This is a genomic window from Clostridium sp. AF37-5 (genome assembly GCF_003477605.1).
Lineage (GTDB): Bacteria > Bacillota > Clostridia > Lachnospirales > Lachnospiraceae > Eubacterium_F.
Genome location: NZ_QUDR01000005.1, coordinates 57,672 through 115,342 on the forward strand (window position 1 = coordinate 57,672; position 57,671 = coordinate 115,342).

The 57,671-nt window shown below is 40.8% G+C and carries 55 protein-coding genes, 1 pseudogene and 1 riboswitch (2 of these 57 cut by a window edge); of the genes and pseudogenes, 3 read left to right on the forward strand and 53 right to left on the reverse strand.

What is annotated here, in order from left to right; all coding sequences use genetic code 11:
- From ychF to DW019_RS04825, 20 genes are all read right to left on the reverse strand, one after another.
- A protein-coding gene (gene ychF / locus DW019_RS04730; RefSeq protein WP_022376559.1) for a redox-regulated ATPase YchF crosses the window boundary here: on the reverse strand, positions 1–186 show its start. It extends 912 nt beyond the left edge of the window; the window shows 186 of its 1,098 coding nt (coding positions 1–186); its start codon is at positions 184–186; its stop codon lies beyond the left edge, outside the window.
- 377 nt (positions 187–563) lie between these two features.
- Positions 564–1,070, reverse strand: a complete 507-nt coding sequence (locus DW019_RS04735; RefSeq protein ID WP_118442686.1) for an SLATT domain-containing protein — start codon at positions 1,068–1,070, stop codon at positions 564–566.
- A gap of 332 nt (positions 1,071–1,402) precedes the next feature.
- On the reverse strand, positions 1,403–1,645 hold the full coding sequence (locus DW019_RS15375) for a hypothetical protein (protein WP_243024099.1): 243 nt from the start codon (positions 1,643–1,645) through the stop codon (positions 1,403–1,405).
- Positions 1,646–1,691: 46 nt separating this feature from the next.
- Positions 1,692–1,823 (reverse strand): hypothetical protein, encoded by a 132-nt coding sequence (locus DW019_RS04745; protein WP_347474402.1) that lies wholly within the window; start codon positions 1,821–1,823, stop codon positions 1,692–1,694.
- A 151-nt stretch (positions 1,824–1,974) separates the two neighbouring features.
- Entirely contained in the window at positions 1,975–4,092 is a 2,118-nt protein-coding gene (gene brxL, locus DW019_RS04750; protein ID WP_118442687.1) for a protease Lon-related BREX system protein BrxL, read from the reverse strand.
- 20 nt (positions 4,093–4,112) lie between these two features.
- Positions 4,113–6,710 carry a BREX-1 system phosphatase PglZ type A gene (gene pglZ / locus DW019_RS04755; protein ID WP_118442688.1) on the reverse strand — a complete coding sequence of 866 codons (2,598 nt, stop codon included), beginning with the start codon at positions 6,708–6,710 and terminating at the stop codon, positions 4,113–4,115.
- A 6-nt stretch (positions 6,711–6,716) separates the two neighbouring features.
- Positions 6,717–7,439, reverse strand: a complete 723-nt coding sequence (locus tag DW019_RS04760; RefSeq protein ID WP_118442689.1) for an ATP-binding protein — start codon at positions 7,437–7,439, stop codon at positions 6,717–6,719.
- Between the two features lie 39 nt (positions 7,440–7,478).
- Entirely contained in the window at positions 7,479–8,195 is a 717-nt protein-coding gene (locus DW019_RS04765; protein ID WP_118442690.1) for a hypothetical protein, read from the reverse strand.
- Positions 8,196–8,266: 71 nt separating this feature from the next.
- A complete protein-coding gene (locus tag DW019_RS04770; protein ID WP_118442691.1) occupies positions 8,267–9,085 on the reverse strand; it encodes a hypothetical protein in 819 nt (272 codons plus the stop codon).
- A gap of 44 nt (positions 9,086–9,129) precedes the next feature.
- A complete protein-coding gene (locus tag DW019_RS04775) occupies positions 9,130–9,357 on the reverse strand; it encodes a DUF3791 domain-containing protein (RefSeq protein WP_118442692.1) in 228 nt (75 codons plus the stop codon).
- Positions 9,354–9,824: a DUF3990 domain-containing protein gene (locus tag DW019_RS04780; protein WP_118442693.1), complete on the reverse strand. Its 471-nt coding sequence runs from the start codon at positions 9,822–9,824 to the stop codon at positions 9,354–9,356. Before DW019_RS04780 ends, DW019_RS04775 begins: the two co-directional genes overlap by 4 nt.
- Positions 9,821–10,060, reverse strand: coding sequence for a DUF3791 domain-containing protein (locus DW019_RS04785; RefSeq protein ID WP_118442694.1), 240 nt, complete (start codon positions 10,058–10,060; stop codon positions 9,821–9,823). Before DW019_RS04785 ends, DW019_RS04780 begins: the two co-directional genes overlap by 4 nt.
- 20 nt (positions 10,061–10,080) lie before the next feature.
- Positions 10,081–10,260, reverse strand: coding sequence for a hypothetical protein (locus tag DW019_RS04790; protein WP_118442695.1), 180 nt, complete (start codon positions 10,258–10,260; stop codon positions 10,081–10,083).
- A 1-nt stretch (position 10,261) separates the two neighbouring features.
- On the reverse strand, positions 10,262–10,819 hold the full coding sequence (locus tag DW019_RS04795) for a hypothetical protein (RefSeq protein WP_118442696.1): 558 nt from the start codon (positions 10,817–10,819) through the stop codon (positions 10,262–10,264).
- Between the two features lie 13 nt (positions 10,820–10,832).
- Positions 10,833–14,345 (reverse strand): BREX-1 system adenine-specific DNA-methyltransferase PglX, encoded by a 3,513-nt coding sequence (gene pglX / locus DW019_RS04800; protein WP_118442697.1) that lies wholly within the window; start codon positions 14,343–14,345, stop codon positions 10,833–10,835.
- Positions 14,338–14,958 (reverse strand): hypothetical protein, encoded by a 621-nt coding sequence (locus DW019_RS04805; protein WP_118442698.1) that lies wholly within the window; start codon positions 14,956–14,958, stop codon positions 14,338–14,340. The genes pglX and DW019_RS04805 overlap by 8 nt, the downstream gene beginning before the upstream one ends.
- 11 nt (positions 14,959–14,969) lie before the next feature.
- Complete coding sequence (gene brxC / locus DW019_RS04810; protein ID WP_118442699.1) at positions 14,970–18,518, reverse strand: BREX system P-loop protein BrxC; 3,549 nt, start codon at positions 18,516–18,518, stop codon at positions 14,970–14,972.
- A 13-nt stretch (positions 18,519–18,531) separates the two neighbouring features.
- Positions 18,532–19,092: a DUF1788 domain-containing protein gene (locus tag DW019_RS04815; protein ID WP_118442700.1), complete on the reverse strand. Its 561-nt coding sequence runs from the start codon at positions 19,090–19,092 to the stop codon at positions 18,532–18,534.
- An 11-nt stretch (positions 19,093–19,103) separates the two neighbouring features.
- Positions 19,104–19,709 carry a DUF1819 family protein gene (locus DW019_RS04820; protein ID WP_118442701.1) on the reverse strand — a complete coding sequence of 202 codons (606 nt, stop codon included), beginning with the start codon at positions 19,707–19,709 and terminating at the stop codon, positions 19,104–19,106.
- Between the two features lie 3 nt (positions 19,710–19,712).
- Positions 19,713–19,937: a helix-turn-helix transcriptional regulator gene (locus DW019_RS04825; protein ID WP_118442702.1), complete on the reverse strand. Its 225-nt coding sequence runs from the start codon at positions 19,935–19,937 to the stop codon at positions 19,713–19,715.
- 355 nt (positions 19,938–20,292) lie between these two features.
- On the opposite strand from DW019_RS04825, the pseudogene DW019_RS04830 reads away from it, so the two are divergent.
- A pseudogene (locus DW019_RS04830) lies at positions 20,293–20,379 on the forward strand (antitoxin PHD); the annotation flags it as partial.
- An 84-nt stretch (positions 20,380–20,463) separates the two neighbouring features.
- Here the strand turns inward: DW019_RS04830 and DW019_RS04835 are convergent.
- From DW019_RS04835 to gpr, 31 genes are all read right to left on the reverse strand, one after another.
- Positions 20,464–22,554 carry a heavy metal translocating P-type ATPase gene (locus DW019_RS04835; protein WP_118442703.1) on the reverse strand — a complete coding sequence of 697 codons (2,091 nt, stop codon included), beginning with the start codon at positions 22,552–22,554 and terminating at the stop codon, positions 20,464–20,466.
- Positions 22,555–22,620: 66 nt separating this feature from the next.
- Entirely contained in the window at positions 22,621–22,899 is a 279-nt protein-coding gene (locus DW019_RS04840) for a DUF6110 family protein (protein WP_117478042.1), read from the reverse strand.
- 115 nt (positions 22,900–23,014) lie between these two features.
- A complete protein-coding gene (locus DW019_RS04845) occupies positions 23,015–25,327 on the reverse strand; it encodes an ABC transporter permease (protein ID WP_118442704.1) in 2,313 nt (770 codons plus the stop codon).
- 13 nt (positions 25,328–25,340) lie between these two features.
- Positions 25,341–26,057, reverse strand: coding sequence for an ABC transporter ATP-binding protein (locus tag DW019_RS04850; protein WP_022376566.1), 717 nt, complete (start codon positions 26,055–26,057; stop codon positions 25,341–25,343).
- A 179-nt stretch (positions 26,058–26,236) separates the two neighbouring features.
- A complete protein-coding gene (rpe, locus tag DW019_RS04855; RefSeq protein ID WP_118442705.1) occupies positions 26,237–26,890 on the reverse strand; it encodes a ribulose-phosphate 3-epimerase in 654 nt (217 codons plus the stop codon).
- Positions 26,887–27,786, reverse strand: a complete 900-nt coding sequence (gene rsgA, locus DW019_RS04860) for a ribosome small subunit-dependent GTPase A (protein ID WP_117478045.1) — start codon at positions 27,784–27,786, stop codon at positions 26,887–26,889. Before rsgA ends, rpe begins: the two co-directional genes overlap by 4 nt.
- Complete coding sequence (pknB, locus tag DW019_RS04865) at positions 27,786–29,825, reverse strand: Stk1 family PASTA domain-containing Ser/Thr kinase (RefSeq protein WP_117478046.1); 2,040 nt, start codon at positions 29,823–29,825, stop codon at positions 27,786–27,788. Before pknB ends, rsgA begins: the two co-directional genes overlap by 1 nt.
- 12 nt (positions 29,826–29,837) lie before the next feature.
- Positions 29,838–30,560 (reverse strand): Stp1/IreP family PP2C-type Ser/Thr phosphatase, encoded by a 723-nt coding sequence (locus tag DW019_RS04870; RefSeq protein WP_022376570.1) that lies wholly within the window; start codon positions 30,558–30,560, stop codon positions 29,838–29,840.
- Between the two features lie 13 nt (positions 30,561–30,573).
- Positions 30,574–31,611 (reverse strand): 23S rRNA (adenine(2503)-C(2))-methyltransferase RlmN, encoded by a 1,038-nt coding sequence (rlmN, locus tag DW019_RS04875; RefSeq protein WP_117478047.1) that lies wholly within the window; start codon positions 31,609–31,611, stop codon positions 30,574–30,576.
- Positions 31,612–31,625: 14 nt separating this feature from the next.
- Entirely contained in the window at positions 31,626–32,936 is a 1,311-nt protein-coding gene (gene rsmB, locus DW019_RS04880) for a 16S rRNA (cytosine(967)-C(5))-methyltransferase RsmB (protein ID WP_118442706.1), read from the reverse strand.
- Positions 32,936–33,658, reverse strand: coding sequence for a zinc metallopeptidase (locus DW019_RS04885; RefSeq protein WP_022376934.1), 723 nt, complete (start codon positions 33,656–33,658; stop codon positions 32,936–32,938). The genes rsmB and DW019_RS04885 overlap by 1 nt, the downstream gene beginning before the upstream one ends.
- Positions 33,652–34,584, reverse strand: coding sequence for a methionyl-tRNA formyltransferase (fmt, locus tag DW019_RS04890; protein ID WP_118442707.1), 933 nt, complete (start codon positions 34,582–34,584; stop codon positions 33,652–33,654). The genes DW019_RS04885 and fmt overlap by 7 nt, the downstream gene beginning before the upstream one ends.
- 10 nt (positions 34,585–34,594) lie before the next feature.
- Complete coding sequence (def, locus tag DW019_RS04895; RefSeq protein ID WP_022376932.1) at positions 34,595–35,086, reverse strand: peptide deformylase; 492 nt, start codon at positions 35,084–35,086, stop codon at positions 34,595–34,597.
- 31 nt (positions 35,087–35,117) lie between these two features.
- Positions 35,118–37,361 (reverse strand): primosomal protein N', encoded by a 2,244-nt coding sequence (gene priA, locus DW019_RS04900; RefSeq protein ID WP_118442708.1) that lies wholly within the window; start codon positions 37,359–37,361, stop codon positions 35,118–35,120.
- Positions 37,362–37,365: 4 nt separating this feature from the next.
- Positions 37,366–38,769, reverse strand: a complete 1,404-nt coding sequence (murF, locus tag DW019_RS04905) for a UDP-N-acetylmuramoyl-tripeptide--D-alanyl-D-alanine ligase (RefSeq protein ID WP_182431045.1) — start codon at positions 38,767–38,769, stop codon at positions 37,366–37,368.
- Positions 38,770–38,782: 13 nt separating this feature from the next.
- Entirely contained in the window at positions 38,783–39,544 is a 762-nt protein-coding gene (gene dapB / locus DW019_RS04910) for a 4-hydroxy-tetrahydrodipicolinate reductase (RefSeq protein WP_118442710.1), read from the reverse strand.
- Positions 39,545–39,579: 35 nt separating this feature from the next.
- The gene (dapA, locus tag DW019_RS04915) at positions 39,580–40,467 is read right to left on the reverse strand and encodes a 4-hydroxy-tetrahydrodipicolinate synthase (RefSeq protein ID WP_118442711.1); all 888 of its coding nucleotides are present in this window, start codon (positions 40,465–40,467) and stop codon (positions 39,580–39,582) included.
- A 90-nt stretch (positions 40,468–40,557) separates the two neighbouring features.
- Positions 40,558–40,729, reverse strand: a riboswitch (Lysine riboswitch).
- A gap of 43 nt (positions 40,730–40,772) precedes the next feature.
- Positions 40,773–41,453 (reverse strand): single-stranded DNA-binding protein, encoded by a 681-nt coding sequence (locus tag DW019_RS04920; protein WP_117478054.1) that lies wholly within the window; start codon positions 41,451–41,453, stop codon positions 40,773–40,775.
- 671 nt (positions 41,454–42,124) lie between these two features.
- On the reverse strand, positions 42,125–43,147 hold the full coding sequence (ilvC, locus tag DW019_RS04925) for a ketol-acid reductoisomerase (protein WP_022376926.1): 1,023 nt from the start codon (positions 43,145–43,147) through the stop codon (positions 42,125–42,127).
- Positions 43,148–43,224: 77 nt separating this feature from the next.
- Positions 43,225–43,728 (reverse strand): acetolactate synthase small subunit, encoded by a 504-nt coding sequence (gene ilvN / locus DW019_RS04930; protein WP_118442712.1) that lies wholly within the window; start codon positions 43,726–43,728, stop codon positions 43,225–43,227.
- An 85-nt stretch (positions 43,729–43,813) separates the two neighbouring features.
- Complete coding sequence (locus DW019_RS04935; protein WP_118442713.1) at positions 43,814–44,839, reverse strand: LCP family protein; 1,026 nt, start codon at positions 44,837–44,839, stop codon at positions 43,814–43,816.
- 29 nt (positions 44,840–44,868) lie between these two features.
- Complete coding sequence (locus tag DW019_RS04940; RefSeq protein ID WP_118442714.1) at positions 44,869–45,789, reverse strand: glycosyltransferase family 2 protein; 921 nt, start codon at positions 45,787–45,789, stop codon at positions 44,869–44,871.
- Positions 45,786–46,718, reverse strand: coding sequence for a glycosyltransferase (locus DW019_RS04945; RefSeq protein ID WP_118442715.1), 933 nt, complete (start codon positions 46,716–46,718; stop codon positions 45,786–45,788). Before DW019_RS04945 ends, DW019_RS04940 begins: the two co-directional genes overlap by 4 nt.
- 15 nt (positions 46,719–46,733) lie before the next feature.
- The gene (locus DW019_RS04950; RefSeq protein WP_243024100.1) at positions 46,734–49,148 is read right to left on the reverse strand and encodes a homocysteine S-methyltransferase family protein; all 2,415 of its coding nucleotides are present in this window, start codon (positions 49,146–49,148) and stop codon (positions 46,734–46,736) included.
- 78 nt (positions 49,149–49,226) lie between these two features.
- Positions 49,227–50,354 (reverse strand): alanine--glyoxylate aminotransferase family protein, encoded by a 1,128-nt coding sequence (locus tag DW019_RS04955; RefSeq protein ID WP_118442716.1) that lies wholly within the window; start codon positions 50,352–50,354, stop codon positions 49,227–49,229.
- 33 nt (positions 50,355–50,387) lie between these two features.
- Positions 50,388–50,945, reverse strand: a complete 558-nt coding sequence (locus tag DW019_RS04960; protein WP_207663919.1) for an ECF transporter S component — start codon at positions 50,943–50,945, stop codon at positions 50,388–50,390.
- 93 nt (positions 50,946–51,038) lie between these two features.
- Entirely contained in the window at positions 51,039–51,695 is a 657-nt protein-coding gene (locus DW019_RS04965) for a histidine phosphatase family protein (RefSeq protein ID WP_118442717.1), read from the reverse strand.
- Between the two features lie 13 nt (positions 51,696–51,708).
- On the reverse strand, positions 51,709–52,440 hold the full coding sequence (locus DW019_RS04970; protein WP_118442718.1) for a LytTR family transcriptional regulator DNA-binding domain-containing protein: 732 nt from the start codon (positions 52,438–52,440) through the stop codon (positions 51,709–51,711).
- Positions 52,437–52,766, reverse strand: coding sequence for a helix-turn-helix transcriptional regulator (locus tag DW019_RS04975; RefSeq protein ID WP_022376916.1), 330 nt, complete (start codon positions 52,764–52,766; stop codon positions 52,437–52,439). Before DW019_RS04975 ends, DW019_RS04970 begins: the two co-directional genes overlap by 4 nt.
- Positions 52,767–52,908: 142 nt before the next feature.
- Positions 52,909–54,054 carry a stage II sporulation protein P gene (spoIIP, locus tag DW019_RS04980; RefSeq protein ID WP_118442719.1) on the reverse strand — a complete coding sequence of 382 codons (1,146 nt, stop codon included), beginning with the start codon at positions 54,052–54,054 and terminating at the stop codon, positions 52,909–52,911.
- Positions 54,055–54,057: 3 nt separating this feature from the next.
- Complete coding sequence (gene gpr / locus DW019_RS04985) at positions 54,058–55,020, reverse strand: GPR endopeptidase (protein ID WP_022376914.1); 963 nt, start codon at positions 55,018–55,020, stop codon at positions 54,058–54,060.
- Positions 55,021–55,224: 204 nt separating this feature from the next.
- On the opposite strand from gpr, the gene rpsT reads away from it, so the two are divergent.
- Together rpsT and DW019_RS04995 are read left to right on the forward strand one after the other, a co-directional pair.
- Positions 55,225–55,488, forward strand: coding sequence for a 30S ribosomal protein S20 (gene rpsT, locus DW019_RS04990; protein ID WP_022376913.1), 264 nt, complete (start codon positions 55,225–55,227; stop codon positions 55,486–55,488).
- Between the two features lie 204 nt (positions 55,489–55,692).
- Positions 55,693–56,175, forward strand: coding sequence for a dCMP deaminase family protein (locus DW019_RS04995; protein WP_117478062.1), 483 nt, complete (start codon positions 55,693–55,695; stop codon positions 56,173–56,175).
- Positions 56,176–56,197: 22 nt separating this feature from the next.
- Here DW019_RS04995 and DW019_RS05000 read toward each other — a convergent pair whose 3' ends face one another.
- Positions 56,198–56,899 (reverse strand): peptidoglycan recognition family protein, encoded by a 702-nt coding sequence (locus DW019_RS05000; RefSeq protein WP_347474403.1) that lies wholly within the window; start codon positions 56,897–56,899, stop codon positions 56,198–56,200.
- Positions 56,889–57,671 carry the 3' portion of an IMP dehydrogenase gene (gene guaB, locus DW019_RS05005; RefSeq protein WP_022376910.1) on the reverse strand. Its footprint extends 675 nt past the window's final position, so 783 of the gene's 1,458 nt are visible here — the last part of the coding sequence; its start codon lies off the right edge, out of view; it ends in the stop codon at positions 56,889–56,891. The genes DW019_RS05000 and guaB overlap by 11 nt, the downstream gene beginning before the upstream one ends.

The following is a 57,671-nucleotide window of genomic DNA, read 5'->3' on the forward strand; positions in this document are numbered from 1 at the left end:
TACGGTCTTCTTCGACTCATGCATCTTAGTCAATACATCCAGTCTTTCATCCGGCACCGGTACGACTCCGACATTCGGGTCAATGGTACAAAATGGGTAGTTTGCCGATTCTGCTCCTGCTTTTGTTAATGAATTAAATAATGTACTTTTTCCTACGTTGGGAAGCCCCACGATTCCGAGTTTCATGCTATCAAGTTCCTTTCTTACAAACCGTAATCCGGTCGATTTCTTTATAAATGAGTTATAAAACTCAGAATTTATCATACCATAAAGAAAGTAAAAAGTAAAATCTTATGTTAAATAGGTTTGTGTCAAGTGTTCGTTGGCACTTTTTGTTTTCCGTAATTCCGTAGAAACGGCAGCGAACATTTGGCACAACTCCATCATTCCAAGCTCAGTTTTTCTTTCCAATATATAAAATTTGGAACTTTTATCATTTCTTCAAACAAGAAAACAAATTAAAAACAATACTACTGGAACAACCAAAACTAATGAATACCAAATAAACTCAAAAAAAATCTTACATTGCTGCACAAACGGGAAAATCTCACTTAGATAATTATTTATTTTTTATACTCCATAGAATCCTTCATTTCCTTGCATTCCTTTTTGTATTTATACCATCTAATCCCCAATTCACTACACTTTTGTTTTACTGTTCGAAAGAAATCAACATCATCTCTATATTCAGCCTTTTCCATTAATTTATCATAATTTCCTTTTAAGCTTGAACAATTCTTCTCTGTTAATTTGCGCTTTAACGTTTTTACCGAATTCAAAACTTTTTCTGCCCCTTCTATTCTTTCTGCATACTTTGCACTTCCATTAACTAATGAATAAGCTAAAGTTACTATTGATAAAATTATCCCAAAATAATTGGAAAGTTTTGCATCAAACCAACAAGGAAAGAATTCACCAGTCAAGGGATAAACAATCAACGAAATACTGTAAAATACAACAACAAATTCTGAAAATTTCTTTTTTCTTGATAACCTTTTCATCATATTTGAATAATTGCACTGTGTTGTTTCCATAATATCAAATATTTTATCTTTGTTATATTCTTTCATAAAATCACACCTTTCATCGTTATTATACGACAAAAAATGCAATATTAAAAGATTATTCTACGACATTTAATCGAATCCTAAAATAAAAAATAGATTTATGTTACCATTCCTCCTGCTTGATATTGCAATCCTTGTGTCTGTCGAATAACAGTCTCAAGCAACTCCTACCCCCGTTATCTTATCTTCCACCTTATCACTAAAATTTTTCCCTAACTGTGCAATTAAATAAGCCGCCAGATTATATGTCTGATCCTCTTTATCTATTCTACTAAATCTTGCCAGTTTCCTTTTAACCTTATTGCTAAATGGTTCTGAGTTAACAACAAGCGGTTTTATTGTGATAGAAAAATATCCCAGTAACGCTGCATCTTTAGCGACAAAACCAAATATGTAACCGCCTGATGCTTCTTAGTAAATAGTATTGCCTGTTCTTTTAAAAATCGCTCCACAGCCGGATTTAATGGACAAGAAAACTCAGAAAGAATCTGATTCAATTTATCCTCTCCGACCCTCTGGTCATCATTGTTTAAAAATTCACGAATGTTTAGCACAATGTAATTATTTGCTGATTCCATTCGTTTTTTCCCTTTTCTCCATAAACTTTATAATATCATCTGCTCCCTATAAATAGGTAACATTAATCGGTACACGAGGCGTTTTATCGTTGGCAGATGCTTCAATCGCATCAGCAAACATCTCCACCTGTCTCTTCCCTGATAGTATAAAATTCTTTGTGATACTTGAAGTTGCCATGTAAACACCTCCTTTATTAATATAGTACATTTATATACTTTTCTATATTTATTATATTAGCTAAGAAGAAATTTTGCACTCCTCAACAGAGTACAGATACGAATAGGCGATATATCTAAAAAATCACATGGTAATTTTTTATCCCATACTCTTATTCGACCCCTAATGCCTTAAACACAGCATCCTCTGCACTCTGATACGGAATCAACTGAAATGCACTCATCAGATCCGCAGGAACACTTGCAAAATCAACAAAAGAGGTACTTGGAATCAGCACCTTCTTTGCACCACTGTCCAAACACACTTGAAGTGTATTGGCGAGCTCATCCACCTTTATCATCGTACCGCTAATCGTAATATCACCCAGAATTGCCAAATTGCTGACTACCGGCTTTCCCAGTGCAATCGAACAAAGGGCGACTAAAGTAGGAAGTGCCAGCTTCTCCGTCATTCCAATCCCCTGCAAATCCTGATAATTGATGATATAATCTTTGGTCGAAGTACTGATGGAACCACTGATACGGTTGCCATTTGCCTTCAAATAGTTAAATGCTGTATTCACCGCTTCTTTACACTTAGAATCGCTTCCTAAACCGGTTCGTTCAATCTTGCCATTTCCGGGAAGCATCTGGCTTTCCAGACGGAATACTCCAAGCATACCGCTTTTCCCTCTGGATACGGTATAAACCTGTCCCGGATTGCACATTCCATCCGGTATCAGTTTTCCACCTCCCTGCTCCGGAACAGAAACATAATGTTCTGACATATCCTCCAGATCAATATAAGAGAAGTTCACATCGTAGAATTCCATACCTCCCAGTTTTTTCAGCTGTTCTTTGACTCGGCGACGCATTTCCAAGGCAATCTGAATAACTTCTTCCAGTTCTTCTTTGGTAAACTCGCCATTCGGGTATATCAATTTCAAATAACCGTCTACCATACGTCGGACCGCAATCGTATCACGTTGGTTCAGGTTTCTTCCCAGCCGGAAATAGTGGTCAAGTGCATCACCATATTGTTCCTTACGAAGTTCCCGAATAAATTCTGCCAGATAATCACTAATAAAACCATAATCATCGGTAAAATGCTCCGGTCTGAACTTCGGAATCTCCCATCCTGGAAGATAGCAGTGCATGCGATCAAGAAATGCTGTATCCGTTCCCATTTCCGACGGAAATGGAGCAAACAAACTTGATGTTTTCAACAGAACATCTACACTCTGATTGATGTTCCCCACAAAGACCATGGAAGCTGTAGCAGCCTTTTCTTCTTTGCCACGGGCAAAAGAGCCAGATGCCATATAATCTTTCATAATCTGGATACCATCTTTATCTTTGAACTTAATACCCGCTACTTCATCAAAAGCAATGCAGTCCCACAAGCCAACCAATCCGACCGTCTTACGTCCCATATTGTAAAACAAGTTTGCAACTGTTGTCTGTCCACCGGAAATCAAAATACTGTTTGGAGAAATTTCTTTGTAGAGATGGGACTTACCTGTGCTTCTCGGTCCCAGCTCACAAAGATTAAAGTTATTCTCCACTAATGGAATCATCCGAGTCAAAAGCAGCCATTTCTCACGATATGTAAATTCATCCGGTTCCATACCGATTGAACGGAGAAGAATATCCAGCCATTCATCTTTCGTAAAAGCCTTTCGTCCCTTCTTCAGCTCGTCAATATCAATGTGCGGCATCTGGATTGGTGTCAGCTTACGGATACTGATCGGCGAAATATCTTTTTGCTTTTTTTGTTTAGAACGAAGTGGATTTCCATCAATATCCTCAATTCCGAAATTATTGTCGCCCTCAACCTCATAGTCCAACTGAACAATGCACCAAATACCGCCGCAAAGTAAGCGGTCAAACTTTTCCGGGTATTCATCGGCAATCGGTACATTGCCAACTCCCAAATTGGAAAACTCTGCAAAAAAGCAGTCCTTTTTCATATCCAAACGGACTGTCACCATATCAATGATTGTGTGGCTGCCTTTCTTACGCAGCTGTGATAAAATCTTCTGTGATTCATCCGGGCGTACAAAATTATCGGCAAGAATACGCTTCACATTCTGTACGCCTTTTTCAATAACATTTTCATCATCTGAACTGCAATACTGCCCCAACAGGAACTCAAGAACATAAACCGGAACATTTGCTCCTTCCTTGATTTTCTTTGTCAGATCTTTCCGGACAATCTTACCGTCAAAATTCTGACGAAGCTTGTCCTTTATTTCTTCACGAGTGCTTTCGCCCTCTGTAAATTGCTCCATCTTTCTATCCTCCCGCAATATCAACTAAAAAAATCAAACTCATCTACCGCAAAGGCAATGTCAATCTGGAACGGCTCGCGCTGCGGCATCTGCAATCCCTGTTCATCTGCAATCACCAAATAGTAAGTAGCAGTATTGCTATATTTCAAAGATTTCAGATTAAACTGGCAACGGAAGGTTCTCTCTGCACCATTGTCACTTGTCTTATCCGCAATAATTTTCTGAACATCACTAATCAGCTTGCCATTTTCATCCGTAAAGTATACCTGATAACTAGCTGCTTCACGGTTTGCACTGACTGCATCCTTCTGATAGAAATTCAGTGAGAAAATCATATTACTGATTTTACGGTTTGCGGACAACAAATTGACAGTTACCGGCTTGGTATCATATTTCTGTTTATTACGCCTATATTCCATAGAATCATTGCGGAGATAATGGTACTCAATTACCGGGACAACTATTTCCTGCAAACTGATACCGCCATGCACAAAGTTCATTCCTCCACCATTCATCTTGATTCGGATACTTCCTCTAGGTGCAAATCCATCAAACTCCGTGTTGCCGCCCAGAAATTTCACAGGCAATAGATAGTTCGGCTGTGCGCCTTTCTGCATGATCGCATAGCGTCTGCCATATTCCACATCCATACCGTTAAAGTTAGTCTTGTCCGCTTTATCATCCTCAGTCAGCGGACTGTATGTATAAAGGAATCCATGATCGGCCGTAATCAGAATATTCGTGCCGCCAAATTCATTTACAATAATTCGCACAAGGTTCTTCAATTCTGAAATTGCCTTATCACAAGCAGAGAAAACAGCGGTATCAGAAGTATGGCTGGCTTCATCAATGGTATCGTGATAAATATAGACCACATCCATACCTTTCACCAAGGCACTCCGTTCTGCTCTCTTCATAGCAATAATGTCATTGTATTTTAATGCCACACTTGCCGGATCTTCTGATTTCAGAACCTTATCCCGGTAAGTGCTTGCCGTAGACTGACCATCTGCCAAAACTGTCAAAATATCATTCCGAACCTCTACTGTCAGTTCTTTGTGCGGCAGCAATGCTGCCATACCGAACTTTGTGATAGAAGGAAAGACGCTCTGCATACTGCTAATGGAAACCTTGCTCTGTGTTTCTCTCTGAAGCTGGTCTGCCATCGCAGCTGCCACTTCATACCGCATCGCATCCGAAATAATCACAAATATCTTAGTATCCGAAGTTTTAATACGGGAACGATAAAATTCTTCCTGCTGCGGCACTTCCAAAACCTTACCATAAGTTGCCATTTCATCTGCGCACACATCCGACCAGTTATTCCCCAACTCACCTAAGAACCAATGAGTATAGAGCCCTTCCACTTTATCGACAACGTGCTTGAATAAATCATCCAGCAGAATATTGGAAATCTCCAGACTCTTTTGGAAACTCAGATGGAACAAACGGTAATAGGTATCCATCTGATAGTAACTTTCCGTATACTCTTTCCAGATGCCTTTTGCTTCTGCAGTGTGAAATCCAGCAGAATGTTCCTTAAAAAAACTCTGCATATTCGCCACTTGTAAAATACCGTCATAGAAATTCTCAAATGACTCATACCATGCACAAGTTCTGCGTTTTTCGACCGTAGAAGTTATGGCATCTACATCAATGATCTGGTCACTAATCTCCGTCATAAGCTTGATCAGAATCACTTCGTTGATACACGGGAAACACTCGGTTCCTGCCAGATCATCCACAGACAACTTTTCAAAACGCTGATGGAGATGTGCTTTCTCCTCAACATACCGTGCCACATCGTATAGCTGCCCCACATCCTCACTATGAAGCCATTCAGAAATAAAATCATAACAATATGCCTGATGCGGCATAGAAATAAAGCTGTCCAATCCAGCAAGATACTCCTGCCGCATGGTACGGGTAGCAGCGGTCAACAGTAAATGAATCGCCAGCCGTCCAAGGTCCGGTTCTTCCTCAGCAAATCCACTTCCCTGACGAACCATCGCCCAGAAAGCACTGTCTGCATGATATTTTATGAAATCCTGATAAATGGTATTGTTGTTCAAATCCAATCCTGCACGGAACGTACTGCGAATAATCATATCCGGCTGTGCATCTTTCAATCCACATATTGCTGCCATAACAGCCATGTGTAACTGCGCCGGGGTTGCCGGCACCTTATTCTGTGTGCCAACTTTCAAGCGACGATCTTTTGCATTGAAATAGGCACGATAATTCTTGATCTGCTTCCGCATGGCCGGATTCGATACAAGCCCCATCTCATCCATCCAAATGGAAATCAAATCTGCCCGGAACTCTTCACTGTAAAGTTCCACATCTAGAAGCCAGTTATCATCTGGGCGGTTATATGCTAACGGACTGTAAACCAGATAGTTTGTGGTCAGATCGTCTACTGAAAGCAGTTTCTTAACAGAAAATGCGTTATTACCCGTCAGAGCAATTACCTTTGCATTTTCTAAAACCACTTCGTCCAGCTTATCCTCAAATTCTTTATCTTCATCATACCAAAAGATAATACGACGCTGATAAAACTCCGGCAGAGGTGCAGAAAATCTGCGATTCAAGTCCTGTATTACTTTGTCTGTGTCCATGCTGCATTATCTCCTTTTCGTATTTTTTTCATAAATTGTGCTTCGTGCTGCACCTTCTTTTTTCAAATAACTTTCCCTAACCATATTTAATAAAACAGCTCTGGCTCTACGAGGTTTGACCTCTAAAAGCTCTGCCGTCTCAGCAGCAGTAATAGGGCCATTTTCCGATACATATTTGTAAATTTGTTGTTCCTGTTCATTATCCGGCATTTTTTCTGTCTTATCTGGCATTCCATCAGAACTATCCGGTATTTTCTTCATAGTATTTGGCACTATTTCTGCTTTATCTGGCACTTTATTGTCACTATCCGGCATTTTATCAATGGTATTCGGCACTTTAATGGCGTTATTGAGGTCATTGAGATCAACAGTGCCGCCAACCTGACGTTCAATCAATATCCCCCAGGAACGCAGCTGCTGTCTGCCCTCCGAAACTTCTACCACAATAACGGTTTTACCCTCAACCGTCTGTAAAGTAATATCCGGGATGATTGCCGGTTCACAACTGTCTAATACGGCATTGGCAATGGCATCCATTTTCTTGAACACATCTTCCTTGTCAAAACCAATGACTTCTCTGGTTTTATCAGCAATTCCGAAAATGATCTTACCTCTGGTTCCATTGGCAAAGGCAACCACAGACTTCATATATTTGATACTTTTCTCCGGCAGGTTTTCCTTGAATTCTACATTCTTGGATTCTCCAGCAAGAATTTCTTCTATGGTCATTGTAACACCTCGCTCTCTTTGGCAGCATTCGCCACCCAATTATTTTAAGTCACTTTCTGTTTCCGAAGAATCCGCTTTTTCTACTATTGCTGATAATGCTGATTTAGCAGAAATGATTGCTGTAATACCACTAATATCACCAATATCCAATTCGATATGATCTATATTTTCATCACCTGGCGTAAATACAAATCTTACTTCCTGCTGATAGGTATACGAATCACGTTTCCAAAAAGCAATATTCCACATTCCTGCAAGTAATGAAATTAACATATTCCCTCCATCAATAGTTGGATCATAGTATTGAACTGGCTCGAAATAAACTTTATAACCAGCTTTTTGAGCCGCTACTTTTACTCTACGAATAAATTCATCATGATCTAAAACGATCAATGCCGTATCACCAAATGAAAGCATTTTTTCTTTTTGTTTATCTGTAAATCTAAATTTTTCTTCTGTTGGATTCACTCCAAACATACAGAAAACAAAATCGTTTGATTCAGATGTTTTTAGCAAATCATCATTAACTGCAACTGTTTCTCCAGTATCAGGAAAATAAATCGTAGCTTCGTTAATATGAATCATAGCTTCATATTTATCTCCAACTTCACAATCTCCAGTTTCTTCTTCTCTTTTACGATAATATCCAAGGGTTTTCGCATAAATCTTCCCTGATTGCAAACTTTTAATTTTATCTGCATCTTGGAATTTTATTAATGGCATCCCTTTTGCTTGAAAATGAAGTTTTTTTCCCATTGAATCCTTCCTTTCGTCGTTAATTGATATATCTTCCTGCCTGCATATGAAATTCAACAAATCAAACTAATTTAACTTTTCAACTCATCATAAAACCCCTTATAATCAGGATATTTTTCTTGCATCTGTATATAATCTTTTATTTCCTCGATGCTTAAAATATTTTGCGGCGGAACATCTCCCACTGTCATTCCTGTAAATTCAAATTCATAACCAAAGCCAAAAATATCTTTCGTTATATTGTATTTGACTATTTCAGCAATTAAACGATTGCGATATATCTCATGAATATCACCTAATTTAATCTTAAATGTTATTACAGAGGGTCTTCCCATAATCCATAAACGTTTATAAGGTTCTTTTCTATACAATTTTCTGTCAACCGCCTCCAAAGACCATCGCAAAATTTCGCCACCTAAATTAATAGCAAAATGGTTTAATTGATCGTCCTTATATACTTGACTTTTATCAACAAAAAAATGTACCGATTTTGTTCTGGATTGTTTATCACGATTCCACAAAAAATATACATGTGAAAAAACTTCCTCTATCTTACCATTATCTAAGCCTATATCAACAAGGAGTTTTCGCAATCGTTTCTCTCCAGCATTATTTTTCCCTCCCGCAGTCACAAGACCATGTTTCCAAAATTCATTTTCATCTAAAATACGTGTACAATGGCATACTGCAATTTCTATGTCCATATTATCTTTAACAAAATCAGTAACCAACTTCGATTCACCGATTCTAATATCTTGTAACTGGTGTTCAATTTGCCGCCATTCTTCAATACTATCTGTATTTACTCTTCTTAAAATCATCTTTTCAAATTCAGTTCCCCAATTTTTCAATTCTTTTGGGAACGTATTCGGATTGTCAAAATCAATCATTTTGTTGCACCTCATCACGAATAAATATCAAACTTAAATTTCAGTTATTGGCAATTTTCCAGAACCTTCTCTGTATATTCCTGTTTCAATTCCTCTGCCAGATACGCATCGCTCATACAGTGCATATCAGAAACACCATCACGGATCAGCTGATAGATCTGGGAATGATAAAAGAAATCCAATGCCGCATCCAGTGAAATCCCCTGCTGTCTAGCAAAGTATTCGATAACACGGCTATATTTTTTCTGAAGCAAAATCGAGTTCGCTGTCATAGTGTTTCACTCCCTTCAAAATGCAACAGAGACAGTGCTTGCTCTGTGCGGAAACATATTTGCAGATTCGGTTTTTCATAACGCAGGCGGTTGATGGCTTCTGTTTTATCAATCAGACCGTCAAAGAACAGCTCCACGGTATTGAACACTTTATCATTGGCAACACCGCCTACAACAAGGTCGTAATCTGTCGAATCTTTTCCACTGCGGCAATTCAGAATGAAATCAAGCCATTCTTCGGAATAAGAATCGAATTTCAACGTTTTTAATTCAGATTCCCGGCTTTCATCATATTCATATAGGGAGATAATAACGTCTTTCCCACGGCGTTTGAACTTGCCGCACCACTTCGCTGCCTGTTCATACAGCGGCGTGACATAGAAGCCACGCCCGAAGTCTACATTGAGGCGGGAATGAACCAAATCCGGCTTTGCAATCTCTAAGAAAGAACCATGATAGAGAATCATACTTCCACACCCCTTTCTTTCATCACATCAAGGAGATCATCAACAATATATTCCCGGCTCTGGGTATGCAGCACTTCATATTCCGGTACGATATATCCGTTCAAAATGTCGCTCTTTTCGGTAAATGCCTGATAAACACGTTCTGCATCCACGCCCAGCTTTGCCGCCACATTTTCAATACAAAATACAGCAAACTCCAATTCACTGGAATTTTTAATTTTTACATCCGTCATCATACGCAAACCCTCCTTTAGAATCACTGTTCTCCATTTGAACGCTTTTCTCCGTGATATATAAAAGTTTCATAAGTTATACCTTTTTCAGCTCTTTGTTCAGTAGTAATTCCGGTCTGATGATTTGAGCCTTCAACACTTGAAAGTGGTGGAAGACCTTTTCCACTTTTAATATCATCCATTGTTTTATCTCTATTAGGCACTTCAAAATCCTCCTTTTCTTAATAGCACAGCAGCCACATACATCATTATTCCAACAATAATTGCAAACATTGCATTATCAAATGCCTTTTGCTTCTTTTGTACAATTGGACGAACTTCATTTACAATTCTTGTATATTTGTCAATCAACCATAATGCTGCATGTGATTCTTTGTTTCGATATATTTCTTCATTTCTAATGTCTTCACTTTTAAAAACGGCAATTTTTCTTCCTCTTAATAAAAACAACAAGTATATTGTAGCTCCAACACTTACTATTAAACTACCACCAAGACATGTCAATTCAATGGAGGTCAAAATCACTTCCCATATTTTCATATTACTTACACTGAATTTTGCCGGTGAAAAATCAAACGCTCCAAGCATAATTGTTAAAATAACGCTGCAAAACGCCAAAGCAATACTGATTTTTTCATATATCTTATTATAATTATCCTGTATTCTCTGATAATCCTGAAAGCAGTTGTCTAAAAGAAAATATGCTGATGGATAATCTTCACACTCAGTTTGTAGTGTATTCTCAACATCACTATTGTCCATATATTTGTCCCCCTTACTTTATTTTAGCCAAAACATCCTTGAAAATTGAATAATTCTTCTTCACGCCATCATCCAGATCAATAGAAATCATCTGATCTGCAAGATGATGAATCTTTTCTTCATAGTTCCTAAGTTCAGTGTCCTGTGCCTGCAGTTTGCTCAGCTTTTTGTTCAGCTTAACACGCTCGCCAGCGGAAGCATTAGCAATCCGCTGTTCTAGATCGGCAATAGCAGTACGATAACGAGCCTGCTGTTCATGCACATAATCGGTACGAATACGTGCAATCATATCTGGCTGATAGCGGTGCATATAAATCAGAGCCTTAAAGCCATTCTTCTTACCACTGTCAAACAGCCAGTAAATCGGACGTTTCTGATAAATCTTACAATGGTCAGAATAGAAGTCACTTAAGAAATAATTCCGAATCACATCCTTCGGCTGACCTTTACCGCCCAGAACATCGGCAATGAACTTCAGATTTTCGTCCAGCGTATCTGCACCGTAAATAGTTTTCACAAACTCTACAAACAAACCGACAATATCATCCTCAAAGTATTCATCGTCACAGACTGGGATAATGTTATCCTTATCCGCAGCGAAAGAAGCATACTTGCTGGCATCCCATTCGCCGCCTGCATAGGCAAGACCATCCACATCCAGAGAATAGCGACCAAACATACAGCCAACTGCATAGGAAATGAAAGAACGAATATCTCTGCCAAGGTCAGCCTTGCGGACTGTGACATCCTTATCCTCAACTTCCGGTGTTAGCTCATCCTGTAAACCGTAAATGTCGATGAAGATACGGTTCAGTTCTTCCTCATTGGCTTTCAGCTGATTGAAACGGTTATCACATTCAGTCTGCCACTGGTCAAAGGCTTCGGCAATGGTCGGAACTTTACAAAGCAGAGGATGGTGCTGGAAGTCCCATGAAATTTCAGAAGAATCATATATATTTTTTGAAATTTCAACACATTTTTTTGCACTGGTTTTAATTGCCATTTTTTCTTCCTGCGTTGGTTCAAGAACTGGCATTCTTTTCAAATCACCAACCTGGGTTGTTGTTGTCGGATTAAGTGAATCAATATACTTGGGGGTTAATTTACTATTCAAAAAAGCAATCGCCAGCCAATAGTTAGCTTCACTTGGAAATCCACATGAACCTTTAACATCAAACACTGCCCCATTGTTACAGTACCTTGCAGCAAAGGATCGTCCAGATATATCTGACCACGTTATGCATTTTTGACAATAATATTGTCTTGACGGTAAATGATTGCCTTGATTAGCTAAAACATTGTAATAATATGAATCAAACATCAGTACATAATCATTATTTCCATACCACCGAACTTGCTTTCCACCCTTGTTATATGGAATATACAATTTTTCAGAAGCATGAAAATCTTCAACAGAATTAAATCCAATACCAATCTTGTTAAAAGCAACTTCGGTCCAAGCTCGCATGAAACGGTCATTTTCGCCAGTTGTAATACCTGCTTTGGGGTTTCCATAATTTTCAAATGGTATTCCCACAAGAAAACTTTTTCTCATTTTTTCACTGAGCCAATAAGAAAATGGCGTTGCTTTAATGCCTGCAAAATCTTCGCTACATGAATAATAGTGATTTGTCTTATCAGTAAATTCAGTAATCTTATCCTCGCAAGCATAATCTACAAGCCTAACAAACTTTGCATAATATTTTGTTAAAGCAGCTTTACTGAAAAACACAAAGGCACTTGTCTGTACCACTTCTCCATTTATTTCTGGAAATGCATCAGCACCTAAATGAACCATGTTAGTAAAAGTATTATTTTTTATTAACTTGGCACGCAATTCTTTGTAATCATCGGTAAACATAAATGATTGCTGTGTGACCAATCCAATAAATCTGTCTGAACCAGCTAAATCCAAACTTTTTTCTATAAAACAAGTATAAAGATCTGATTTTGAGTCTGGATAATTCTTTTCAACAAATTTTTTAAGTTTTGGATTCATTCCCTTACGACTTCCCATATACGGTGGATTTGTCACAACTACATCATACTTCTGTGCCAGTGCTTCTGCCACCTGTACCAACGGAAGCACTTCTTTCAATGCTACTTCACGGAACATATTTATATCTTCCGTAATCTCAGCAAAACGGTCATACAGGGCAAACCAGTCCTGCGGTGTTACAGTCAGAATCGAACCATATTCCTTTGCATCATGCAGTTCTTTGATGATGGTATCCATAGCCACTGTGAACTTCATATCACCATTACAGAAATAGTCCACCGCAAATTTATCTACATGATTGCTCTCCACAATGGCATATACATGGGGCTGAATGCCACGGCTAAAGAAACGGCGGTCATACTGACGGGCTTTCATCATTACCGCAAAGTAAGCCAGCTGTGCCGCACGGTCATCAATATCCAAACCATAAAGATTGTTCTCTACAATGCTTGACACTGCTTCACGGGTGGTATAGCCGTAGGATTCATAAATCTTCATCAGTACATCAAACATATATGCAAGAACATGACCGGAACCGGAGCAAGGGTCAATGACTTTCAGCTGATCCGGTGTCAGTGCGGCGTATTCCTTGTGAATCTCTGCAAGCTGTGCCTGCACTTCCGACTCCTGCTCGGCTTCTTCCAGATAGTAGTGCCATTTGGTATCTTCCGGCTCACGTTTTCCGGCAGCATAGGCAGACTGTTCTTCCTCTGTCGGGAGAAGTTGCTCTTTGACATCTGGGTGTCCCTCCAGCCATAAACGACCAAGGCTGTTCTCTACCATGTAGCGAACAATCCAGTCCGGTGTAAAAAGCTGGGTCGCTGCAGGGATGTTTTCTTTTGTGATTTTTACATTCTTTTTCAGTGCTGCGAAAACATCGTCTTTTTTCTCGCTGTTATAATACTGATACAGCCAGCCGATGATCTGAACAGCATCCTTCCAGTCATCCTCCGGTATCAGCTCAATCATCTGTTGAATGACACTGCCTTCACGGAGTAGATTGTCCGGCAGAAGAAGCTCTGTGTAGTCCGCAATCTTCTGGAACATTCCCGGCAGAATCTTATTCAGAGCGTTACACTGCACGATCAGCAGATATTTATACAGTTCTTCGGTCTTTTCTGCATCTTTCAGCTCATAGACCTTTTCCATATCCAATCCATCCAAATTCAGATGAATGGCTTCGGTTATAATCTGCGGCTTAAAATTGTTTTCCTCATCCGTGAATACACGCACATGGGAAGAAAGATAGCCGTTGACTTCCATGAATCGCAGAGCAGAGAAGCGGTTAAACCAAGTGTAGGCAACCCCCTCCATGACCTGCTTATATCCTTTATCGTTAATCTCGGCAATCAGAGCCTGACGCTGTTTCTTTTCATCGGCAGTGAGGACTTTGCCGTCAACGCTGTCTGCATTGACATCCTCCATGTTATCCTCTGTGATACCGTATTCTACACCTTTCAGGGAAACACGGGTGATCAGCTCTGTTCTTGCCCAGACTGCAAATTTTTTAATCGCATTCTTATCCATAATTTTCTCCATCTTCTATTCGAACAGACAATTTCTTAATATCTTTATCAATATTCTCCATTGATTTTTTCAAATTATCAACACTATTCTTAAACTCATCCACTTCTGAAATATAGTTTAAAAATCCACTGTACTCTGAAAAATCGATTGCAATTTTTTCAGTATAAGATTTGTTTTTCCCATACTTACAATATTCGTAACCAATCCTTACTGTTTTTTCTTCAAAATCGTTTATGATATTAAAAACATTTGTATCAAATGAAATAACCCATTTCTGATTTGGAAAAATCACAATACTCGTCAATTCTTTCTTTTTTAATCGTTCCTGCGTTTTCGTTTGCAACTGTTTGGTAAAAGTTTCATTAAACGTCAAACTTTTAACTTCCAATGGAACAGTGCCAACATTTCTCAAAACAATGCACGCCAACGTTGAGCGAACAAGTTCAAACGATATTTGCATATAAGGGCGATTTTTCTCACTTCGTTCCTTGAGCAAAAAGAAAATTGTAACCCATGAAGCAATTAGTGCTAATATTGAAATTACACTATCCCAAGGAAAAGCTGAATTTTGCTGTTCAACTGCAATAACCAGTCTTTTAAGTAATTCTTCCATAGGTACACTCCTTAGTTCAGCTTAATTTCGTCGCAATTCTTCAGCAACTGTTTCAGCTGAGAACGAATCTTTTCTACATAATCATCAATGTCCGCATCCGTCTGTAAAGTCTTTGCCTGGAATACAACCTGTCGGTTATAGGCACGGACAACCTTTTTCTTTACCGGAGCTATTTCTTTTCCCGGCTGTGTCGGCTGTACCTGTGGCCTCGGTGCAGGCGGAGCCAGAACAGTCTCGATATTGCTGACGGTATCATCCTTATACTGGCACATTGGCAGGAACATAGCATCCAAAAGGGCAAGACTCTTTAATTCTGCGATTTTCTCCTTGCACTGGCTGAAATACCGGTCTGATTTCTCAATCAGATGGGATGCCTTGGAATCACTGTTTGCGGCAGTATGAGTTGCTTCCATACATTGACGAACGGTTTCCAGAACCTCGGCACGTTTTTCTTCCAGCATCTTATCATGGGCGGCACGAACCGTATCCATCAACGGATTCAGTTCACGAATCCGGTTATAGTTAAACTTGCTTCCAGTCTGAACCATCGTAATCAAACGAATGGTATTCAGTGCCTTATGTGCTTCCTCATTTTCTGCAATTCGGTCAAGATCGTCGTGCAGAGATTTTTCAAACTGCACTGCCTGGTCGAATACTGTTACCTGGGTCTTGAAGAAATTTTCAATGCCGTTGCTCATGGCTTCTTTATTATCAAACAACTCATCTTCTTTTTTCAGCACACGCTCAATCAAGGCAATGTTATCCTTCTTCTGTGAAAGTACATCGTCCATCAGATGAATAGCTTTCTGAACCAATACACGATCCGGATATTTGTGTCCATCATAGCGATCATCTAGAGAAGCATAATAATCACGCTGTTCTGTGAACTTCTCAGTCACAAAACGAATCAGGCCATCTTCATCGTCCGGCACATCCATGATATCGAAATATTCACGAAGCATGGCTTTTACATCACGCATCATCGTAGCTGAAATAGTTTTTCGCTTGCTGATAGAAGTCTTTCCGATCTCACTCTTTTTTCGAAGCATATCCGGCAGTTTCGGGTCATCCGGCTGAATGGTATTGCCTGCATACCTAATCGTTACTTTCTGAGAATAAATTAACTGTGCCGCAACCGCAGCAATGTCAATTTCTTTCCAGCCATACGGAATTGCACTATATTTACTCTGAACATCTGCCATAGAAGTCGGCAGTTTCTTTGCATCCTGCATTTCCAGATATTCTTCCATAGCAGAAACTGCATCACGATTTAGTTCCACACCCGGAAGCAATGATACTGCCCCAGTCAAAATGGCAATAATGTCTGCATCACTGTCTGCATTTTCTGTGATCAGGTCGAGTTTGCTATAAACGTGCGCAACCAGATATTCAAGAGACTGTTCAATCCTGCTCTTGGCATTTCCCGTTTTAATTTCCAAATGTTCACCATCTACATAGAACTGTGCTCCTTCGATAGCATTTTGCAATTCAGCCATAGCACTCAACTCATATTTTCCAGCCTCATCTTGCTGGTCACCGATGATTTTCTGCACACTCTTAGGAAGCTGGCTTACATTCCGTTGCTTTACATACTTGCGAATTTTCATGGCGGATTCCAAAGATTCATAGTAAGGAGTATCAGCCAGAACAACAATTGCTTCTTTTCCTTTAGATTTTGCCATCAAACGAAAATCTGTTTTCTCGACAGCATCTGCTGCAACCGTCAAAAAGCGTAAACACATGCCACCTGTAGCTGCCCCAACTGTAATACCATCTACCATCTGGTCAAATGCAAAATCATATTTTCCATAACGAAACTTTTTAGTTGTGAAAATATCACCATAAATCATTTGAGCAATACGCTCTACAATAGAAGCCGTATCCACATTAGTATCTCTGATTTCACGCTGAATGTCCTGTTCTTCATCAGTCAAGAAATTATAAGTGTCGCCTGTTCTGCCAATATAGTTCTGGCTCATCAAACGGTCAAGGCAGCCCCGGACAGCTTCACGCATGATAATCTTATCGACTCGAATATCGTCCGCCATAAGGATAACGATATTGTCCAGATTTGATGGAATATCATCAATATACCGAATCAGATACAAAAGTTTCAGCACATCCACATCCTGCTGTTCAATACCATCGCCGTTATCGGCAGCTTTCTGGCAACGCTCGATCACTCGTCGGATCGAACCATCAAGGAAAGTATGTACAGTATCATAAAAACGGAAAAACGGAACAAGTGCATACTCGTCTTTCTCCTGAATTTTCTGTACAGCTTCCTGAAAACCGGAAAGCATAGACCGCTCACCACCAGACAGGTGCTTACCTGAATTTCCATGTTTACGGATTTCGGCAAATACTTTCTGCATGATGATGAACTGGTACGGCACGAACGGGAAGTTCTCAGTAAACTCTCTCGGACCGGAATAACCTTTAATATCCAGAATCGAACCGCTAAAGCTGAACAGGTTACGCAGAACAGAGTCATTTTGCTCATAAACACCTTCCAGTTCTTTAGCTGCTTCCGATTTCTTTTTCAGGATACGTTTCTGAATAACTTCATCCACAGAGGAAGAAGATAAACTCAATCTTGTTTTAAAACGAGCCTGGATACGGGAAAACTCATCAGCACGAACTTTGATAATTTCATCAATCGCTTCCTGTCCAGTACAGATCACCCAAATCTTTCCTTCGCACTCACTTCCGATCTTCTCGGTCAGTGACTGAAGATTCAAAAGCATATCGGTATCTGTGCCGACATACTGCCCAACCTCGTCAATCATAAACAGCAGACGGAAGTTCGATGGCTTTGTATCCACATAAACTTTCATATCTTCCACAAGTTGTGCGATAGAAATTTCTGTTGCAGTTTTATCACTAAACCATGCCTTGGCATCATCCTCGCTCATATCCAAAACTTCCATCAATGTCGGGATAATAAACTTTCCATTAAAGGCAAAGGCACGGCGCATTTCCATCCATGTCTTGCCTTTCTTTTCTTCAAATACTCTGCGGAATTCCTCGGTCTTGCCCTGTTGGTCAATATAACGCTCCATCATGGCAACTTTCAGATTTTCACCGTAAAATCCCAAATGGTTATAAAACATCTTTGCAAAAACACGAAGAACAGCAGTCTTATCCTTATTGCTGAATCCCTCAATATCAATATTGAACAGAATTGTCTCAGTCGGTCCCTTTGTGGCACGGTCGATCAGCATAAAAGTTGCCGGATCATCCTCAAACTTTTTACGGAAACGCTCTACACTGCGGATGCCTTTTACCTCTTTATTTTCCAGAAGGTAAGAAAGCATTTTCAGAAAGTGAGATTTACCACTTCCAAAGAAACCGGAAATCCAAACACCCATATCGGCAGTCGGCTGGTCAAAGGCATCTCCATAATAGTTGAAGAAAGTAATGAAGTGTTTCTTCAATTCTCTGGTGATGACATATTCATTTAATTCCTGCTCGATTACATCATCAGCAGCCTGGTCAACTTTAATAACACCATTGATTTTGCGGTTGATGTCATCCGCAAACATATCTCGAATCATCATGGCTTTATCCCCCTTAATCTACGACATTGAATGCCCGGTAATAATCATTTGGTGTCAGACGATTGAACAGTTTTACATGACGACCATCAAACTCACCCGGATACATAACCAAAATCGGAACATCCGAAAAATACGGTTGCAAGGCTTCCAGTAAAGTATGGACTCTCATAAACGGGAACACCTCGCCTACACCTGTCAGCATCAGCACATCCCCCGGTTCGTGCGGCTCATACTGGATTTTATCAATGAACTCCCCATTGCCAATTGCGGAGTTAAGCTGCTCCAGAAGATAAGCACTTCCGTCAGCTTTCTCCATATCGGGAATCGCATCTGTGATGTCCATATCATCGCAGATAGAGAGAAATGTTTTATATAAATTACAAACAATCAAATGGCAATCTAAGGACTGATCGGTTTCCAACTGATTCACAAAATGCCGGACAACCATTTCATACTCTGGTTCATAACAAAAGATTCTTATATTTACCTCATTGCTAAGTCCCTTTCCTTCCAAAAACTCCGGTTCCTGAATTAATGCCCGAACTTTATCCAGACGTTCTTTTATATCACTCATCAGACCACCTCCTATGAAAAGCAATTAAATGCCGGCAATATCGCCGCGTCGCCATTGCTTCTGATGGCATTCTCCAAAACAGGATGCAGCCATACTGGATTCAAATGATCTGCCCTGAGATTGTCGAGATATTCTGTTTCGACAAGAACTCTGGCAATGATCTGTTTCAACTTTATTATTGTAGTATCGCTCCATGAAGCTACGGTATCATTCTGCTCCTGTAAACGCATAAAAAACGTATTCAACTCTATCTTACCAAAAGACATATCCCTTAATCGGTACTTCTCTCCAATAACTGTCAGCATAAATTCCCAGACTAGTCGACTCTGCTTCATCAATGCATACAAACAAATCTGCTTTGAGACATCTGTCGGCTGTGTGGCAATTGCAGAAATCAGCGAATCATCTTCCAGTGCATGAAGCCGTTTAATACAGGCTTTTGCCATACGTGTGATGGATTTCTCCGTTGGATACTGGAAAAGATTCTTCTCTACAATTTCCTTTATAACCGTTTCATCTGACTTCTTTTCCTCCATTAACCTTGCCGTAGCGCGCATTTCATAAAAAAGAAATGCTTCCCGAGTTAAAGATGCAACATACGGATATGAATTATCCATTTTCTACACCTCCTGCTTGTCTTTCCTGTCAGGAACAAACTCCATAATATCTCCAACGTCACAGTTTAAAGCCGCACATATCTTTGACAAGATTTCTGTACTTACATTTTCATCCTTTGACAGTCTCGACATTGTAGTAGTACTAACACCTGTCATTGTTCGCAAATCTTTCTTCAACATATCTTTATCAATTAATAATTTCCACAATTTTTTATAACTAACAGACATAATTTCAGTCTCCTTCCAGGCGAATTACATATTTCAAAAAACTATAGTTAAAATAATATTTTTATCAAACACAGATATAATATAGATTATATCATTTATATTCGTTATACACAATATATTTTCACAAAAAACAAATTAAAAATGCGAAATATCGCATTTTAACTCACGAATCACTTCTTATGTCCTTTATAATTCACCGCAATTGGTCATACAAGATAAATATCTTTTCCGGACTGGACTTTGACATGGGAAATGACGCACTTGTGTATAAAACTGTGGAAACTCAAGCAGTATATCCATTGACAGCATAGCAAAACTTGTGCATAATTTTGTTATGGAGTAAGGAGGTATTTTTATGCCAACAATTAAATCAAGTGATGATTTACGGAATAATTACAATGAAATTTCTACATTTTGTCATAATTATCCTGAACCAGTCTTCGACAGGGATTTTCCCTCATTTAAGGAACCTGTTTTTATGCAGGTTCCTTTTGTTCATGCCGTATAACCCCAAAGGTTATATGTCCTATTTTTCGTCATTTTCATTCAGCAAATCCTTCATGCTCTTAACACTGATTGCCAAGGTTGATGTATTATGCAAAAGTGCTGACGTTGCCGGCTGCATAACACCACCAATCCCGCACAAAATCAATCCGGTATTAAAACCGACAATCTGTCGGTAATTTCCATGAATCCGCTTTACTAACGCATTGCTTAACCGTTTTAAGGTAACTAATTCTTCCAGATTGTCGCCTGCAATGGTAATATCGGCAATCTCCCGTGCCATCTCTGCACCATCACAAATTGCAATTCCGACATCTGCTGCAGAAAGTGCCGGAGAATCATTCACACCATCACCAATCATGATAACTTTACGCCCTGCCTGATGTTCTTTTTCCACGTAAGATGCTTTGTCTTCCGGCAAAACCTCTGAATAATATTCATCCACACCAACTTTAGCAGCAACCACTTTAGCAGTCCGCTCGCTGTCTCCTGTCATCATAACAATTTTAGAAAGCCCGCACTTGCGAAGCATGGAAACAACCTGCGGTGCCTCCTCGCGGATTGGATCCGTAATCGCAATGACAGCAGCTAAAACACCATCAATTGCCAGATACAAATGTGAACATTCACCCGAAAGGGATTCAAACAATTCTTCCTTGCCCTGTGGAATCACACATTGTTCATCTTCAAATACAAAATGATAACTTCCGATGATTACTTTCTTGTCCTGAATCCGCGAAGAAATACCATGTGCTACGATATATTCCACTTTGGAATGATTTTCTTCGTGAACAAGTCCTTTGTCCATCGCCGCGCGTACAACAGCTTTTGCCATCGAATGAGGAAAATGTTCCTCTAAACATGCGGCAATTCTTAAAAGTTCATCCGGCTCTTCATCACAGAACGAAATCACATCGGATACAACCGGCTGTGCTTTTGTAATCGTTCCTGTCTTATCAAACACAATTGTATCTGCCTCTGCTATTGCCTCTAAGAACTTTCCACCTTTGACGGTAATGCCATGTGACTGTGCTTCGCGCATCGCCGACAAAACAGAAATTGGCATAGATAATTTCAGCGCACAGGAAAAATCCACCATCAGTACAGAAAGTGCTTTGGTAACATTTCTCATCAAAAGATAAACAAGACCGGTTCCTGCCAATGTATACGGAACCAAACGGTCTGCCAGATGCTCTGCCCGGCTTTCTACCGTTGATTTTAATTTTTCCGTTTCCTCTATCATGGCAACAATTTTTTCATATTTGGTTGTGCCGGAATTCTCTTTAACCTCAATCAGAAGTTCTCCCTCTTCAAGCACCGTTCCGGCATAAACATAACCTCCCGGTTTCTTCGCAACCGGAATTGCCTCGCCGGTAAGAGAGGCCTGATTCACCATGCCCTCTCCTTCTTTGATTACGCCATCAAGCGGAATGACATTTCCCATATGCACGGTCACACAATCACCTGTCTCTATCTTCGAAACATCCGTAAGAACCTCTCTGCCATCCACATTAAGCCATACTTTACTTACATTTAATGACATTTTCTTTGCCAAATCATCCACTGATTTTTTGTGAGTCCACTCCTCCATGATTTCTCCTAAATCAAGAAGGAACATAACAGAACCTGCCGTTCCATAATCGCCTCTTACAATTGACGTTGTAATCGCGATACCATCAAGCAGCGGAACTTCAATCTTTCTCCTGCCTACACAAGACAGAGCCTTCTTAATGTAAGAAAGCGATTTTGCCAAAACAAGTCCGGTTCGTATCGGAGCCGGAACAAAAAGTTTACTTCCCATACGAAGCACAACACGGTTCACTAATTTGTCCCAATATTTCCGGTTCATCGCACGGCCGGATCGGGCAAGTGTCTCATCTTCTTCTACCTTCCGTCTATAATAGTAAGTTTGCAGATAAGAGAGAAGGAGCTGTCTTTCTCCTGCATAGGTAATTACTACATCACTTGTTCTCTCATAAACTTTAGCAGTCAAAATCATATCCTGTGCTGCCAAATCATACTCCAGTTTATCCGCCTGCAAATCCGTCATTTCATTTGTCATTACATGAATACGCATTCTGCCACGCATATTATGCAAAACTTTAAATTTCATATCTATCACCTCTCAGATATACAAAAAACACCCGTGCAAACCGACAGGTGTTTTTTGATAAGCATCTTATTCTTCTGTCTGACTTTCATCTGCATATGAAGTTTCCTGTGCTTTACGATCTTCATTAATCTGCTGTGCTTCTGCATAAATGTCACCAGCATTTTCCTGAACCGTCGTAACCGTCTTCATAACAGATTCTTTTGCACGGAGAACAGCAGCGGTACATTTTGTATATACATTCTTTGCGTCTTTGCTGGAAAGAATTTTCACTCCTGCTGTACCAAGGAGCAGACCTGCTGCAAATAATCCCGTATGTTTTCCGTTAATTTTTTTCAATAATTTCATCTTAACGACACCTCCGTTTTATCCATTTCTTGAAAAATATTATAGTCCTCTTTCAAAAAATGTCCACCCCGTTTTTTCTTATTGATAATTTTTATTAGCAAGAAAACTATTCTTTTTACTCCACTCTCTTTAATGCTTCATCAAGAGGAATCTTTCGGATTCTTCTAAAGTCAAAGAACATGACAACCAAATAGCCAACAAAAATAAACGCAAACATCTTGAAATAATCCAAAGGTCCCATAATAAAAGTGAACCATCCGCTCATGCTTTGCAGCATAACCGCCCATACACTCCGCATCACAAGGGTTCCAACCAAAACACTCAGTGCCGCACAAATGATCACAACAATCGTTGTTGCAAGAAGATATAATTTTGCTATTTCTCCGTCTGTATAACCGAGAATTTTTGTCATAGATATCGCTACCTCATTTTTCTCAATGATGATTTTTGTCAACAAATAAATCAGTACGGCCGACAAAACCACACATAAGAACTGGAAGTACAGCATATAAGAGCCCATCGTATGGTCAAGCTGGTTACTCATCTTCGTAATCTCTCTCTCCGTAATTACCGTTGCAATATAATCCTTTTTCACATCTTTTATTTTGGTATTTGTAAAAAATCCATCAAATGCATCCTCGTCTTTGTCAAATACCGTCCGATACTGCTCAATCGGCATAAAGACCGCAATACTCTGTGAGTGTTCAAAAAAGCCTTTTACTTTGAACAAATATTTCTTTTTCTCGTATTTCGCATTGAGTGTAACCGTATCACCAACAGCTACATCATACTTATCACTAAACGGCTTGGAAATGTAAACTTCTTTCTCTTTTAAATTCTTTGCATCCGGCAGAGAAATATACTTACTCGTATCTTCTACACCGTATATCGACACTTCTTCATCCATGGCATCCGTCTTATACAGCAGAGAATCCATACTGAATTTTTCTGCATCGGAATTTTTCGTTGTAATTTCTTTTCCCGTTTCATCTTTATAATTTTTCAGAACATACTGGTAGTCGGCAAACATCATATCCTTTGTATTGTCTTTGTAATACTGCAGAGTAGACGGCATTCCGATTGCCATTGCTAACATAATGGAAATAAAGGCAATTCCCACAAACAATATTAAATAGTTCGGTATGTTCTGGAAAATAATACGCAGACGAAAACGACTCAAAAAGTTCCATCTCGGCAGACGCATTGCTTTCTTTCGTTTGTTCTTTTTCAAATCACAGCGTAAAAACTGCAATGGTGTATGACGCAGCATCCGTATAAGAACCAATAAATTAATAACAAACATAAGAACAACCGGAATAATCGTTGTCTTTATAAATGCATCCGGATTCCATAAAGTCACATATGTCGGCAGACTGTAGTTACTGTAATACATATAGACAATTAATTCTTTAAACACCGTGTAACCTAAAATATTACCGATAATGGCAGACACAAATGTCACAATGACAGGAGCCGCCAAGTAATGCCTCACAAGTTCTCCCTTTGTGTAACCGGACGCACGAAGCGTACCAACCGTCATCGACTCTTTCTTAATCGTGTTACTAATTGTCACGGCAAAAATAAAGGCAATAATTACAATGAGCACATCCAAAATCACACCGCCCATTGCTAAATCCGAACCCATATCGTCTGTTGCAAAGGTAATTGCCGGATTCGCATAAGCCGGTGTGTAATCCTCCACCTGATTGCCGGAAGTAATCACCTCTTTGTATAAATCATCCAGAAAATCGTCTGACATTTCTTTCTCATCTACATCATCTGCCGGTCTTTTATCATAACGCCATGCGTAGTTATAATGGCATGTACCATTTAACCGTTCCCATCCCTCTTTTGTCACCATTGCCACATCAAATGTTATGGCATCAAACATCAAATCTGTGCTTTTTTCATGCAGCGTCGCATAATTGACATACGCAATCAGACCTGAAACTTCATATTTCTCACCACCGGCACTAATCGTATCGCCAACCTTTATTCCTGCATTGTCCGCATGCATACGGTCAATCGCAATTTCATTTTTATTTTCCGGAAGTCTTCCATCTAAAACACTTGCCAGATTGACCTCATTATTTTTTTGAAAAATGCGGATGGTTCCCTCTTTTTTTCCATCGCCATCTTTATCCTCATCTAAATTGTAATAAAAATCCTCGTATATTGTGGCAGAAAGCGAATCAAAAACTCCTTTTTTAGCCTTTTGTAAGAGTTCAAAATGTCCATCTTCGCAAATTGACTTTTTCGTATTCTCGGTTGCCGCTGTCAGCATACTCTCATTTGCCACATACATACCGGAAATAAACCCGATAACAAAAATCATAAACAGACTGACTAAGAGATATTTGCTCCAATCCCCTTTTAATTCTCTCGGCACACGTTTAATTAATGGATTTTTCGTCTTGTTTTTCTTCATCCCATTCATCCTCCTACCATTCCAAATCCATTGCCGAAATCTTCTGCTCATTGATATCATTGTGTCTGACGCTTCCATCACGCAGCTTAATGACATGGTCTGCCATATGACGAATTGCCTCATTATGTGTTACCATAATAACGGTATTTCCGTATTTTTTGTTTACATCTTCAATCAATTTCAAAATTTCTTTTGACGTGTTGTAATCAAGTGCTCCGGTTGGCTCATCACAAAGTAAGATATCCGGATTTTTTACAATCGCACGCCCAATGGAAACTCTCTGCTGCTGACCACCGGAAAGCTGATTTGGCAGTTTATAGCGGTGCTCATACAGTCCCAGTGTATGTAAAAGATCATCAATATCCAAAGAATCATCAGACAAATAAGCTCCTACTTCAATATTCTCTTTCACATTCAGATTGGCAATCAAATTATACATCTGAAATACATATCCAAGATGTGTTCTGCGGTACCTGGTTAATTCTTTTTCCCCTAAATCCTCCAATTTATCACCATGAATTGCGATATAGCCTGAATCGGCAGAATCAATTCCCCCAATAATGTTTAACAAAGTAGACTTTCCCGAACCGGATGGTCCTAACAATACACAGAACTCCCCTTTGGCAACGGAAAAATTCATTCCACGAAGTACCTCCTGTCTGGTTTCTCCGCTTCCGAAGCCTTTCTTTAAGTCCACAATCTCCAAAAACTTACTCTCCTGATTTGACATAATTACTCCTTTCATGCAACAATCTCTTTCTCAGTTAGACACTACTAACTATTATGACATATTTTGCTATTATTGCAAGCAGGTTATTGATAACATTTATCGTCAGAAATAGCAATAAAGGCTGTAAATATGTCAATTCATATTGACTATTTACAGCCTGTGTATTCCTTATTTTGTATTTACTTCAATAATTCTTTAAAGTTCCTAATATTCTCCAGAACATTGCCTTTAAATATTTTTGTGCCGGCAACAAATATATTGGCCCCTGCCTTTTTAATCTCCTCAACATTCTGAAGATTGACGCCGCCATCAACTTCGATATCAACGGAAAGATTTCTCTCATCAATAATTGAGCGAAGCTTTGCAATCTTTGAAAATGTTCTTGTGACAATTTTTTGTCCACCATACCCCGGATATACTGTCATAACCAAAACCATGGATAACTTGTCCAAAAACGGAAGAACCACATCAATATCCGTATCCGGGCTAAGTGCCACCGCCGCTTTGGCACCACATCGACGTATCTCGTCAATTGTTGCTTCCAAGTCATCACAGGCTTCTGCATGAACCGTGATTCCATCCGCACCAATTCCCGCAAACCGCTCCACATGCTTAATCGGATTTACAATCATTAAATGCACATCAAAAAACAGGTCCGTACACTCACGAAGCCCTCTTACTATTGTTGTACCAAATGACAAGTTTGGTACAAACACCCCGTCCATTACATCAATATGAATATAGTCTGCTCCGGCGCTTTGCGCGGTCTTCACTTCCTGACCTAAACAAGTAATGTCCGCCGCCAGAATTGATGGTGACAATTTATATGTCATTTCTTATTCCTCCAATTCCCTCGTCGTTCGCATTCAGCAAGCTCGTTAAATATCTGCACGTAGTTCTCATAACGAGTCTCACCGATTTCACCTCGTCCCCTGGCCTCTTTTACCATACATCCAGGTTCATGAATGTGAGTACAACCCCAATATTTGCACTGCCCCTCATAGGGCAGAAACTCGGTAAAATACCTTCGCAGTTCCTCTTTTTCCACCTCCGGCGGCTTTAAGGAACTAAATCCCGGAGTATCAAACAAAAACGTCTGATTCCCCAGAGAATAAATTTCAGAATGTCTTGTGGTATGCCGGCCTCTGCCGATTTTCTCACTCACAGAACCGGTCACAGAAGCCGCCTGCGGGCATAAACGGTTTAAAAGGCTGGACTTTCCCACGCCGGACGGTCCTGCCAAAACCGTTGTTTTCCCTTCCAGACATTGTTTTACTTTATCAATTCCCATATTTTCGGTATTGCTGATTGTCAATACCTGATTTGCACATTTTTCATAAATTGACAAAAAATGCTTTTCTTCCTCCTCAGACACTATATCCTGTTTACTGAAACAGATAATGGTCTCTACATTCTGCCATTCCATCATAAGTAAAAAACGGTCTAGCAGATTAAGATTCGGCATCGGGTTTGCCATCGCAAAAACGATAAGTGCCTGATCAACGTTTGCCACCGCCGGACGAATCAACTCATTTTTTCTCGGTAAAATCTCCTCCAGATTTCCAAGATGCTTCTCTTCATCCAGCACACAAACCGTAACATTATCTCCAACTAAAGGTTTAATTCCCTCTTTTCGGAAACTTCCTTTTGCCTTACATTCATACAGTTTGTCATCTTCACACCAGACATAATAAAATCCGGCAATTCCTTTTACGATTTTCCCTCTCATTAATCCGCAACTTTCTTAAAGGTTACGTTGTAGGAATCCACTCGCTTGGAATCCTTGTATACAATCAGTTCGCCCTGAGAGCCGCTAAAGCCGGTGACTTCATCGCCGGAAAGTGACAATGGAAAATCCATATGTGTCAAACTGCGGTTCAAAATAGTCTTTGTCTGACCATCCTGATTTAAAACAATTTTAATCGTTGCTGCCGGGTCAGTCTCGTAATCAAACGGACTGTCAATGCGGATTGTCCCCGACATCTTATAGGTATAGGTCTGCTCCTGCCCAAGGCTTATCGTCACATTAACCGTTGTTCCTTTTTTCACTTTTTTGCCACTGGATTTACTCTGTACACAAATTCTGTTCTTGGCAAAATTGTCTGAATAACTACTTGATGTCGTACCTAACTTTAATCCTACCTTCTCAAGTGCGGTTTTCGCCTGACTCTTTGTTTTACCTAATAAATCCGGCACGCTAACCGTCTCTGCTCCTTTACTTACATAATACGTAATCGTAGAACCAGCAGCCACATCCTCGCCCTGTTTTGGACTTGTATAAACAACCTTGCCTTCTTCTGTTTTATCACTGTAAACATCCGCACCACGTTTTGGAACAAATCCAGCCGATTTAAGTGCCTCCTCCGCAGCTTCCGGCGTCATTCCCCATACACTTGGAAGCTGGGACGCACGAAGGTATACCGTAATGGTGTCACCTTCTGATACTTCAGATCCAATTGCAGGTGTAGTACTGATTACCTGTCCCGGTTCTACATCACTAGATTCTGCTGTCTCAAATTTATAATCTAATCCTGCACTATCGAGCATGCTCTGTGCCTGTTCCTGTGTCAGACCTTTAATCTGCGGAACCTGTGTTTTATTGCTCTCCGGCGTGCTGACCGGTTCTTTACTTGCCTGTGTTGTCTGTGAAGTCGGCTCCGGTGTCGCTTCATTGGAGGATGAACTTCCTCCCCAGAAACCTACAAATCGACCTAACAGATAAATAATAATTACACCAATAATAATAGCAACGGTTATGCTTCCGATAATCAATGCCTTCTCTAATTTCGGGTCAACTTCACCGTTTGATTCTTCGTCTGCCTCTTCTTCCGTCTTTTCATCTAATGCCTGTTTCGTAGAAGCTGCCTTTAACGAATTCACGTCATTACTCGGAATAAAAATGGTATCCGCATTTTCATACAAATTACGAATCACACCGTACTCACCGGTCGGATCCTGTAAAAACATCTTCAAATCCGCAATCAAATCCATCACCGTCGGATAGCGAAGTTCCGTTTTCTTCTGCATACATTTTGCAACAATATTACTAAGTCCGTGTGGAATTGTCGCATCAATGGCATCTAACGGAGTCGCATCTTCCTGAATATGCGCTAAGGCAATTGCCACTGCACTCTCACCGGTAAACGGAAGAGAACCGCTTAACATCTCATACATCGATACACCCAGTGAATAGATATCACTCTTCTCATCACTGAATCCTCCCCTTGCCTGTTCCGGAGAAATGTAATGTACCGAGCCCATGGCATTTGCTGTAATTGTATTCGAACTTGCTGCCTTGGCAATTCCAAAGTCACTTACCTTTGCCGTACCATCTTTCGAAATCAATATATTCTGAGGTTTAATATCACGGTGAATAATATGATTGGCATGCGCAGCCTCCAAACCATTTGCAATCTGGAGTCCAATTCCAACTGCCTCTCTCACCGAGAGTTTGCCCTTCTGCTCAATGTATTTTTTCAAAGTGATGCCGTCTACAAATTCCATCACAATATAGTGCATATCCTGTTCCTGTCCTACATCATAGACTCCTACAATATTCGGATGGGATAAACACGCAATTGCCTGTGCCTCCTGACGGAATTTTGTAACAAATTTCGCATCCTCGCTATACTCATTTTTTAATATTTTAACCGCCACATAACGATTTAACCGATGGTCTTTGGCACGATATACATCTGCCATACCGCCGGTTCCGACTTTTTCGATTATTTCATATCTTCCACTAATTACTGCACCAATATTAATCATTCTTTCACTCCTTTACAGTCGAACTAAAATCACGCTGATGTTATCTTTGCCACCGGCTTCGTTCGCCTGTTGAACCAATTTTTCCCCTGCCAGTTTCATATCTTCTTTATTTTCTTTTACAATCTTCTCTATCTGGCTGTCTTCAACCATATTTGTCAGTCCATCCGAGCACAGTAATAGTACATCCCCCGGCTCTACTTTCACCTCAAAACAATCCGGTCTGACGGTATCATCCGTCCCCAGCGCTCTTGTAATAATATTCTTATTTGGATGGGTCCGCATCTCTTCCTTTTGGATTTCACCTGACTGAACCATCTCCTCCACAAGCGAATGATCCACAGTAATCTGCTCCAAATGTTCATGCAGACGATAAAAACGTGAGTCCCCAATATTTGCAATATAGGCAACATCATCTTCTACCATGGCACCAACCACCGTAGTTCCCATGCCGGCAAGGTCGAAATCTTCTTTCGCACACTGATAAACCTTCTGATTTGCCGCTTCAATCGCTTGTTCAAAAGCACTAACCGGAGTCCTTGCTGTTGAACTCTGTATCTGCTTAACCATCTCTGCAATGCATAATCTGGAAGCTAAATCTCCTGCCTTATGTCCCCCCATACCATCTGCAACAAGAAACAGATTCGGAAATCTGCCAATGGGATTCTCTTCACAGAAAACACTATCCTGATTGCTGTTTCTAAGAAGTCCCATATCTGTCATAGAAAATGTATCCACTGTCTGACCTCCTCTAGTTTCTACCATTCTTCGTCAGAAATTTCTTTCGTAACTGACCACAGGCAGCATCAATATCGCTCCCCATCTCTCTTCTTATTGTAACAGTTTTTCTATATTTTTCAAGAATTGTTTTGAACTTCTCAATATCCTCCTTCGTTGAGCGGTAACAATTTCTCTCTTTCACTTCATTTAACGGAATTAAATTAATGTGACAATTTAAACCGGATAACCTGCCCGCCAGTTCCTTTGCATGTTCTTCTTTATCGTTTACACCGCGAATCATACTGTATTCGAACGTAATACGGCGCCCGGTTTTGTCAAAATAATATTTGCAAGCCTGTATGATTTCACCAATGGTATAACGATTGGCTATCGGCATCGTCTGACGCCTGATTTCATCATTTGGTGCATGCAGGCTGATTGCTAACGTAATCTGCAGTTTTTCATCCGCAAGCATTCTGATTTTATCCACCAAACCACACGTTGATACGGTAATATTACGCTGGCTGATTCCAATTCCTTTCTCACAAGAAACCAGTTTTATAAAACGTAGAAGTTCCTCATAATTATCAAGGGGCTCGCCCATTCCCATCACAATGATATTCGATACTCTCTCTTTTGTATCTTTCTGAATTTGATAAATCTGTGAGAGCATTTCCCCGGCAGTCAGATTCCTCGTGAGTCCGGTAAGTGTAGACGCACAGAATGTACATCCCATCCGGCATCCCACCTGCGACGAAATGCACACGCTGTTGCCATGATGATACTTCATCCACACGCTTTCGATTACATGGTCATCTTCCAGTGCAAATAAATACTTTGCCGTATCTTCTTTTTTCGACACCTGTTTTTCCACCTGCCTTACACCGGATATGCAGTAATTCTCTTTTAATTTTTCCCGAAAAGCGGCACTCAGATTCGTCATTTCATCAAAATCATCTGCCTGTTTTTCATGCACCCACTGGAACAATTGTTTTCCACGGAATGCTTTTTCTCCAAGAGAAATGGCAAGTGCTTCCATTTCCTCTAAATTCATGCTCCGAATATCCATCTGTTTCCTCTCTGTTATCTATCCGTTTTCCGCAGTCTCGCCACGAAAAATCCATCACTTTGCTGAAGTCCCGGTATCATCGTAAGCATCCCTTCTGCCGTCATGCGGTTACATAATATCGGTGGCAAAAAAGAATTTAATGACTCGAGTTTTAATCCTAAGTGTTCTACAAAATAGCGAACATTTTCTTCGTTTTCTGCCTGATTCACTGTGCATGTACTGTAAATCAAAACACCTCCCGGTTTTACCATTTTCTCAGCATTTTCTACAATCTTTCGCTGAATTGGAACAAGTTCTTTGGCATATTGCAATGCATGGTATTTGATTTCCGGTTTGCGTCCGATAATTCCAATTCCGGAACATGGCACATCGCAGAGAACAACATCTGCCTGCGAAAAAAATGCTTCATCACTCTTTGTCGCATCCCACACTTTACAGGAGACATTTTGGAATTTTAGGCGTCCAAAATTTTCCTCAATTTTTTTAACCTTTGATACCGTTTTATCTCTGGCACTCAAAGATCCCTCACCCTTTAAGCATAAAAGTGCATGCATTGCTTTCCCGCCGGGTGCACTGCACACATCCACAACTTTATACCCCGGCCGGATTCCGGCACACAAAACCGGGAGCATCGAGCTTTCATCCTGTACGAAAAACACCCCTTCTTCGTAACCCGGTATTTTTTTTATGTCTTCCACACCGGAAATAATCACCGTATCATCCATATAATAGGCTTTTTTGACAGCGACACCGGCTTTCCTTAATTCCTCGCAAAACATTTTTTTCGTCCATTTAGACGTATCAATATGTAACGTAATGTCCTTTGTATTCTCCAAAAAAGCCATGCCGATTTTTTTTGTTGTTTTTTTGCCGTACTGTTCACATAAATGGTCATATAAATCCCGTGGCAGAGATAAACTTTCCCACGGTTTCAAAGAAATTGAATCCCCGTTTCTCAGTATTGTCCTAAGCACACCATTTACAAAAGCAGTATGTTTTTGTCCTTCTTTCTTTTTTAAAAGTTCCACTGCCTCGTGACAGCTCACTGCCTCCGGCACTTTCTCCATATAGCGGATTTCATAGAGTGCCATGCGAAGAACCGTGCGAACCGGTGCTGTCATTTTTAAGACCTGAATCTTTGCAAATTGATTCAGAATTGCATCTAGTTCAACACTGCGCTCAATTGTTCCGTAAGAAAGACGTTTCAAAAATCGTTTGTCTCTCGTCAAAAAATCATTCTGTTCCACAATCCGGTGGAAAACAGAGTCGCTGTGCTCCCCCTTTTCCATCGTTTGATAAACAACTTCATATGCCTGTAATCTCATCAGTCACGATTGTTCCTTCCAAATAATAAAATCAGTCTTAACAACTGTAAAATTGCAGCAGCCGCAGAAGCCACATAGGTCAGTGCCGCCGCACGCAGAACCTTTTTTGCGCCATCGGTTTCCATTGTTCCAAGAATTCCCGTATCCTGTAAAATCACAAGTGCACGTCTCGATGCATTAAACTCAACCGGAAGGGTCACAACCTGAAACAATACTGCTGCACTAAAAAAAACAATTCCTGCCGTAATTAACACCGGCATACTAAACAAAATGCCGGCAAGAATGAAAAACCACGAAACTCCGGAACCAAAATTTGCAACCGGAACTAATACGGTACGAATGGATAATGGTACATACGAATTGGCATGCTGTATCACATGTCCGCACTCATGTGCCGCCACCGCAATTGCCGCTACTGAATTGCTGCCATACACAGAATCCGAAAGCCCGATCTGCTTCGTTCTCGGATTATAATGGTCCGTCAGATTTCCACTAATATGGCATACCGTCACATCGTTAATTCCCGCATAGGATAAAATGCGCTGTGCTACCTGAGCCCCTGTAAGACCGGACGCACTTCTTACCACACTGTACCTTGCAAAATTTCTCCGAACCATCGCAGAAGCAATCAATGATAAAACAACGCCAATTAAAATCAATACATATGTTGGGTCCCAGAACATATAAAAGGGACTTCCATATCCATATCCGTAACCTAGCATAAACAATCACCCTTTTCTATTTTTACACCGCGCAAGAAACTTCCGGCATCCATTCGTTTCTTTCCTTCTAACTGCACTTCTAAAAGTTCCAGACAGCCGTCACCGGTCTGAACGATGAAACTATTTTTTAATACATCCACAACAGTACCCGGTTTTTCTCCCGTATTTTCAGCAAGCACGTTCGCACGCCAGAGTTTTAATGTTTTTCCCCGGAATGTGGTATACGCACTCGGCCATGAATTCATTCCACGAATATATCGTTCCACTTTCGCAGCATCCCAATTCATGTCAATTTTACCCATATCTTTTTTGAGCATTTTCGCATAGCAGCTTAAACTGTCATCCTGCTTTTGTGGTACAATCTCACCTTTTTCCACTTTCTCCAAAGTTTCTAACAAAAGGTCTTTTCCCATTTCCGAAAGCCTATCATGAATCGTTTCTGCTGTATCCTCTTTTTCAATCACCGTTTCTGCTTTTAACAGCATATCACCGGTATCAAGTCCTTCTGCCATCTGCATCGTCGTTACACCGGTTTTTTCATCCCCTTCAAGGATTGCCCACTGCATCGGTGCCGCACCGCGCCAGCGCGGAAGTAACGACGCATGAACGTTAATACAGCCGAACTTTGGATAATCTAAAATCTCTTTGGATAAAATCTGTCCAAAAGCAACAACTACAATCACATCACATGGAATCTTTCGAAGCTGTTCCACAAATTCTGCATCTTTTACACGTGCCGGTGTATAGACCGGAATGTCATTTTCAACTGCCACTTCTTTCACCGGAGTAAAAACCAGTTTTCCGCTGCGTCCTCTCGCCTTATCCGGCTGTGTCACAACTGCTGTAACCGTATGCTCTTTTGAGGCAATCAGACCTTCTAATACAGGAACGGAAAAATCCGGTGTACCCATAAAAATTACATTCATGTGCTGTCTCCTATTCTCCAAATTCTTTTTCAAATTCCTCAATGGTATACAATCTCCCTTCCACTTTATTTACATACAAACCGCCATCTAAATGCTCGATTTCATGTACCAAAGCGCGGGCAAGCAATTCTTCTCCCTCAATCTCAAAAGGCTCCATCTCTTCATTGTATGCCTTTACGACAACATGATTCGGTCTTGTTACTATACCAACTTTGTCCGGTACGCTTAAACAGCCTTCACTGCCTCTCTGCTCACCATCGGCCGAAATAATTTCCGGATTAATCAAAACAATCGGATTACTTCTGTCTTCCGTAATATCAATTACGGCAATCCGTTTCAAAATACCGACCTGAGGTGCTGCTAAACCAACACCATCTGCGTCATACATCGTATCAAACATATCCGCAATTAACTCTTTATTTTTTTCTGTCATCTCTTTTACTACTTTACATTTTTTGGTGAGAATATCATCACCAATCATACGAATGTTACGAATTGCCATTTTTTCCTACCTGCCTTTTCTTTTCTTAGATTTAGTAACCATTTACCGGGTCTCTGTCATACTGCACACTGCATGTTTTTTGATTTACGACACGGCGGTTTGCTTCTTCTGCAATTTCTCTGACACAAGCCATTGCTTCTTCGTCCATGCTCTTTACATATAGAACATACCGGTACCTGTCTTTGGCACGGCTTAACCCGGCTTTTGACGGACCAATAAGCGTAACTGCATCACCGCACACAGAATGTATGTTTTCTGCCAGTTTTTCGCTCAATGTTTTCGCTTCGTTCTCTTCTTCCGATAGAATGAGAATCGCCGCCATCTGCGAATATGGCGGATACTTCATAAGCCGCCTGAATGCCAGTTCATTTTCGTAAAAATATTCGGCATCCTGCCCGGCAACCGCCTGAATTGAGTATTCCTCCGGATTATAAGTCTGAATCACAACTTCCCCGGCTTTTTCTGCCCTCCCGGCGCGGCCGCTTGCCTGCATAAGCAGTTCAAATGTGCGCTCACTGCTTCGGTAATCCCCCGCATATAAACTCATGTCAGCCGCTAATGCTGCCACGAGCGTAACATTAGGGAAATCATGCCCCTTTACAATCATCTGGGTGCCAATTAAAATATCTGCCTCGCCATTACGAAAGGGTGTCAGGACACTTTCATGTCCGTGTTTTCCCGTTGTTGTATCTCCATCCATCCGAAGAACTCTTGCCGTGGGAAATCGCTTATTCAGCATTTCCTCGACTTTCTGCGTGCCAAGCCCAAATGCTGCAATATATGGCGAACCGCACGATGGGCATGTCTTTGGCATAGCGATTGCATGTCCACAATAATGACAGACCAATGTATCTACATCACCGACATGATTTTTGTGTGCCGTCATAGAAACTTCACAATGACTACATTTTAACACAAAACCACAACTGCGACAAGAAACAAAGCCTGCATATCCACGCCGGTTTAAAAATAGTATGGTCTGCTCCCCTCGTTTTAACCGTTCCTCGATTTTCTCCTGCAGCACACGGCTGAAAATTGAGCGGTTTCCTTCTTCTAATTCTTTCCTTAAATCCGCCACATAAACCTTTGGCATACTGACATGGTTTACTCGGTGCGGTAACGTAAGAAGTGTATACTCTCCCGTTTTCGCCTTCTCATAGCTCTCAACTGACGGTGTCGCGGAGCCTAATACAACACTTGCCCCGCTCTGCCTTGCTCTCTCAATCGCCACATCTCTTGCATGATATTTGGGCGGCTTTTCACTTTTATAACTCATCTCATGTTCTTCATCAATGAGAATAAGTCCCAGATTTGAAAATGGAATAAACAAAGCGGAGCGTGGTCCGACAACGATATCCACTTCTCCTTGTTTTGCCCTCTCATACTGGTCGTATTTTTCTCCTTCTGACATTCTGGAATTTAATACCGTTACCCGATCTCCAAACCGCTTTTGAAAACGAACTACCGTCTGGTAAGTAAGTGCAATTTCAGGAATCAGCATAATAACTTGTTTGTTCTCCTGTAAAACTGCCTGTATCATTTCCATATAGACTTCCGTTTTTCCACTGCCGGTAACACCATATAGTAGATACGTCGTCCGCCTTCCCTGCCGGTAGTCTCCGGTAAATGCATCCACTGCCGTCTGCTGTTCTTCATTCAACATCTTTTTTTCGAAAGATGCCTTTCCATCAAAGACCGGATTCCTATATTTCTTTTGGTTTGTAACAGTAATCCATCCCGCCTTCGCCATGCTGTCAATCACGGGTTTCGTAATCTTATATTTTTTTGCCGCCAGCTTGCTTGTCATCTGTCCACCTTCTGCAAACATTCCCTGCAGGAGGCGCGCTTTTGCTTTATAATGCTTTAACAGACAGCGGTTTAATTCCTTCTTCATTTCATCTTCGGGCAAAGCAAAATTAAGCCAGTGTTCTTCCACTGACTTAATCTGCCTCCGAATCGGAAGCACCGTTTTTAATGCTTCATTCATTGTTGTTCCATATCTTTGTCGAATCCATGCTGCCAACTGAATCAACTTAGATTCTACCGGAAGTTCCTTTTTCTCAATCTCAGAAATTTCCTTCATCCGTTCAATCGGCCATGCCGCCTGATCCGTTATATTCATTACATAACCGCGAATCAGACGATTTCCCCTTCCAAAGGGGATTTTGACACAGCACCCGGCAAACACTTCACCTTCCCATTGTTTCGGAATTATATACTGAAATGTCCGGTCGAGTGCTTCCACCGACAAATCTACGATAATATCTGCAAACAACCTGTCACTCCTTTATCAGTCGTTTCACAACTTCATCCATTTTCATTCCACGGGAACCTTTTACCAGTACCCAGTCTTCTTTTTGAAGTTTTGTTTCCAATTCATTCATTACTTCATCTTTAGACTCTGCAGAAAAAACCGGGATATCGCTATGTGCCTTTACATAATCACTGATGTGAGCCGCTTCTTTTCCAACCGTAAAGAGGTAGTCAAGCCTGCGTCCCTTATTTTGTTCCTCTATGATAAACTGTCCGATTCCCTCGTGAAGTTTTCCGGAATCTTTTCCCAGTTCCAGTACATCCGCAAGAACGGCAATTCGTCTGCCATTTCCCGGATAATCAAACAGCGCATGAAGATTACTCGTAATCGAATCCGGGCTTGCATTGTAAGTATCATCAACAACGTGAATCCCATTTATATCATGCACAACACCACGCATCGCAATCGGCTTGTAATTTTTCAAAGCCTTAATGGCATCCTTTACCGGCACGCCATACTTGCGGCCAATTGCTATCGCAATCACGGCATTATTTACATTATGGGTTCCCATCACAGACAGCAAAACTTTTTCTTTTCCCTCGCTGTCATGATACACAAAACTCTGTCCGTCCTCATTTGCACTCATTTCATCCGCAAAATACTCACAGCCGGACTCTGTTCCATAGTAAGAAACCTTATAGTTCCCTTTGCAGCGGGTGGACGGAACCTGTGTCTCAACTAATTGTCTCACATCTCCGTTGCCGCTGGCAAACAGCGTACCGCCATCCGGAAGATAACTAACAATCTTTCCTTTTTCTTTGCAGATGTTTTCTCTTGAACCCAAATTCCCAATATGAGAAACACCAATATTTGTCAAAACCGCACATTCCGGTTTTACCATCTCGACTAACCGATCCATTTCACCCGGCATACTGATTCCCATTTCAATCACGGCAAGTTCTGTATCTTCATCCAGTTCAAACATCATCAGTGCCACACCAATCTGGCTGTTTAAATTCTTGTAAGTTTTAACCGTGCGGTACTTCGTTTCCAGTACGGCAGCAATCATTTCCTTCGTCGTTGTCTTTCCAACGCTTCCGGTAATACCAATGATTCTTACCGGAAGTTTACTGCGGTACCAGGCAGCAAATTTCTGCATTGCCAAAAGTGTATTGGAAACGTATATTCCGGCACCCTTCTTTTCCTTCTCTCTGTCATCCGAAAAAAATACACAAGAAGCCCCTGCCTCCAACACATCCGGAATAAAACGGTGCGCATCCACACGCTCTCCTATAATTGGCACAAATAAGGTTCCAGTCTTTACTTCTCTTGAATCGGTTGAAACATTTGTCACGGCAGCATTTTCATCGCCCCAAACAAGTTTACCACCGACTGCTTTCACAATATCCTTTATCTGAACCTGTCTCATCTTGTCACCCCTATCAGTTTGCCGCAATGACATCTGCCATCTCGTAACGGCCCACTGTCTTTCCTTTTAAGAATTTTGCCGCTGCCACAGCGCCTTTTCCAAATACAGCTTTACTGTAGGCAGTATGGGAAAATGTAATCACTTCATCTTTACCGGCAAAAATCACATCGTGGTCGCCGACAATCGTACCACCACGCACTGCGGAAATGCCAAGTTCTTTTTTATCACGTTTCTGTCTTCTCTGCGAGCGGTCATAAACATACTCGTATGGATTTCCCATTGCCTCATTAATGGAATCCGCTAATGCAAGTGCCGTACCGGATGGAGCATCCAGTTTCTGGTTGTGATGTTTTTCTACGATTTCCACATCAAATCCTTCTGTAGCAAATACTTTTGCCGCATCCTGCACCAGCTTCAAAAGTGTGTTGATACCAAGTGACATATTCGCAGATTTCAAAACGGCTGTCTGTGTTGCTGCTTCTTCAATTTTAGCAAGCTGCTCATCGTCATATCCGGTTGTGCAAAGTACTACCGGCACTTTTTTCTCTTTGCTGAATGTAAGAATATCATCCAAAATTTTTGGTGTCGAGAAATCAATCAAAGCATCTGCCTCTACATCACAGTCTGCTAATTTCTGAAAAACAGGATAACAATGTTCTTTCGTATCCACCATATCAATTCCTGCTACAATTTCTGCCTCAGCATCTTCATTTACAATTCCGGTAATCATGCGCCCCATTGCACCATTACATCCGCACATAATAATTCGAGTCATCGTCTTCCTCCTAATTCTTTTTCAATCGTAACTAATTATTTGATAACGCCGGCTTTTCTCATTTCCTCTTCCAGTCTCTTTGCATTTGCATCTTCCATTTCTGTAAGAGGCAGACGCAAACTGCCCACTTCCATTCCCATCAGATTCAATGCCTTCTTTACAGGAATCGGATTTACTTCGCAGAACAAAGCCTTTACCAAATCAAAATATTTCAACTGCATCTCACAGCTCTTTACCACATCACCATCAAGATAGCTTGCCACCATATCATGGGTCTCTTTTGGCAGAATATTTGATAATACGGAAATTACGCCTTTACCGCCAAGGGAAAGAACCGGCACAATCTGGTCATCATTTCCGGAATATACATCAACGGTTCCCTTAGCTAAACTCATTAATTCCGCAACTTCTGAAATATCACCTGTCGCATCCTTTACGCCGACAATATTTGGTACTTCATGACACAAATCCACAACTGTCTGTGGTGCTAATCTGGTACCCGTACGACTTGGTACATTATATAAAATAATTGGAACATTAACTTCTTTTGCAATGGCTTTGTAATGTGCTTTCAAACCATTCTGTGTTGCCTTGTTATAATATGGAGTAACTAAGAGAAGTCCATCCACTCCACTTTTCTCTGCTTCTTTTGACAACTCAATTGCCGACTGTGTGCAGTTCGAACCGGTTCCTGCGATAACCGGAATCCGTTTATTAATTACTTCACAGGCAAAACGAATACATTCCAAATGTTCTTCATCTGACAGTGTCGATGCCTCACCGGTTGTTCCGCAAATAATGATGGCATCTGTTTTATTTGCCACATGAAACTCTAACAGTTCTCTCAATTTTTCATAATTCACACTTCCGTCGTCATTCATTGGTGTAATCAATGCAACACCTGCTCCAGTAAAAATAGCCATTTTCTTCATCCTTTCTGAATTACGTTTTGTGCTTATGAATGGATTGCAAAAAAAGGAGCTGACACACGTGCCAACTCCTCATTGTTTTCGATAACGAGTAGCACTCCATCATAGCGATGACAGTCATATGATTATTTACCATATGCCCAGAAGAATCATGTGCAGGCAATCCTCTCCTTCGGCAGACGTTCCTTTCACAAATCATCATCCATCCTGTCATGTCCGATTTGCTACTGATAAAGTCCGCGCCTCTACCTTTCTATATAAAAGAATATCACTCTTCCCTTTAGCGGTCAAGCATTAGTTCACTCTTTTTTATCTTCTTCATCAATCACACAGGCCGCAGTAATCTCATTACTCTCTTCCACACACTCCAATTTGCTGACGGAAATTTCATAAGCAACGCGTGTTTCATATTCCTCATCACCAACCTGCTTCTGGTATTCACGGCTCTGAATCCGTCCCCACAGCTGAACGTGTTCTCCTACACCAAATCCATCGGCATAACGAGCATTTCTTCCCCAGCAGATACAAGGAATGTAATCGGATTTGCCATACGGACGATTGACAGCCATCAAAAGGTCCGCAATTTCTCTTCCAAGCGGTGTCTTTCGATAAACCGGTGGTTTGCATAAATAACCATCCAAAAAAATATAATTCGGTTTCTCTACTTCCATCTCTTCTTCGTCTATATGTAAATCTCTTACAAACACGGATAAAACAAGCCGGTTATGATTTTCTTCATGACGGTTATAAGAGCGAAACTGTCCACTCGCCTCCATATACATACCTCGGTAATCCTTCGTTATGTCAATAAGCCGCTCCGATACCATGAGCGGAATCTTGTCATACACTTGGCTCAATCGTTTTACCGAAAGATACACCATATAGAATCCTTCACCATACACTTCATGGCTAAAAGCAAACTCACTTACCACTTCACCATAAATATTCACCTGATTGTTTCCCAAAATCTTATCTGCCATTTCTCATGACCCCCTTTGTTTTTTGTCTGCTTGAATCAAGCATTTTTCTATACATAACTATATATATGTCGTATAATTCATTTTTAGAACTTATATTTAATATTTTTTATTTTATTTTTACCGTTTTGTTATCATATCATGAATTCTAATATTTTGCAATAAAAATCATGAAATGGTTTTTAGGCAATAGATGATGTTGCTTTTTTAGGTTTTTCTTACTTTTAGTATAAAGGCTTTGCGTCTCGTGGGCACTTCCGTTCATTGAGTACGTAACAGTAGGGGCACTGAAACTACCAGTGCCACCTACTGACGCACTCAAAACCCACTCCCCACAAAGACTTTATACTAAAATTATGAAAACTTAAAAGAGCAGCGTCAATTTCTAAACACAGTTTTGGGTTGCGATAAATATTTTTTTGGGGGTCTTTTACGCTTCCGGTAATTTGCCAGAAAGACTTTGCGATTCGTGGGTTTTGAGTACGCCGGTATAAGGTGCTTGTATATGCGTCAGCATAAGCACCCATACCGCTGCGTACTCAACAAACGAAAGTGCCCACGAAAAGCAAAGCCTTTCTGGCAAATTACGGAACCTAAAAAAGAGGCACAAAAAAAGAAACCCAATTCACAAAATGAACCGGGTTTCTTCTTAATTATCTGTTTATATCTTAAAATTAGTTGTTGATCAACTTATCTTCGCCATTCCAGCTATACAATTTACGGATTTCTTCACCAACTACTTCTGATGGATGCTCAGCAGCTATTTTTCTCATAGCTTTGAAGTGAACCTGTCCGCCAGCTTCTGACATGTCAAGCAAGAAGTCTTTTGCGAAAGTACCATCCTGAATGTCGGAAAGAATCTTCTTCATAGCTTTCTTTGTATCCTCTGTAATGATTTTTGGTCCTGTTACATAATCACCATACTCTGCTGTGTTAGAAATGGAATATCTCATGCCTGCAAAACCACTCTGGTAAATCAAATCAACGATAAGTTTCATCTCATGGATACACTCAAAGTATGCATTTCTTGGGTCATAACCAGCTTCTACCAAAGTTTCAAAACCAGCCTGCATCAATGCACAAACACCACCGCAAAGAACAGCCTGCTCACCAAAGAGGTCAGTCTCTGTCTCTGTACGGAAAGTTGTCTCCAAAACGCCGGCTCTTGCACCACCAATTGCAAGGGAGTAAGCAAGTGCAAGTTCCAGAGCTTTTCCTGTTGCATCCTGATGTACTGCTACCAAACAAGGAACACCTTTTCCTGCCTGATACTCGCTGCGTACCGTATGTCCCGGTCCTTTTGGTGCAATCATCGTTACATCAACGTCTGCCGGTGGAACAATCTGGTTAAAGTGAATATTGAAACCATGAGCAAACATAAGCATATTGCCTGCTTCCAAGTTTGGCTCGATGGACTCTTTGTACATTTTTGCCTGCAGTTCATCATTGATAAGAATCATGATGATGTCAGCTTTTTTAGCAGCTTCGGCTGCCGTATATACTTCAAATCCCTGCTCTTCTGCTCTCTTCCATGATTTTGATCCTTCATAAAGACCAATAATTACGTGGCATCCGGACTCCTTTGCGTTCAATGCATGTGCGTGTCCCTGACTACCATAACCGATTACGGCAATTGTTTTACCGTCCAGTGCTGCCAAGTTACAGTCATCCTGGTAATAAATCTTTGCTTCTGACATATTTACAGCCTCCTAAATTAATTGTATTTAAAGCCTATCCGGGATAAAATCCCGTGGATGGTTTTCTAAGTAGTAAATTACTTACTCTCTTTGGCTTCATCATAAAAACCACGAGCCAAACCGGAAATACCGGTACGTACCAGTTCTTTTATCTCATAGCCCTCAATCAGTTTAATAAAAGCGTCTAGTTTTGCCTGATTACCCGTCAATTCAATCATCATTGAATTATCTGCAACATCTACAATCTTCGCACGGAAAATATCAACAATCGCATTAATGGCCGGTCTTGCGTCTTTATCTGCTTCAACCTTAACCAATATCAATTCACGGCATACCGACGCTTCACCGGTAAGCTGTTTGACGGATTTTACATCTTCTAACTTATTAACCTGTTTTTCAATCTGCTCCAGCACAATATCATCCCCCGTAACGGATACCGTCATACGGGAAAATGCCGGATTCTCTGTCTCACCAACAGTCAGACTGTCAATATTATAACCACGGCGGCTAAATAAACCGGCAACACGGCTCAACACACCGGAGGTATTATTTACTAATATAGATAAAACTACTTTACTCATGGGATATGCCCCCTCTTTATCGAATATCCTAGCGTATTAATCTGAAATAACGCTCATTTAATTGTAGCAATATAGGTCTTTATTGTCAACTCTTAAAGAGAAACTTTTTAAGTGCGGATTTGTTGCTTGGCAAATCCGGCACAAGGCACGACTGACCGCGAATTGTCTGGCTTGTATAGCCGCCTTCAATCGGCAGGCTGAACTGATGGATTTTTGTCGTACCCATCCGTACAACAGCAAGCAGATATGAATAAATATCCCGCTCATCTACATCTGTTTTTACGTTTGGCATAATCACTTCTGCCAGTTCAATCATCTCTTCCGGAGACAACTGTTTTACCTTCTTAAGAATTGCCTGCATCGTCAGACGCTGACGTTCTGTTCTTCCGTAATCATCTCCTTTTCCGCTTGCCGTATAAACGCCCGGATAATGACCGTCCGGCTGTCTCTTACCATGACGGATCCGGCAGTAGCCAAGTGCCTGCTGCCCGTTAAAGATTTGTTTTCCCTTTTTCACACTGCGGTACTTTCTTCGTTTGATATAATTGGTCTGACGAAGATTCAGTGCCTCTGAATCAGTCAGATTTACCTCGATACCGCCAAGTTCATCAATAACATTAACAAAGGCGTCGAAATTCACTTCCACATAACCATCTAATTTGATACCAAAATTTTTCGCCAATGTTTTATAAAGCAATTTGATACCGCCAAAGGAATAAGCAGCATTTAATTTATAACCGCCATATCCCGGTATATCCACATACATATCACGCATCAAAGAAGTCAGTTTCAGCTTGTTATGTTTAATATCCAGAGTTGCAATCATCATCGAATCCGAACGTCTCTCAACATCCTTATCCTGTTCATCCAGATTCTTATCTGCACCAACCAATAAAATATTCACAATTTCTGTATCACTGTCTAACGCATATTTACTCAAATCCATCCCGGATACTTTATTCGATTTGTCATAATTCATCAAACCCAACATTTTATCTCCGGTATGCTTAACATAAGCCAAACCACTGCCTGCCGTCATCGACAGCAAAATTCCAATCACAAGAAATATTCTTGCCACAATCTTCCCTTTTCCCGCTTTTGTTTTACCCATATCAGGCCTCTCTTTCTATTCTCTCGTATTTATAATAAGAAAAACAATCCTGCATTTCGAATCAGACCGCTTTTCAAAAAACCATACCGCAATGCCAGATAGCGTCGTCCCAAAAAGGAAGCATCCGTCATTGCCGCAAACTTCGTTGCCGTTTTTCTCTGTTCCTTGGTCATCTTTGAATCAAAAACCTGCAAAAAAGCTTTTCCCTGCCGATACGTGTCAAAAAGTACCTGCCGCTGCTCTTTCATTTTGGAAACTCTTTTTTTTAAGTAACCGGAATACGATGTTCCTCCGATTTGATTTCCTTCATGCTGGCGGTACATAAGCGTCGCCTCCGGCAAATATCCAATGGCACCAAAGTGACTGCATATCAAAGCAAGCCACCAGTCATGCACCCGTATTTCTTCCGGCAGCTCTTTCAAATACGGAAGAATTGCCCGGTTCATCATAATGGTGCAGCCAATACACTTATTTTCCATAAAAAGATGCGCGGTGTCAACCTTTTTTACATTCAAATGACTCATTTCGTGAAAACGTCCCAGTTTTTTTCCGGTACTGCTGTCAAAATTCATGGCATCGGTAAAGACAAGCACCGGCTTTTCCGGATTTTCTCTCTCCATCTGTTTCATTTTCTCCAAGGTAAGCTCTACCTTATCCCAATTCCAGATATCATCCTGGTCACACAGCATAATATACGGGCTGTCACAGCGAACAATGCCAGACATAAAATTTCTTATATACCCTTGATTTGTCTTATTTTCAAAGAGACGTACACGACTGTCCTTTTTTTCATATTCCTTTACAATCGAAACCGTGCCATCCGTAGAGCCGTCATCACATACATCCACTAAAAGATCCGGATAACTCTGTGAAAGCAAGGAATCCAACTGCTCTTTTATATATTTTTCACCATTATATGTTGCCATAACAATCTCAACTTGTTCTTTCACTCCTTATCCCTCCAATACGATGGATTCATCGAAAATTTCTTTACCAGCCAGAGCGGAAGTTTATCATACTTCTTGCCAAACCGGTATCCTAAAAACTTAAAGCCGCTTTGGAAAATCAAATCCGGCACAAGATACCATTTTCCATGACGGAACAAATATTTCATCGTGTTTTTCACTAACCGCATTCCCTCGGATTCCGATTTCACCCCATCAAAAATTTCATGATACTGGCGCTGGGAAACTGCCAAATCAAAATTTCTCGTAAACTGCTGTCTGTAAGTGTATTTATGAGCATGGATAACCATCGCCTCTGCCACATAAGCAATTTTATATCCTGCCTGTATCACTTTCGATGCCATAATCATATCTTCATTGAAAATGGTATGAAGCACAAAGCCGCCCATTTTTTCATATACATCTTTACGGTACATTGCGCAGACATTTGAGCAGAAATACGTTTTAATGCCCATTGTTTCCAAATCCCTTTTGGATTTCACATAGCTCTTTGCCGGATAATTAAACTCTCTTGTATAATGTTCAATCACACCAACCGTATCATCCGGCAACTGTCTTCCATAGGCTGTTGCGGCTTCTTCCTCTTCCATTGCCCGTACCAAATTCTCAATAAGGTAAGCATCAACCGGAACTGCATCCTGCGTCATAAAGAGCATATAATCTGCCTTTGACAAGGCCGCCCCTTTATTTCTGGTGCCGCCATGGTCAAAATCCTTTTTCTCAATCGGAACAAACTCCACATTTTCCGCCTTTTGTAACATCTGTAAAACTTCTTCATCTTCTTTTTCCTCAACTAACGTCTGCATAAAAAATACATGTGAAGGTTTTACAGTCTGTTTGTTCAGCCAGTCAATTAGTTTTGTCAATTTTTCTCTCTCCGGACGGTATACCGGAATAATTACATCAACCACCATCAAAATCCTCTCTTCTTACTTCTCAAGCAGACGGTTCACTACTTTAACCGCCTCTCTGGCATCTGCCGAATAGCCATCTGCTCCAATTTCTTCAGCAAAACTTTCTGTCACTACTGCGCCTCCAATAATAATCTTGGCTTTTACACCCTGCTTCTTTGCCTCATCCACAACTTCTTTCATCTCCATCATCGTCGTTGTCATAAGGGCAGACAGACCAATAATCGAAGCATTCTCAGCTTTCGCAGTATCTAAAATTGTCTGTGTTTCCACATCTTTTCCTAAATCAATGACATGATACCCATAGTTTTTCAGCATCAGTGCCACCAGATTTTTCCCAATATCGTGAATATCGCCCTTTACGGTTGCCACCACGATAGTTGCCAGTTTTTCATTCCCTCTTGCCGCCTCCAAAAGCGGCTCTAAACGGTTAATCGCCTTTTCCATCGTTTCGGCACTGGCAATAAGCTGAGGGAGAAAATATTTCTTCTGCTCAAATAATTCGCCGACATAATTAATTGCCGCAATCAAATACTTATCAATAATCTCAGACGGCTCGGTTCCCTTTTTCAGTTCTTCTTCCACAAGTTCAAGCACATGTCCGCTCTTTCCTTTGACAACCGCCAAATACAACGGGTGGCCGTCTTCCTCTGCTACTTCATTCTTTGGCTGGCTCTGCGTAATCACAGCTCCCGCCACACCATTAATATAATGCAAATCCGCTTCTTCTTTATTCAAAAGCAAATCCGAAGCAAGTGCGGCATTGACAAGCAGCGTCTGAGATGGATTCGCAATTGCCATCGTAAGTCCCTGTCCAATCGCAAGTGTTAAAAATGCTGTATTAACAAAAACTCGTTCCGGCAGTCCAAAGGATATATTGGAAAGACCGCAAATTGTTGCCACACCCAATTCATTTTTACAGTAGCGTATCGTCTCCAACACTTCAAGCGCGGCATTTTTATTTGCTCCTATCGTAGCCACCAAACCATCCACGACAATATCTTCTTCTGCCATTCCCTGACGTTTTGCCTCGTCTAATATTGTATGGATAATCGTTTTTTTCTCATCCAAATCTTTTGGAAGTCCGGCATCTGACAAAGGAAGCAGAATAAACATTGCACCGTATTTTTTTGCAATCGGTATTAATTTTTCAAACTTTTCCGGTTCCAGAGAAATCGAGTTAATCAAAGCTCGTCCCGGATAAATACGAAGGGCACTTTCCACAACGTCAACATAACTCGAATCTATGCTAAGCGGCAAATCCACTGTCATTGTCAACTCATTAACCGCACGCAACATCATCTCTTTTTCGTCAATTCCATTCATTCCCATATTGACATCCAGAATTGATGCACCTAATTTTTCCTGTTCTTCTGCCATATCCATAACAAGACTCAAATCACCCGCACGCAGTTTTTCCTGCAGTTCTTTTTTCCCGGTAGGATTGATTCTCTCGCCGACAATTCGAAATCTTCCATCTAATGAAATCGGTGTAATGTTGCGCTCTGTTGTCAAGGCACGTATACTTTTCCTCTCCGGAATTTCTCTTGCTTTTTTCTCTTTTAACCGGCCGACAAGTTTCTGAATATGCTGCGGCGTTGTTCCACAGCATCCGCCAAGCACAGTTGCCCCAACATCCACAAGCGGCATCATTGCCTCTGAAAAACTCTCAGCATCCATATCGTAACACGTCACACCATCCTGCAAAAACGGCAGTCCGGCATTTGGTTTTACGACAAGCGGAACACAAGCATATTCCGCCATCACTTTTACCGCATCTACCATCTTATCCGGTCCTGTCGAACAGTTAATTCCGATGGCATCTGCCCCCATCGACTGCAAAACAACCAATGCTGTCTCAGGGCTCGTTCCATACAACGTCCGTCCATCCTCTTGGTACGTAAGCGTCACAAGCGCCGGTATGTCACAAGTTTCTTTTACCGCCAGCAAGGCAACACGGCATTCCTGCAAACTCATCATCGTCTCAATCGCAAATAAATCGACGCCCTCTTTCACTAACAAACGAACCTGCTGTTTATAAACATCTACCAGTTCTTCGAACGGCATACTTCCAATCGGTTCCAACTGCTGCCCGGTCATGGAAATATCCCCGGCAACATAAATTTTGCGGTCTGTTTTACTTCTGCGAATCGCTTCTTTTGTAAGACCCACCAATGTTTTCGTAAGTTCTTCCTGCTTAGACGCAAGTCCATATTCATCTAATTTAATTCGATTACAGGTAAATGTCGGTGTATAAAGGACATCCGAACCTGCCTCAATATATCGGCACTGTAAGTCAATAAACACTTCCGGGTGTTCTGCAATCCACTGCTCCGGACAATCCCCGCTTTTCATACCGGCCTGCTGTAAATTTGAACCGGTTGCGCCGTCTAATACCACAAATCCTTGTCGTAAAAATTCTCTAAAATCCACTCTTTTGTTGCCTCACTTTCAAAAAATCCCCCATTTCACAATAGAATATCATGAAAAGAGGGATTTTGCAATCTTCGCTTATAAGCTGCGGTAAAAACTTTCTTTCATATCACACCAGCAGGAAAAACCTAAATCATTTAATGCCTTCGTAAACGCAGATAACATATCTGCCACCTTCTCAACTCTTGCATTATTTCCCATATGCCCAAGACGGATTACTTTACCGGCAAGAACATCAAAGCAGCCGGATATCAGAATACCGTATTTATCTTTCATAGTGTTGATAATATCTATATCACGCAGTCCCTGTGGCACATTAATAACAGTCACAGTAGCGGAATCTCCGTAATCCAGATAAAGAGATAAACCTGCTTCTTTCACTGCTTTTCTTACTGCCCCGGCAATCTTATGATGGCGGGCTACACGCTCGGTATCTTCCTTCACCAGTCTTACCGCCTCACAGAGACCATAAATGTCACTGATTGGCATCGTGTATGGAAACCACTTATCTTTGTAATAGTTCTTAAATGCAAGAATATTACAGTAGAAAGAAGCCACTTTGGTTTTCCGGCTTTCCATCGCTTTCATGGCATCCTCACTCACTGTAACAAACGCAAGTCCCGGTGGCGCCGACAAAGCTTTCTGTGAACCGCCGCAAATCACATCAATCTGCCATTCATTGACTTTCACATCTTCACCAAACATAGAGGCAACCGCATCGACTACCGTAAGAATCCCATACTGCTTTAACAGCGGGCAAATCTTACTGATATCATTGAGCACACCACTTGGTGTATCACAGTGAACAACTGTTGCGTACTTAAAATCGTGATTTTCTTTTAAGTATTCTGCTAAATCTTCTATTACAATCGGATAGTGATAATCAACGGTATATAAGGTTGGCTCTCCGCCGTAAAGACTTACAAAATCAGCAAAGCCTCTTCCAAAAATACCATTATCAATAACCAACACCTTATCCCCCGGCTCTGTCAAGGTTGCACAGGCAGCCTCCAAGGCAAGAATCCCCTCGCCGCCCAATACATAAGTCTCGTTGTCAGTGCCAAGAAGATTTGACAAATCTTTGCATACCTGATGGTATTCTTCACAAAATGTCTCATCTACATCCGGGTTTGCAAACGCCCTGCTTCTTGCTTCCATTACAGAAGCTGCCGGCATCGTAGGTCCCGGTGTCATCATCTGATACATTCTTATCATCCTTTCTGTCCGTTCTTTTCGCCATTAAGCTTCCATAGAACGTTTTACCTTTGCCATACCGACACGTGATACCAAAATAATCGGAATAGCAATAATTGCTCCTGTTACAATCTGCATAATGTTGCCCGGAATCGAAGCCAGCGGCACAACAAAACTTGATGTAAGCAATACCTCAAATAAATAATAACCAACTAATTTAATTGCAAGAACAACAACCGTTGCCGCAATCAGATTAACAATCGTTGGTTTTTTCTTTACAATTAAACCAAATACAAAGCCCATCAGACCAACTACAATCAAAGTTGCCGGAGCATATACAATCCATGGAGAAAGTACATCCGATAATGCCATACCAACGCCGCCGCAAATCGCACCAACACGCTTGCCGAAAAATGCTGCTGCAAAAAACATCGGAACATTACCTAAGTGAACCAGACCACCTTTTGCCGGTATAATCTGCACCTGAATGTATCTTGTCAGTAAAAAAGTCAAGGCAGCAAATACGCCGCACATCGTAATTTCGGATACTGTAATCTTTCCTGTACCCATCTGTACTGTTTGTTGTTTTGTTTTTGAATCCATTGTTTTGTCCTCCTGTATAAATTTCTCTCTTATTATACAAAAGGCTGGCTATATGAAAACTGCCAGTTTCTTATTTTTTTGCCATGCCAGTTTTCATCCATTTCTCTCCAAAGATGTTTTCCAGTTTTTTCGAAGTAACTCCGGATGAGACTCCAAATGAGCAAAATCATTAAAACGCTCCAGAATAAAAAAGTCTCTATCCTCATCGTAAATCAAATGGGTAAAACTTGTATTTTCGAGGTCGATTCCAAATTTTAATTTGTTCTCCTGACCGGTATGAAGAATATCGGCACACACCGAGCGTATTACGCCGCCATGCGTTACAATAGCAACTCTGTTTTCCTCTCTTTGACAAATTTGTTTGATTTTTGGCATGACCCGCCTGACAACATCACGTCCGCACTCACCGCCTTCCGGATAGGGAAGGTCTTCTTTATGAGCCGCACGTTCCTTACGAAACTCAGCATATTCCGTACGAATCTGTTCATCCGTTTTCCCGGTAAATCCACCAAAATGGATTTCTTCGATGTCTGCCACTTCTTCAACCGGCAGATTCACACAGTGTCCAATAATTTCTGCCGTTTCTTTTGCGCGAATTAACTGTGAACAGTATAACTTTTCCAACTGATAAGAAATCAGACGCTTTCCGGCAAGTTTTGCCTGTTTACGCCCACTTTCATCCAGAGAAACATCGACATTACACAATTTAGAGCACTGTCTTCCATGCCGAATCAAAAAGATATCTTTCATCTTTCACACCTCCTTAACTCTCTGAAAAAACACTATCAGTATACGAAATCCGTGTTCTTTCGTCAAATTGTTTGCGAAGACCTTTCATATATTTTCTTCCTAGTGCGACATTTCCATATTGCTTTACCAGACAAATCCGCCGATTTACATAATCAATTTTTTCTACATACAAACAGTTTACTGCAATCGAGCGATGGCACTGCACTAAGTCACCGCCACACTGCTCCATACAGACACCAAGTTTGCGGTACGGAAACGAAAAGACATCATACCGGGTATGAACATACAGCGTTTTATTGCAGATTTCCAGATACAAAATATCCTTTGCCTCAAACATGTGTATACCAAGCCGTGTGTTTATCACCAGCGCCTTTGCAGCACCCTTGTTATCAAAACGTCCGTCAATCCAGTGAAGTAGTTTTTCCAATCGTTCTTTCTCAATTGGTTTTATCACATAATCAAAACAATGAAATACATGAAATGCCAGACTTTCATACGTATCATCTTTTGCCAGTAAAATCACCGGGAGCAGATAAAAACGCTGTAAGCCTCTCAGACAAGAAACAAAGGCTAGTCCTTCCTGTTCCCTCTCCTCTATATCTACTACTACAACATGAATGGTGTTTGTCTCTAACATATGGATTGCTTCCTGCTGACTTTCGACACATAAGAATTGAAGATTCCATTTGGCTGCTTCCCAGTCTTTAATCGGATTTGACTTTGAGAAAACAAGAACTTTTGTCACCGATACTCCTCTCCTTCATCACTTAGCTGCTGCTTGCAGTATTCGAGCAGTTCACACACCCTGCGGTTTCGTATCGCAAGATGTGAATCCACTGATTCCCGTCTTGCCTTCTGCCTGCCAGCTAACAGATACAGCGGATCTACATCGAGCTTCTCATATAGAATAACAAGTTTTTCAACATCCAGCCCATACACTCCTCTCTCAATCTTTCGATAATGTCCTACACTCACGCGGAGCAGTTTTGCCATATCATAAAAATCCATATGGGCACTTTCTCTCACATCCTGTAAACGTCTTCCAATAATTTCATTTTGTTCTTGAACCATAATTTTTCTCCTCCTTAGTCTCTATTCTACCAAAAAGAAGCGCTCGTTGGACGACTTTTTTTGACGCAAAACGACAAAGCACCAAATTACAAGGTTTTTTTCTGTTTTTTTTCATAAAAAATTTCAAAAATGTATACCGCAATCACTGAGAAAGCACTTTATCCAACACATCTGCCAAAGGTGCTGCTGCGTTTTTTGCTTCCTCTACCGTATTATTTTCATTTCCCAGCTCAATCAATAACGAACGTGGTTCCAAATGCAGATTGTAGCGGTATCCTTTTAAATAAATTGGTTTGGTAAATCCTTCATAGTATTCCATAGCCGTGCATTTCATCTGAAGACTAAACGCAAGATTTCCCTGTAGATTCGGATTGTATAAATAAGGAATGGCACCCGATTTTGTTCTGCTCATACCATTAAAAAACATGACAATCGCCGTTTTTTTCCCTTGAATAGTAGTATACGTATGTTTTCCTTTACCGACCGAATCGCGGTGCAAATCAATCAGCACTTTAATACCCGGATTTTTTTTTCGTATATTTTGAACCCCTTCCAGTGATTTATTGTATGCAAGACTCCTGTCAATGCCCCCGTTAATAGAATCATATCTCGTCGTATCATGGTAAACGGAATATCCCCTTTTTTCCAGTTCTTTTGTAAGTTCTGTACCAACGCCGACAACGGAATCGTTAATATCGTTTTTTTTGCTGTCTGAAAACTCTTCCGAAGCACCATGCGTATGATAAATCAAAATTTGTTTTTTCCCTTTTTCCTTTTTTAATTTCAAATTTTTATGTAACATCGCAGCCACATCAAACTGCTTTTTTGTCACAGAAGTCGTTGAATCTATAATATAAAAATTTTTCCACAAATAATCCACACTGAGTGACTCCCGCAATTGTTCCACCGCACTGTTTTTGTGGCGGACAACCTGGCTTGACACTTCCACTGCCGGCTGTTCTTCTTCCACGTCACCAATAAGCGGCTCACTTGGTTTTGGTATCTGTCCTTCCTGCAGTTCACGGTTTTCAACTACTGCCAGTTTTTCCTTTCCCGCATCACTTTCTGCCAGCGCCTGATTTGGCTCAAAATAAGACTGTCCCCCTAAGAGTTCCGCTAACACATATCGTCCTTCTTGTCCATTCCAAAGGCAAAAACAACTCTCCTTTGCAAGAAATCTTCCCGCTTCCTCTGCTATTTCCATTTTCCCTGCATCTTTTATAACAAAAAGCGCTCCTGCTAAAGAGGTGACAAACACCCCAATTGCGACCCGCATGCCAAACTTCATTTTTCATTCTCTCTTCATATCTTCTTTTTCATAAAAGGATATGCTGCTGTTTCCATAATTATCCCGTTTTTGAAAACAATGATTTAATACTTTTGCAAGATCTTTACTAATTTGATTTACCGATTCGTCAATATTTTTCGGCGTTACCATCACATCGGTTGTTTCCTCGGTCAGAATTTCATAAATAAACCGCTCAATTTCCTCCTCCGAATACCCCTGTTTCTCTAATACATGCTCCAAATGGTCGGAAATAATGGTTGCCGCATCTACAACCGTAGGAACACCAATTGCAACAACCGGAATTCCAAGCGTCTTTTTGGTTAGTTCCTTCCTGCGGTTTCCAACGCCGGCACCAGGCTCAATTCCCGTATCTGTAATCTGTACCGTTGTACAAAGCCTTTGCACACTTCTGGATGCTAATGCGTCCACAACAATTACCAAATCCGGTTTTGTCTTCCGTATAATCCCCTGTAATACCTCTTCAGTCTCAATTCCGGTCTGCGCCATGACACCGGGTGCTATTGCACTCACACAGCCATATCCATTTTCCTGCATAAAAGATGCACCAAATTCTTCTTTAAAATGTCTCGTCACAAAAAGGGCGTCTGTCATTTTCGGTCCTAATGAATCCGAGGTCACTTCCCGGTTTCCCAATCCAACAACCAAAACGCTCTTTTTACGAAGTCCCTTTATCATACTTTCCAACTGTTCACAGACACAGAGCAAAAATGGCTCTCTCTCGTCAATATCTCCATGAAGCATAAGTGGTGATTCGATTGTAATATAAGTTCCTTTTGGTTTTTTCATTGCTTTGCTGCCTGCTTCATCCCGAATAATTACCGTCGTAATTTTCACCTTGCCTTGCAGACATTTTTTCTTTTCCAGAACAACCCCCTGTATTTCTACATGATTTCTGGGAAAACTCTCTCTTGCCTCTAATGCTAAGTCCGTCCGTTTTTCGGTCATTTTTGCCGCCTCCTGCACTGTTTTGCATCCAATCACAAATTTATTGTGTCCTATTTTTTATTTTTTATGTTAATTTGCAACTATTTACTTGACAATATGTGGTATATATAATAAGATAATTAGGTGTGTTTGTGCTGTTGTCCGTGTCCGACAAGCCAAACCAAACAAAGAATGAATTTAATTATTACGATGGAGGTGCTGGAATTGGCAAACATTAAATCTGCAAAAAAAAGAATTTTAGTAGCTGAAAAAAGAGCTGAGAAAAACAAATCTGTTCGTTCTCGTGTAAAAACAGCTGTGAAGAAAGTTGATGCTGCTATCGCTGCAAACGATAAGGCTGCTGCTGAAGCTGCATTGAAAGCTGCTGTATCAGAACTTGATAAAGCTACTAAAAAAGGTATTTATCACAAGAATACTACTGCAAGAAAAGTTTCTCGTTTAACAATCGCTGTAAACAAACTTGCGTAATGTAGAGGGCAGTCGTACTGCAACTACAATTCTACCCGTCGAATGAATAGAAAGGAGCTGGTAAACGGCTCCTTCTTTTTTACAAAAGGCAAATAACTATTCAGGAGCACTGTAAAAGGCGAAATAGAACACGAAGTGTTCAAAATGCGAATATTTAAGAGCGGGGCATCCTGAATAACTGCATCTACACACAAGGAGGCATTTATGAAACGAACGAATTATCTTTCATGGGACCAGTATTTTATGGGAATTGCAAAGCTTTCCGCCATGCGCAGTAAAGACCCACACACAAGCGTCGGTGCCTGCATTGTAGGAAAGGATAACAAAATTTTATCAGTTGGCTATAATGGTATGCCACAAGGATGCTCCGATGATATTTATCCATGGGACAGCGACAGCGATGACCCGCTGCAGACTAAATATTTATATGTCTGCCACGCGGAATTAAACGCACTGCTCAATTATACCGGCACAAATTTAAAAGGGGCAAAAATATACACTACGCTGTTTCCCTGCAATGAATGTACGAAAGCGTTAATTCAGTCCGGTATCTGCGAAGTCATCTACGCCGAAGATAAATATGCCAACACCGCTTCTGTCCTTGCATCAAAAAAAATGATGAAATCCGCAGGAATCAAATACCATGCCTATTCACCACAGGAAACAGAAATTCACATGACTTTATAAATAAAAAACTGCCACCCATCCTTTAAGACTTGGAAATGGTTTGGCAGTTTTTTTCTATTTTATCTTTCAATTGATTCCATTCATCTTCGTGTTTCACAAAATACAACGGACAAAGTTTCCCCGTCACGTCATAATGACGAATCACTTGTTCTTTTGTCAAATCATATTTCAAACACAAATACGAAACCAGTTCAATAAGCGCCTGATAGGTTGCATTGTTAAACTTTCCATCTTTTCCCGGATGACAGCACTCAATGGATATGGTATCGTAATTTCTCCCATTGGAGGCGTAGGCAATTTCATTTAACGGAATACATTGGACAATCTGTCCCTCTAAGCCAATCACAAAATGGCTGCTGGCATAAGTCGCCTTTTGTTTTCCGGCATTAATTTTGGGCAGATTATTAAAATAATTTCGGTTGTCTTCTGCATCCGTTCCCGGATTTGCCGTATAGTGAACGACAACACCTTTCACCTTTCTAAGCGCAATTCCCGGTCTCGAATATTTATTTTTCTGAATCAGTTTTGTCTGTATCGATAATTTCGGAAGTATTTTTTGTGCCTGCACGGTGTTGTCTCGGTTATTTCTCAGTATAAAGGAAACAATCACACAGCATAAAAGGATGAAAAACGCTGCGACACTGATAATCAGTGCGCAGCGCCCTCTCTTCGACGTCCGTCTTTTTCTCGTCCGCGAAGAGTATCTTCTTTTTTTATTCGACACTATAGTTTGGTGCCTCTTTCGTAATGTGGATATCATGTGGATGGCTCTCCTTCAAAGAAGCAGCGGAAATTTTCACAAAGTGTCCGTTCTCCTTCAAATCTTCAATCGTCTTTGCGCCACAATATCCCATACCGGAACGAATTCCTCCAATCAACTGGAATACCGTATCCTCTACTGAACCTTTGTATGCAACACGTCCCTCTACTCCTTCCGGAACTAATTTCTTAGCATCCTGCTGGAAATAGCGGTCTTTACTTCCGTTTTCCATCGCTGCAATGGAACCCATGCCACGATATACTTTATACTTTCTTCCCTGGAACAATTCAAAACTTCCCGGGCTCTCGTCACAACCGGCAAAAATACTTCCCATCATACAAACATTTGCACCGGCCGCAATTGCTTTTGTCATATCTCCGGAATACTTAATACCACCATCGGCAATTACCGGAATACCATACTCTTTTGCTACGTTGTAAGAATCCATAATTGCAGTAATCTGTGGTACACCAATACCGGCAACCACACGGGTTGTACAGATAGAACCAGGTCCGATACCAACTTTTACTGCATCAACACCGGCTTCAATCAAAGCACGGGTAGCTTCTCCGGTTGCCACATTACCTGCGATAATGCCCAAATCCGGATATGCGTCACGAACCATTTTTACAACTTTTAATACATTTGCGGAATGACCATGTGCCGTATCAATAACAATGACATCTACCTGTGCATCTACCAGCGCTTTCACACGATCCATGATATTAGCCGTTAC

Bases quoted from the DNA above. Each gene is read 5' to 3' on its own strand.
- DW019_RS04955 (WP_118442716.1), bottom strand. From the start codon at position 50,354: ATGTATCAGATGATGACACCGGGACCTACGATGCCGGCAGCTTCTGTA.
- DW019_RS04825 (WP_118442702.1), bottom strand. From the start codon at position 19,937: ATGTCTGTTAGTTATAAAAAATTGTGGAAATTATTAATTGATAAAGAT.
- rsmB (WP_118442706.1), bottom strand. From the start codon at position 32,936: ATGAGATTACAGGCATATGAAGTTGTTTATCAAACGATGGAAAAGGGG.
- DW019_RS04820 (WP_118442701.1), bottom strand. From the start codon at position 19,709: ATGGATAATTCATATCCGTATGTTGCATCTTTAACTCGGGAAGCATTT.
- gpr (WP_022376914.1), bottom strand. From the start codon at position 55,020: ATGACCGAAAAACGGACGGACTTAGCATTAGAGGCAAGAGAGAGTTTT.
- DW019_RS04815 (WP_118442700.1), bottom strand. From the start codon at position 19,092: ATGAGTGATATAAAAGAACGTCTGGATAAAGTTCGGGCATTAATTCAG.
- DW019_RS04780 (WP_118442693.1), bottom strand. From the start codon at position 9,824: ATGATTCTCTATCATGGTTCTTTCTTAGAGATTGCAAAGCCGGATTTG.
- DW019_RS04960 (WP_207663919.1), bottom strand. From the start codon at position 50,945: ATGGATTCAAAAACAAAACAACAAACAGTACAGATGGGTACAGGAAAG.
- DW019_RS04785 (WP_118442694.1), bottom strand. From the start codon at position 10,060: ATGATGACGGATGTAAAAATTAAAAATTCCAGTGAATTGGAGTTTGCT.
- DW019_RS04840 (WP_117478042.1), bottom strand. From the start codon at position 22,899: ATGAAATTATTGAAAAAAATTAACGGAAAACATACGGGATTATTTGCA.
- DW019_RS04765 (WP_118442690.1), bottom strand. From the start codon at position 8,195: ATGGGAAAAAAACTTCATTTTCAAGCAAAAGGGATGCCATTAATAAAA.
- DW019_RS04920 (WP_117478054.1), bottom strand. From the start codon at position 41,453: ATGGCAGATAAGATTTTGGGAAACAATCAGGTGAATATTTATGGTGAA.
- DW019_RS04745 (WP_347474402.1), bottom strand. From the start codon at position 1,823: ATGGCAACTTCAAGTATCACAAAGAATTTTATACTATCAGGGAAGAGA.
- rpe (WP_118442705.1), bottom strand. From the start codon at position 26,890: ATGACATATAAATTGTCACCATCAATTCTGGCGGCGGACATTACTTGT.
- DW019_RS04760 (WP_118442689.1), bottom strand. From the start codon at position 7,439: ATGACCATAGAAGAAATTCTTGCTGGAGAATCCAAGAATGTAGAATTC.
- DW019_RS04935 (WP_118442713.1), bottom strand. From the start codon at position 44,839: ATGGGTAAAACAAAAGCGGGAAAAGGGAAGATTGTGGCAAGAATATTT.
- fmt (WP_118442707.1), bottom strand. From the start codon at position 34,584: ATGAATGTAATTTTTATGGGTACACCGGATTTTTCCGTTCCTGTATTA.
- DW019_RS04835 (WP_118442703.1), bottom strand. From the start codon at position 22,554: ATGAAATTTAAAGTTTTGCATAATATGCGTGGCAGAATGCGTATTCAT.
- def (WP_022376932.1), bottom strand. From the start codon at position 35,086: ATGGCAATTCGTAACATTCGTATGATTGGTGATGATATTCTCACCAAA.
- rlmN (WP_117478047.1), bottom strand. From the start codon at position 31,611: ATGGATATTCGGAGCATGAATTTAGAGGAAATGGAAGCACTTGCCATT.
- pglZ (WP_118442688.1), bottom strand. From the start codon at position 6,710: ATGGACACAGACAAAGTAATACAGGACTTGAATCGCAGATTTTCTGCA.
- ilvN (WP_118442712.1), bottom strand. From the start codon at position 43,728: ATGAGTAAAGTAGTTTTATCTATATTAGTAAATAATACCTCCGGTGTG.
- DW019_RS04735 (WP_118442686.1), bottom strand. From the start codon at position 1,070: ATGAAAGAATATAACAAAGATAAAATATTTGATATTATGGAAACAACA.
- DW019_RS04770 (WP_118442691.1), bottom strand. From the start codon at position 9,085: ATGATTGATTTTGACAATCCGAATACGTTCCCAAAAGAATTGAAAAAT.
- DW019_RS04845 (WP_118442704.1), bottom strand. From the start codon at position 25,327: ATGAAGAAAAACAAGACGAAAAATCCATTAATTAAACGTGTGCCGAGA.
- pglX (WP_118442697.1), bottom strand. From the start codon at position 14,345: ATGGATAAGAATGCGATTAAAAAATTTGCAGTCTGGGCAAGAACAGAG.
- DW019_RS04995 (WP_117478062.1), top strand. From the start codon at position 55,693: ATGAAACGAACGAATTATCTTTCATGGGACCAGTATTTTATGGGAATT.
- DW019_RS04975 (WP_022376916.1), bottom strand. From the start codon at position 52,766: ATGGTTCAAGAACAAAATGAAATTATTGGAAGACGTTTACAGGATGTG.
- ilvC (WP_022376926.1), bottom strand. From the start codon at position 43,147: ATGTCAGAAGCAAAGATTTATTACCAGGATGACTGTAACTTGGCAGCA.
- DW019_RS04850 (WP_022376566.1), bottom strand. From the start codon at position 26,057: ATGTCAAATCAGGAGAGTAAGTTTTTGGAGATTGTGGACTTAAAGAAA.
- murF (WP_182431045.1), bottom strand. From the start codon at position 38,769: ATGAGACAGGTTCAGATAAAGGATATTGTGAAAGCAGTCGGTGGTAAA.
- dapA (WP_118442711.1), bottom strand. From the start codon at position 40,467: ATGGCTATTTTTACTGGAGCAGGTGTTGCATTGATTACACCAATGAAT.
- DW019_RS04965 (WP_118442717.1), bottom strand. From the start codon at position 51,695: ATGAAAGATATCTTTTTGATTCGGCATGGAAGACAGTGCTCTAAATTG.
- brxL (WP_118442687.1), bottom strand. From the start codon at position 4,092: ATGGAGCAATTTACAGAGGGCGAAAGCACTCGTGAAGAAATAAAGGAC.
- DW019_RS04795 (WP_118442696.1), bottom strand. From the start codon at position 10,819: ATGGACAATAGTGATGTTGAGAATACACTACAAACTGAGTGTGAAGAT.
- dapB (WP_118442710.1), bottom strand. From the start codon at position 39,544: ATGACTCGAATTATTATGTGCGGATGTAATGGTGCAATGGGGCGCATG.
- brxC (WP_118442699.1), bottom strand. From the start codon at position 18,518: ATGATGATTCGAGATATGTTTGCGGATGACATCAACCGCAAAATCAAT.
- spoIIP (WP_118442719.1), bottom strand. From the start codon at position 54,054: ATGAAGTTTGGCATGCGGGTCGCAATTGGGGTGTTTGTCACCTCTTTA.
- DW019_RS04885 (WP_022376934.1), bottom strand. From the start codon at position 33,658: ATGCTAGGTTACGGATATGGATATGGAAGTCCCTTTTATATGTTCTGG.
- DW019_RS15375 (WP_243024099.1), bottom strand. From the start codon at position 1,645: ATGGAATCAGCAAATAATTACATTGTGCTAAACATTCGTGAATTTTTA.
- DW019_RS04805 (WP_118442698.1), bottom strand. From the start codon at position 14,958: ATGGAAGAATTACTTAAAAGACTGGTTATTGCAGTTGAACAGCAAAAT.
- rsgA (WP_117478045.1), bottom strand. From the start codon at position 27,786: ATGAGAGGGAAAATCGTAAAAGGAATTGCCGGATTTTATTATGTCTGG.
- DW019_RS04775 (WP_118442692.1), bottom strand. From the start codon at position 9,357: ATGACAGCGAACTCGATTTTGCTTCAGAAAAAATATAGCCGTGTTATC.
- pknB (WP_117478046.1), bottom strand. From the start codon at position 29,825: ATGATTAATATTGGTGCAGTAATTAGTGGAAGATATGAAATAATCGAA.
- DW019_RS04945 (WP_118442715.1), bottom strand. From the start codon at position 46,718: ATGGTGGTTGATGTAATTATTCCGGTATACCGTCCGGAGAGAGAAAAA.